The organism is Microcystis sp. T1-4 (genome assembly GCF_000297435.1).
Taxonomy (GTDB): Bacteria; Cyanobacteriota; Cyanobacteriia; order Cyanobacteriales; family Microcystaceae; genus Microcystis.
In genome coordinates this window covers 1-42,514 of the sequence record NZ_CAIP01000128.1, presented here as the reverse complement: position 1 = coordinate 42,514, position 42,514 = coordinate 1, and the positions used below count along the sequence as shown (strand labels likewise).

General features: G+C 44.3%; 41 protein-coding genes and 3 pseudogenes. 21 read left to right on the top strand and 23 right to left on the bottom strand.

Going from position 1 to position 42,514, the window contains the following annotated elements:
* Positions 1-195 precede the first annotated feature (195 nt).
* A complete protein-coding gene (locus MICAI_RS07635) occupies positions 196-768 on the top strand; it encodes a choice-of-anchor R domain-containing protein (RefSeq protein ID WP_369751904.1) in 573 nt (190 codons plus the stop codon).
* 185 nt (positions 769-953) lie between these two features.
* Here the strand turns inward: MICAI_RS07635 and MICAI_RS07630 are convergent, their stop codons facing one another.
* The 3 genes from MICAI_RS07630 to MICAI_RS07620 form a co-directional block, all read right to left on the bottom strand.
* A complete protein-coding gene (locus MICAI_RS07630; protein WP_008199924.1) occupies positions 954-1,247 on the bottom strand; it encodes a hemolysin XhlA family protein in 294 nt (97 codons plus the stop codon).
* A gap of 478 nt (positions 1,248-1,725) precedes the next feature.
* Positions 1,726-2,508, bottom strand: coding sequence for an endonuclease/exonuclease/phosphatase family protein (locus tag MICAI_RS07625; RefSeq protein WP_008199922.1), 783 nt, complete (start codon positions 2,506-2,508; stop codon positions 1,726-1,728).
* A gap of 148 nt (positions 2,509-2,656) precedes the next feature.
* The gene (locus MICAI_RS07620; RefSeq protein ID WP_008199920.1) at positions 2,657-4,273 is read right to left on the bottom strand and encodes an ABC transporter substrate-binding protein; all 1,617 of its coding nucleotides are present in this window, start codon (positions 4,271-4,273) and stop codon (positions 2,657-2,659) included.
* 98 nt (positions 4,274-4,371) lie between these two features.
* Here MICAI_RS07620 and MICAI_RS25785 point away from each other — a divergent pair, with 98 nt between their 5' ends.
* Positions 4,372-4,560, top strand: a complete 189-nt coding sequence (locus tag MICAI_RS25785; RefSeq protein ID WP_039899800.1) for a hypothetical protein — start codon at positions 4,372-4,374, stop codon at positions 4,558-4,560.
* Between the two features lie 418 nt (positions 4,561-4,978).
* Here the strand turns inward: MICAI_RS25785 and MICAI_RS07610 are convergent, their stop codons facing one another.
* Both MICAI_RS07610 and MICAI_RS07605 read right to left on the bottom strand, forming a co-directional pair.
* On the bottom strand, positions 4,979-5,533 hold the full coding sequence (locus MICAI_RS07610; protein WP_008199918.1) for a YqeG family HAD IIIA-type phosphatase: 555 nt from the start codon (positions 5,531-5,533) through the stop codon (positions 4,979-4,981).
* A gap of 116 nt (positions 5,534-5,649) precedes the next feature.
* Positions 5,650-6,273: a class I SAM-dependent methyltransferase gene (locus tag MICAI_RS07605; protein ID WP_008199916.1), complete on the bottom strand. Its 624-nt coding sequence runs from the start codon at positions 6,271-6,273 to the stop codon at positions 5,650-5,652.
* Between the two features lie 119 nt (positions 6,274-6,392).
* Here MICAI_RS07605 and hemH point away from each other — a divergent pair, with 119 nt between their 5' ends.
* Positions 6,393-7,556: a ferrochelatase gene (hemH, locus tag MICAI_RS07600; RefSeq protein ID WP_008199914.1), complete on the top strand. Its 1,164-nt coding sequence runs from the start codon at positions 6,393-6,395 to the stop codon at positions 7,554-7,556.
* Positions 7,557-7,651: 95 nt separating this feature from the next.
* On the opposite strand, the gene MICAI_RS07595 is transcribed toward hemH, so the two are convergent.
* From MICAI_RS07595 to MICAI_RS07585, 3 genes are all read right to left on the bottom strand, one after another.
* A complete protein-coding gene (locus tag MICAI_RS07595) occupies positions 7,652-7,903 on the bottom strand; it encodes a hypothetical protein (protein ID WP_008199912.1) in 252 nt (83 codons plus the stop codon).
* 82 nt (positions 7,904-7,985) lie between these two features.
* Positions 7,986-9,111 (bottom strand): peptide chain release factor 2 gene (gene prfB, locus MICAI_RS07590; RefSeq protein ID WP_106909843.1). Its coding sequence is split into 2 segments (ribosomal slippage): positions 7,986-9,038 and positions 9,040-9,111, totalling 1,125 coding nucleotides; the frame shifts between segments, so codons are not numbered across the junction.
* 261 nt (positions 9,112-9,372) lie between these two features.
* The gene (locus MICAI_RS07585) at positions 9,373-10,485 is read right to left on the bottom strand and encodes a DUF3747 domain-containing protein (RefSeq protein WP_008199906.1); all 1,113 of its coding nucleotides are present in this window, start codon (positions 10,483-10,485) and stop codon (positions 9,373-9,375) included.
* Positions 10,486-11,317: 832 nt separating this feature from the next.
* Between MICAI_RS07585 and murD the strand changes: the two genes are divergently transcribed.
* The 4 genes from murD (at position 11,318) to mdh (ending at position 17,050) form a co-directional block, all read left to right on the top strand.
* Positions 11,318-12,667 carry a UDP-N-acetylmuramoyl-L-alanine--D-glutamate ligase gene (murD, locus tag MICAI_RS07580; RefSeq protein WP_008199904.1) on the top strand — a complete coding sequence of 450 codons (1,350 nt, stop codon included), beginning with the start codon at positions 11,318-11,320 and terminating at the stop codon, positions 12,665-12,667.
* Between the two features lie 273 nt (positions 12,668-12,940).
* Entirely contained in the window at positions 12,941-15,592 is a 2,652-nt protein-coding gene (locus tag MICAI_RS07575; RefSeq protein ID WP_008199902.1) for a glycoside hydrolase family 10 protein, read from the top strand.
* Positions 15,593-15,830: 238 nt separating this feature from the next.
* Entirely contained in the window at positions 15,831-16,046 is a 216-nt protein-coding gene (locus MICAI_RS07570; RefSeq protein ID WP_008199900.1) for an NAD(P)H-quinone oxidoreductase subunit O, read from the top strand.
* A gap of 26 nt (positions 16,047-16,072) precedes the next feature.
* The gene (mdh, locus tag MICAI_RS07565; protein WP_008199899.1) at positions 16,073-17,050 is read left to right on the top strand and encodes a malate dehydrogenase; all 978 of its coding nucleotides are present in this window, start codon (positions 16,073-16,075) and stop codon (positions 17,048-17,050) included.
* Positions 17,051-17,193: 143 nt separating this feature from the next.
* Here the strand turns inward: mdh and MICAI_RS07560 are convergent, their stop codons facing one another.
* The 5 genes from MICAI_RS07560 to psaM form a co-directional block, all read right to left on the bottom strand.
* On the bottom strand, positions 17,194-18,321 hold the full coding sequence (locus MICAI_RS07560; protein ID WP_008199898.1) for a THUMP domain-containing class I SAM-dependent RNA methyltransferase: 1,128 nt from the start codon (positions 18,319-18,321) through the stop codon (positions 17,194-17,196).
* Between the two features lie 304 nt (positions 18,322-18,625).
* Complete coding sequence (locus tag MICAI_RS07555; protein WP_008199895.1) at positions 18,626-18,811, bottom strand: hypothetical protein; 186 nt, start codon at positions 18,809-18,811, stop codon at positions 18,626-18,628.
* A gap of 57 nt (positions 18,812-18,868) precedes the next feature.
* Positions 18,869-20,173 carry a glycoside hydrolase family 15 protein gene (locus MICAI_RS07550; protein WP_008199893.1) on the bottom strand — a complete coding sequence of 435 codons (1,305 nt, stop codon included), beginning with the start codon at positions 20,171-20,173 and terminating at the stop codon, positions 18,869-18,871.
* A gap of 51 nt (positions 20,174-20,224) precedes the next feature.
* Positions 20,225-20,575 carry a slr1601 family putative cell division protein gene (locus MICAI_RS07545; protein WP_008199891.1) on the bottom strand — a complete coding sequence of 117 codons (351 nt, stop codon included), beginning with the start codon at positions 20,573-20,575 and terminating at the stop codon, positions 20,225-20,227.
* Between the two features lie 155 nt (positions 20,576-20,730).
* On the bottom strand, positions 20,731-20,823 hold the full coding sequence (gene psaM / locus MICAI_RS07540) for a photosystem I reaction center subunit XII (RefSeq protein WP_012264462.1): 93 nt from the start codon (positions 20,821-20,823) through the stop codon (positions 20,731-20,733).
* A gap of 189 nt (positions 20,824-21,012) precedes the next feature.
* On the opposite strand from psaM, the gene MICAI_RS07535 reads away from it, so the two are divergent.
* Positions 21,013-21,732, top strand: a complete 720-nt coding sequence (locus tag MICAI_RS07535; protein ID WP_008199889.1) for a TerC family protein — start codon at positions 21,013-21,015, stop codon at positions 21,730-21,732.
* 421 nt (positions 21,733-22,153) lie between these two features.
* Here the strand turns inward: MICAI_RS07535 and MICAI_RS07530 are convergent, their stop codons facing one another.
* Positions 22,154-23,752 carry a vanadium-dependent haloperoxidase gene (locus MICAI_RS07530; RefSeq protein ID WP_232306160.1) on the bottom strand — a complete coding sequence of 533 codons (1,599 nt, stop codon included), beginning with the start codon at positions 23,750-23,752 and terminating at the stop codon, positions 22,154-22,156.
* 7 nt (positions 23,753-23,759) lie between these two features.
* Here MICAI_RS07530 and MICAI_RS26960 point away from each other — a divergent pair, with 7 nt between their 5' ends.
* The gene (locus MICAI_RS26960) at positions 23,760-24,155 is read left to right on the top strand and encodes a hypothetical protein (protein WP_232306159.1); all 396 of its coding nucleotides are present in this window, start codon (positions 23,760-23,762) and stop codon (positions 24,153-24,155) included.
* Positions 24,156-24,890: 735 nt separating this feature from the next.
* Entirely contained in the window at positions 24,891-25,373 is a 483-nt protein-coding gene (locus MICAI_RS07525) for a thiol-disulfide oxidoreductase DCC family protein (RefSeq protein ID WP_008199884.1), read from the top strand.
* A gap of 146 nt (positions 25,374-25,519) precedes the next feature.
* On the opposite strand, the gene MICAI_RS07520 is transcribed toward MICAI_RS07525, so the two are convergent.
* Positions 25,520-26,194: a cadmium resistance transporter gene (locus tag MICAI_RS07520; protein ID WP_008199882.1), complete on the bottom strand. Its 675-nt coding sequence runs from the start codon at positions 26,192-26,194 to the stop codon at positions 25,520-25,522.
* Positions 26,195-26,410: 216 nt separating this feature from the next.
* Between MICAI_RS07520 and MICAI_RS07515 the strand changes: the two genes are divergently transcribed.
* Entirely contained in the window at positions 26,411-27,673 is a 1,263-nt protein-coding gene (locus MICAI_RS07515; RefSeq protein WP_039899796.1) for a sulfonate ABC transporter substrate-binding protein, read from the top strand.
* Between the two features lie 12 nt (positions 27,674-27,685).
* Positions 27,686-27,870: pseudogene (locus MICAI_RS26955) on the top strand (thiol-disulfide oxidoreductase); the annotation flags it as partial.
* Positions 27,871-27,937: 67 nt separating this feature from the next.
* On the opposite strand, the gene sigC reads toward MICAI_RS26955, so the two are convergent.
* The 3 genes from sigC to MICAI_RS07500 form a co-directional block, all read right to left on the bottom strand.
* Positions 27,938-29,182, bottom strand: coding sequence for an RNA polymerase sigma factor SigC (sigC, locus tag MICAI_RS07510; protein ID WP_008199878.1), 1,245 nt, complete (start codon positions 29,180-29,182; stop codon positions 27,938-27,940).
* A gap of 218 nt (positions 29,183-29,400) precedes the next feature.
* Complete coding sequence (locus MICAI_RS07505; RefSeq protein ID WP_008199876.1) at positions 29,401-30,462, bottom strand: anthranilate phosphoribosyltransferase family protein; 1,062 nt, start codon at positions 30,460-30,462, stop codon at positions 29,401-29,403.
* 43 nt (positions 30,463-30,505) lie between these two features.
* Positions 30,506-31,477 (bottom strand): LysR family transcriptional regulator, encoded by a 972-nt coding sequence (locus MICAI_RS07500; protein WP_008199874.1) that lies wholly within the window; start codon positions 31,475-31,477, stop codon positions 30,506-30,508.
* A gap of 157 nt (positions 31,478-31,634) precedes the next feature.
* Here MICAI_RS07500 and MICAI_RS07495 point away from each other — a divergent pair, with 157 nt between their 5' ends.
* From MICAI_RS07495 to arsS, 3 genes are all read left to right on the top strand, one after another.
* Entirely contained in the window at positions 31,635-31,964 is a 330-nt protein-coding gene (locus MICAI_RS07495) for a hypothetical protein (protein ID WP_008199872.1), read from the top strand.
* A 347-nt stretch (positions 31,965-32,311) separates the two neighbouring features.
* Positions 32,312-33,286: an arsenosugar biosynthesis arsenite methyltransferase ArsM gene (arsM, locus tag MICAI_RS07490; protein WP_008199869.1), complete on the top strand. Its 975-nt coding sequence runs from the start codon at positions 32,312-32,314 to the stop codon at positions 33,284-33,286.
* A 276-nt stretch (positions 33,287-33,562) separates the two neighbouring features.
* On the top strand, positions 33,563-34,540 hold the full coding sequence (gene arsS / locus MICAI_RS07485; protein WP_008199866.1) for an arsenosugar biosynthesis radical SAM (seleno)protein ArsS: 978 nt from the start codon (positions 33,563-33,565) through the stop codon (positions 34,538-34,540).
* 331 nt (positions 34,541-34,871) lie between these two features.
* Here the strand turns inward: arsS and MICAI_RS07475 are convergent, their stop codons facing one another.
* A complete protein-coding gene (locus MICAI_RS07475) occupies positions 34,872-35,144 on the bottom strand; it encodes a DUF3143 domain-containing protein (RefSeq protein ID WP_002779884.1) in 273 nt (90 codons plus the stop codon).
* A 5-nt stretch (positions 35,145-35,149) separates the two neighbouring features.
* Complete coding sequence (locus MICAI_RS07470) at positions 35,150-35,644, bottom strand: J domain-containing protein (protein WP_002736811.1); 495 nt, start codon at positions 35,642-35,644, stop codon at positions 35,150-35,152.
* Between the two features lie 444 nt (positions 35,645-36,088).
* On the opposite strand from MICAI_RS07470, the gene MICAI_RS07465 reads away from it, so the two are divergent.
* The 6 genes from MICAI_RS07465 to MICAI_RS07440 all read left to right on the top strand — a co-directional run bounded on the left by MICAI_RS07465 (position 36,089) and on the right by MICAI_RS07440 (position 40,191).
* Positions 36,089-36,652: a thylakoid membrane photosystem I accumulation factor gene (locus MICAI_RS07465; RefSeq protein WP_039899801.1), complete on the top strand. Its 564-nt coding sequence runs from the start codon at positions 36,089-36,091 to the stop codon at positions 36,650-36,652.
* A 270-nt stretch (positions 36,653-36,922) separates the two neighbouring features.
* Positions 36,923-38,485 (top strand): iron uptake porin, encoded by a 1,563-nt coding sequence (locus tag MICAI_RS07460; RefSeq protein ID WP_008199860.1) that lies wholly within the window; start codon positions 36,923-36,925, stop codon positions 38,483-38,485.
* Positions 38,486-38,665: 180 nt separating this feature from the next.
* Positions 38,666-39,004: a UPF0175 family protein gene (locus MICAI_RS07455; protein WP_008199858.1), complete on the top strand. Its 339-nt coding sequence runs from the start codon at positions 38,666-38,668 to the stop codon at positions 39,002-39,004.
* Positions 38,997-39,350: a type II toxin-antitoxin system RelE/ParE family toxin gene (locus MICAI_RS07450; protein WP_008199856.1), complete on the top strand. Its 354-nt coding sequence runs from the start codon at positions 38,997-38,999 to the stop codon at positions 39,348-39,350. Before MICAI_RS07455 ends, MICAI_RS07450 begins: the two co-directional genes overlap by 8 nt.
* 234 nt (positions 39,351-39,584) lie before the next feature.
* Positions 39,585-39,791 (top strand): hypothetical protein, encoded by a 207-nt coding sequence (locus MICAI_RS07445; RefSeq protein ID WP_008199854.1) that lies wholly within the window; start codon positions 39,585-39,587, stop codon positions 39,789-39,791.
* Complete coding sequence (locus MICAI_RS07440; RefSeq protein ID WP_008199851.1) at positions 39,781-40,191, top strand: putative toxin-antitoxin system toxin component, PIN family; 411 nt, start codon at positions 39,781-39,783, stop codon at positions 40,189-40,191. Before MICAI_RS07445 ends, MICAI_RS07440 begins: the two co-directional genes overlap by 11 nt.
* Before the next feature lie 90 nt (positions 40,192-40,281).
* On the opposite strand, the gene MICAI_RS26950 is transcribed toward MICAI_RS07440, so the two are convergent.
* The 3 genes and pseudogenes from MICAI_RS26950 to MICAI_RS25780 form a co-directional block, all read right to left on the bottom strand.
* Positions 40,282-41,019 carry a PEP-CTERM sorting domain-containing protein gene (locus tag MICAI_RS26950; protein WP_008199849.1) on the bottom strand — a complete coding sequence of 246 codons (738 nt, stop codon included), beginning with the start codon at positions 41,017-41,019 and terminating at the stop codon, positions 40,282-40,284.
* 368 nt (positions 41,020-41,387) lie between these two features.
* A pseudogene (locus MICAI_RS07430) lies at positions 41,388-42,333 on the bottom strand (transposase); the annotation flags it as partial.
* Between the two features lie 12 nt (positions 42,334-42,345).
* A pseudogene (locus tag MICAI_RS25780) lies at positions 42,346-42,514 on the bottom strand (IS630 family transposase); the annotation flags it as partial.

Sequence of the window (42,514 nt, the reverse complement as noted above, 5' to 3'; positions counted from 1 at the left end):
AAATATCATACCAGACGGTAAATGATGACAAAATCTAATCAATAGTTGAACAGAAGAGACAGCTGCCATAGAATTAAGGCAATCTTTCTGAACTTTTTTAGAAATCATGAAAACCTTACCTGTGTCTTTGGTGTTAGCGGGCATTAGCAGTTCTCTTGTACTAACGGGGGGGTAAACCCTGTCCGCGCGGCGGTTCTGATCGGGAATCTCCCACAAACGAATGATAATAATAGTACTACTTTAAGTGGTGTTAGTGTTATAAAAGCACTCGCCTTTACCCTGCCCGCGGGTAACAATTACAGCCTCGACAACGCCATCCTGCGACTCGGTGGCTACCAAACCGGAGTGGCTCCCCTCGTCCAGATCCGCAATGATGTCGGGGGTAGCAATCCGGGCAGTACCGTCCTCGCCAGTTTCACCAATCCCACCCCTCAAGGACTGGGAGTCTTTAACTACACCTTCACTCCCACTGGCCCCTTCACGTTTACCGCCGGTACTAAATACTGGTTATACGTTACCAGCACCAGTGGAGCTTTCGGCTGGAACGCCTCTTCTCCTAGCCAAACCCCGACGGGCATCGCCACGTTATCGGGAAACCGGTTTGCTAATGGAGCGAGTTTCTTTGCCAGTATCACTTCTAACAGTTTCCAGATCAACACAGCCGACATACCCCCCTCGGTCGCCACTCCCGAACCTGGTGCGATCGCGGCGTTGTCCCTGTTCGGATTGGGTTTACTGGGGGTTAAAGGTCGTCGGAACAAGGGATAAGTTGCCGTAGGTTGATTCATGAATCAACCTACCCTAACCCCCCCGATGTCGGGGGGGCAAGGGGGGGGGAAGCTTTTAAGCTGTAGGTTGGGTTGAACGATAGTGAAACCCAACAACCGAGGATTTATGTCGGGTTTCGTTGCCTCAACCCGACCTACGAATTTACTATACAAACGGGGAAACTTTTAAGGATTAGGGATCGATCGCACCAGCAGAGTCAGAATACTGGTTAATACTGCCACTACCACGGGAATAATCAACGATTTTGCTCCCTTAAGGTCGGATACATCCTTAATTAAAGCGTTCTGTGTTCCCTCTACTTTTTCCAATCGCCTATCAATACTTTTGAGTTCGGTTTTCACCTCGGCCATATCTACTTTTAGATCGGTGACATCTTTCTGTAAAGAGTCTAACTTGCCTTCGATTCTTGTTAGAACAGTTTCTAGGGAATAGGTGATAGTGACGGGGGATTGACTCATCTGAATTTCGGGGAATATTCGATCGCCTAGTAATATTGTAGGCTGTTTTTGTAGGTGATGCGCTCCTTACCAACGTTCTAAAATCAGTCCATCTACATAATTAAAATCAGTATCATCTGTCACCAATACCCAATTATTTGGCGTTGTCAAATTGAAAGATGATCCGAATCAGCTTGCAACTGAAATTACTTTGATAGCAGGGATTGCATTGCATCTTTCATATTCTGATCTGACAACGCCCAAAAATAACCTTTATAGTTAAGCTAAAACTCCCTAGTACAAAACTGCCAGTTTGAAGCAAATTTAACCCAGTTCTCCCCACAAAAGTCGGGATAATTCCTAGTAAAGTCGTCATAAAAATACCACTGGTTAAGTTTTTTCCTGTTTAAAACACTTAAGAAATTTAACTATTGAATTACCAAAGTCTGCTGCAGCTTTCCCCCTCTATATATTTGCTAAATACAAAAATAATCTATTTTTAGGGCAAGGTAAAAGCAGCAATTACGGGATAATGATCGGAAGGAATAAGATTCAGCCAACGGGAACGATCAACTTTTGCCCAATCTAACTGTAAACGGCTATCATAATAAATGGTATCGATGGCTAAATAAGGAGTATCAGTGTAATTATTAAAGCTCATTTGTTCTGCTAATTCCCAATCTGCTAAAGCGTCCTTTAATTTAATGTCTGACTGGAGAGGTTGAGTTAAAATCTGACGGGGTAATTGCTGAGAATTAACATTAAAATCCCCCGTTAAAAATAGGTAATCTTCTGTTAAATCTAGTTGACAAAAATGCTCCTGTATGCACTTAGCACCTAAGTCCTTAGCTTTGTCGCTATAGTAATCGAGATGGGTGTTATAAAACTGCAAAGTTTGCCCCTCAAGAGTGCGAAATTTAGCCCCCGTTACCATGCGGGGATAAGGATTACCCCAAGCTTCGGTAATACTGCCAATAATATCGGGGGTTTCTGATAGCCAAAATTCGTATATTTCTAAACATTTTAACCGACTTGGTTGATATAAAATTGCACAATGTTCATCTAATCCTGTCCCCCTGCGATCGCTGCCTAGACTTTGGTATTTTGGCAATAAACGGTGTAGATCCAATAATTGATTAGCGCGAGCCTCCTGAGTACCAATTATATCAGGAGAATAGTGAGCAATTAAAGCCGCTACTGCTTCCCTTCTTACTCGCCAATTACGCTCATCGGGATCGGGTTTATCGTAGCGAACATTAAAGGACATTGCTGTTAGTTTCATAGCAAAATGGAGAATGGAAGAGATGGAAGGGAGAAGGAAGTGGGGAGTTTTGTCAGTGAACAGTAAACAGTAATCAGTGAACTGAAAACTCACATCTGATAACTGATAACTGATAACTGATTCAAGGCTGACTCCTAATAATTAATTATCAGGATTTTTTGGCAATTGTCCAGAAGGGAAAAGTTTGACTGGGATTGATGATAACTCCCCTGATGCCATGGCGAGCAAAAGCGTATTCCTTGGTTTGCCAAAGGGGAATATAGGGAACTTCATCGGCGAGAATTTCTTGAATTTTGCCAAAAATTTGCTTTCTTTTAGCTGGGTTACTTTCCTGACGGGATTGGGCGATTAATTGATTCATTTCTTGACTGTAAAAAAATGAGCCTTGACTTTGCGAGCCGCCTTCTTCGCAGCCCGTTTCTGGGGAACCTTTAGCACAATCTAAAAAGGGATAAATATAGTTATCTGCATCCAAAAAATCTGGATACCAATTAGATAGAGCAGTGGTATAAAGTCCCCGGCTAATATTACGGAAAAATGCCGCTCCTAGGATACTATTGGGTTCAAATTGAATCCTATTATCTAAATCCCGTTTTGATAGGGCTTTCAACACTGCCGCCACAGTGCTGGAAGTGATCGATCCGGAGGAGTGCCAAACTTCTACAATTGCGGGTTTTTCCGGACTATAACCAGCCGCTTTTAGTAATTGTTTGGCTTGCTCTATATTATGATTGCCATAACGCTCTTTAAACACTGGTTGTGACTCGGAAAAAGTAGTAGGAATGAGACTAAAAAGAGGGATGCCTTGACCTTGTAAAATGCGATCATTAAGTAAATCTCGATCAACAAGAGAAGCAATGGCTTGTCGCACTAAAATATTATGGGTGGGTTCACTTTTGAGATTGACGCTCATAAAGTTAATTGCTGCCCCAGAAGATTCGATGGCTTGCCATTTTCCCTGGGCTGCTTCTGTGCGTAATTTTTTCACTTGAGGAGCCAGTAAAGATTGATAGGCAATATCCACCGCACCTGTCTGAAAACCGTTAAACAAATTGGCAGGATTCGAGAGATAAATTTGCACATTAACTCCCTTATTTTTGGCCGGTTCTCCCCAATAGCGATCGAAGGCTTCTAAACTAAAAGAATCGCTGGTAACTGCTTTTAATCGATAATGTCCTGTGCCGATAAATTCTTCGGGTTTAAATTTACCCTCGCCAATTTGATAAAATTTGGGTGAAACCGCACAGGCTCCGGGATAAGCTAAAAGAGCGGGAAATGCGGCAAAAGGTCTGGTTAGTTTAATAGTAATTTCGTCTTCTTTGGTAACGGTGATTTTATCAATTGTATCCCGGAGAAGAAAGGAAGGTTCACCACCATTTTTGATAAATCTTTCTAGGGAAAACTTCATCGCCTCTGCGTTAAAAACCGTGCCATCATGAAAAATAACTCCTCGACGTATTGGGATAGTATAAGTCAAACCATCGGGGCTAATTTGGGGCAATTCCGTGGCGAGGAGAGGCTTTAAATTAGTGGTTCCTTCGGCGTAGGTGTAGAGAGTTTCACCGAGATTATAAATAATAAAAAGTCCCGCTAACTCATAACTATCGGCCGGATCGAGCGAGCGTGGTTTTAGGGTTGTCCCAATCATCAGGCGATCGCTATCCCCCCGGGGTAAATTGGAATTAGTGGACTGACAGCCCACGATCAGAAGAAGACAGAGGCAAAATAAACTTAAATAGCGGTAAAGTTGGCGTAAAGGTCTCATCGAGGGCGATTAACGGCAGCTAGGTATCGATCGATCCTATCATTTTTGTGCATAATCTTTTCCCTAGGTTCCCTGAAGGAAGTAGGTTGATTGCTTAATTGGTTGGGAAAAATTCTTCAATAACTGCACTGATTACCCAGACAATTAAATTAAATTTTCCGGTTGAGGATGGCAAAAACTTGATTAATTTTGCCAAGGAGAAGACCCAGGGCAGAAAAGGTGTTAAATGGTTCAGAATAGCTGCAGATGTGGAGGCAGATAAACAGGGAAATGGTCAAGATTTTTAAGCCTAGATCAGGTGACAGCAACTGATTAGAAACTCATCTTCTTTTATAAACCTCTTGCATAATTAATTTTTCAGAGTTCAAAAACGGCAGAAATAAGGATTAAATGGCATAAAGTCTATAATTAGACCATTTAACTGATTATTATTCATTCTTAATTCTCCTAACTACTGACTTGAAAGAGGGTGTGGGGAAAGAAACCTCTTTCATCTGTGGGGGTGACAATTTTTTCATTGGGACTGAGGACTGACTACTGGCTACTGACTCCCAACCCTAACAACAATTTTTGATTTTTACAAGAGGTCTTATCTATTCACTTTCTTATATTTAAGGTCTTTATCTGGGCTGACCTCATTTCAAATTGCCTATAGTATTTCCTACTTTTCGCTATTTTCCTCTATACTTAAGTATTTTTTAATATTTACTTTTGTGAGGATTGGTCAGGTTTTATGAAGTAATGCTGCGGATGCAGGGAAACGCCGAGAATTTGTGATATCCACACCTCAAAATCGTGGATTGGATAAGCTTGCCCCCCAGTCAAGGGATTTACCATTGGTTTCACCAGAATGGTAAACATTCCCAGACGATTTCCCGCTAAAACATCGGTAAACAAGCGATCGCCAACCATGGCAATTTGTTGGGGGGGGAGTCCCATGGCTGCCATCGCTTGCCGGAGTTTGCGTCGAGATGGTTTCACCGCACCGAGAAGGTAGGGAAGTTGTAAATTATCAGCGATCGCACCGATCCGATTTTCACTGAGATTATTGCTGACCAACCAAATCGGTAGATAAAGACGCAAGGAATCGACCCAACGCTGTAAATCGTCAGAAACCGTGGTTTCCTGAAGGGGAACAAGGGTATCGTCCACATCGAGAATCAATCCCTTAATCTGATGCTGACTCAAAATCTCCAGAGTGAGACCGAGAATCGTATCCCCTAAAATTAAATCGGGTTGTAGAATTTTTGCTCTAGTCATTAACTTCTCAAAAGTAACTGGCACTGAGTCGATCAAACTCAGCTTGATTAAAAAACCGTTGCCTTATTAAGTATAAATGACCGACTGCCCCTGAAAATAATGCCAGATCCATCCCTTCACTTGGCCGCTTGAATCACCTGTAAACTACCACCAGCGTATAATTTTTGTTGACAATCACGAAAACCGATCGCCTGTAAAGATTGGATCAGGTCCCTATCGATAAACTGCCAAGCGGTATGGGTTTCAAATAATTGCAAAAATAGGGCCAAAGAGGGCCAAAAAAGCGGGTTAGTGGGTCGATGAAAATCCACGAGGGCAAAAATTCCCCCCGGTCTGAGAACTCGATACACTTCTTTAAGGATTTCCTCTAACTGCTCCGGCTCCATTTCGTGGAGAGCGGCGCTAGTATGAACAAAGGCGAATTCTCCGGCACTAAAGGGCATTTTTTCGGCTAATCCCTCCACATAATGCCCTTGCGGCACCGCTAAACTAGCTCGCTCCAGGGCCCGGGGAGAGACATCTAAACCAGTACAGCGATCGGATAGGAGGACTAAATAACGGGTGGTTTGACCCGCACCACAACAGAGATCCAGGATAGGGTCATTTTTAGCGATTTTTAAATCTTCTAGGGCCAATTGCCGAAAACGAGGCTCCCCACCCACCGCTAGGGCAGCCAGACGGGAGATACCATCGTAAAGCCATTGATATTGATAACTGAGGGGACGTAAAATTGTAGCCAAGATCAACCTCCAAGATTTGATTAAGTTCTATATTGTCTGTAATTTGTTTTAACGGTTCCACCGATATATTGTTAAACTTGGTAAAGAATCTGAAAATTTAAAAATTATCTGTTAACACTATGGGTCGCGTTGGGGTTCTATTATTAAATTTGGGTGGGCCGGAGCGGTTAGAGGATGTGCGTCCTTTTCTATTTAACCTTTTTTCTGACCCAGAGATCATCCGTTTACCGATCAAAGGATTACAAAAACCGTTAGCTTGGTTAATATCGACGCTAAGAGCGAGTAAATCCCAAGAGAATTACCGTCAGATTGGTGGTGGCTCCCCTTTACTCAAGATTACGGAAGCACAGGCCACGGCACTGCAACAACGTCTCGCGGAAATGGGCCGCGAGGTGAGCGTTTATATCGGGATGCGTTACTGGAATCCCTTCACCGAAGAAGCGATCGAGCGGATTAAACGGGATCATATCAAAAAATTAGTTATTCTTCCTCTTTATCCCCAATTTTCCATCAGCACCAGTGGTTCCAGTTTTCGTGTACTGGAGGAAATGTGGCAGCAGGATCCCTATCTGCGTTTGACGGAATATACTCTCATCCCCTCTTGGTACGATCATCCCACTTATCTGAGTGCTATGGCGGATCTGATTGCGCGAGAATTAGAGCAGTGTCCTAATCCTGACCAAGTACATATCTTTTTTAGCGCCCATGGTGTCCCCCAAAGTTATGTGGAGGAAGCGGGAGATCCCTATCAAAGGCAAATTGAAGAATGCACTAGGGCGATCATGCGTACACTAAACCGACCCAATCAGTACACTTTAGCCTATCAAAGTCGCGTTGGTCCGGTAGAATGGCTAAAACCCTATACTGAAGATGCTCTAAAAGGGTTGGGAGAGCAGGGAATTAAGCATTTATTGGTCGTTCCGATTAGCTTTGTCTCGGAACACATCGAAACTCTGCAAGAAATCGATATAGAGTACCGAGAAGTGGCGGAAGAAGCGGGAATTGAACATTTTCAGCGAGTACCGGCTCTTAACACTCACCCGATGTTTATCGAATCTCTCTCCCAGTTAGTGGTCAAATCCCTAGAGGAAAACCCCACCACTTTCGAGCAAATTACCCGTCCGAAGGCGAATATGAAAATGTATCCCCAGGAGCGTTGGGAATGGGGAATGACCACGGCAGCTGAGGTGTGGAATGGTCGATTAGCGATGATCGGTTTTCTGGCAATTATTATCGAATTAATTACCGGTCAAGGACCGTTACATTTTGTTGGTTTATTATAAACCCGAGCTTCGGTGCCATTGCTTTTGATGGTAACTACCAGAATAAGGTTGGGTTAAATATAGTTAAACCCAACCATTGGCGATTTTATCTTCTCTTAGGACATCATATTAGCAGAACGAACATTAACTTTAACCTCTAGCCTGCCATTGCCGAGCATATCTAACCCAGTGACGCTAAACAGATTAGCTTTAATCCCCCTTTCCTGAAAATTAGCCTGTAATTCTTTGATGAGAACCTCTTCCACTTTCCCTTCATCATCTGCTAGAGCTTGGACGATTTTAGCGGCAAAAGAGCCAATTTTTTCGCTTAATATTTCTTCCACATTGGTAATCTCGATAATAACCATTGATTTTTCTTCTTAGTAGAGGACAAATAGCTTAACAAGCCAATAAGAACAGAATTTGCGAGAAAATAGAGCTGCTCTCATCTTAGGAATCAGTATAACCCGCACTGTTCCCCCCCAAACGTAAATAGGCTTCAATAAAGCTATCTAAATCCCCATTCATTACCCCGCTAACATCGGTGGTTTCCACATTACTACGCAGATCCTTAACTAATTGATAGGGATGAAAAACATAGTTACGGATTTGATTGCCCCAAGCGGCCTCCACCATATCTCCGCGAATTTCGGCGATCGCTTGAGCCTGTTGTTCCCGAGCAATAATTAACAATTTCGCTTTTAATAAAGCTAGGGCTTTTTCTTTATTTTGTAGTTGCGATCGCTCTTGGGTACAACGCACAGCGATACCTGTGGGAAGATGAACTACACGCACGGCAGTTTCCACTTTATTAACATTTTGTCCACCTTTTCCCCCGGATCTAGTGGTGGTAATTTCTAAATCTTTATCGGGAATTTCTACCCTCACCGCATCATCGCCCAAAATTGGCATCACTTCCACCCCGGCGAAACTGGTTTGACGTTTACCATTAGCATTAAAAGGGGAAATTCTGACTAACCGATGGGTGCCTTTTTCTCCTTTCAGATAACCGTAAGCATAAGTTCCGGCAATCTCAATTGTCACCGATTTAATTCCCGCTTCATCTCCTTCTGATATTTCCGCTAAAGTGACTTTATAACCCTGTTTCTCGGCCCAGCGAGAATACATTCTCAGGAGCATTTCTGTCCAATCTTGGGCATCGGTTCCCCCGGCCCCCGCATTAATCGTTAAAACTGCTCCTTTTGCGTCGTAGGGACCATTTAAAAGCTGTTGCAATTCCCAGCGATCGAGGTCATGCTGTAAATGGGTTAAATTGTCCGTCGCTTCTTCTAGTAAAGTTCGATCGGATTCTAATTCTAATAACTCGATAATTGCCTTAGTATCTTCTAATTGTTCACACCAACCCTGATAGGTTTCTAAAGAAGATTTACATTCATTTAGTTCTTGCAGGGTTTTTTGAGCAGTATCGGGGTTATCCCAAAAAGTGGGGACGGCTGCCACCTGTTCTAAGTCTTTAATTTTCGCCCTTAAAGTGGGTAAGTCAAAGATAGTCCTGGGTTTTACCCAGGCGCAATCCTACTATCTCGATACCTTTTTTTAGTTCCGATATTTCCATGTTTTCAGTTATCAGTTATCAGTTATCAGTTATCAGTTATCAGTTATCAGTTATCAGTTATCAGTTATCAGTTATCAGTTATCAGTTATCAGTTACTCTAGGAGTCAGGAGTCAGGAGGCCGGAGTTGAGAGTTGGGGTTTTAGGGTTTTGGGGTTTTAGTTGAAATTCCCCCATTTCCCCATTTCCCCATTTTCCCATTTTCCCATTTTCCCATTACCCCTATGCACTCTCTGTTCCCCGTTACGCAGTTCCAGCGTTCCCTAAAATGGTACGATCGATCCGCGCAGGGGGGCAAGACTTTGTAAAGCGTTTTCAGCCTTATCACGACTACTAAACGCGCCTATTTGCCAGACGCGACGACCTTGGTGGGAAGTGGGGAAAGCGTCGGGATAGAGAGAACGAACCCTAGTGCGATCGCTATCGGTTTTAGCTTCAATTACTACTTTAAAACCTTTGCGGCCAGTATTGCTCATATTACCACTACTGGGATTAGCAGCTGGTCGATTAAAAGTGATTACGTCTGATAAACTTCTCTGATTGCCTAAATTACGCGGTGGCGGTGGTGGTACAATTGCATTACTATTCTGGGAATTGGGAGGAGTTAGGGGGGGCAAATTAGGGGTAACTGGGGACGGTGGCGTTAAATTTGGTTCTGGTGCTGGATTATTGACCGCTGGCTGAGGATTGCTCTCTACTGCTGTTTCTGCAGCCGTAAAGGTATATTCTCGCACTTCGGGATTAGCAGAAGGATTAACCGGTGTTTCTGCTTTGACGGATTCTCTGGGGAGGGAATAACTATTACCCGCGAGTAATTCCGGGGGAGGATTGAAACTGGGACTATCAGCAGTTAGATAGATATGACTGAGATTTTGACCGGCTAGACTGCGTTTAGTAAAGCGCCAGCCATCGATGAGATAAATTTGGATTAAACCGGTCCCTAAACCTTTAGTCCGTCCAATAATTACCTCCGATTGCCTGGGATTGCGGGGGGTTCCCACGAGGACTAATTCCCCGTTGCGTTGTACGATACGCAGCAGGTATTCTAAACCGTAATCTTTGCCCTGAATGCGAAGGGAATAACCGTTACTGTCGGTGGCCCGTTCACAACTGCCGGTAAAATCGAAATCGAGGAGAAGAGGCTGAACAATGGTCGGTTCTCTGCCATTTACCGCCCAACATTGGCGTTTACCGGGGATTTGTTGCAAAATCAGTAAATCGTATTTACCGTTACCGTAGGGTCGGGCAATAGCGATAAAATCTTCTTGATTAACTTCTCTTTGTTCAAAGAGAGTTGCTTGACTGGGTGTCGTCAGGAGACAACCCCCCAGAAGTGAAAACAGTAGGGTAAATTTTAAGGATGATTTTAGATTCATAAATAGGGAGCGTTGTTATAGAGATTGTACTTGCATTTATTTTATCGATCTAGACGTAAGCGAGAGAATTTTGTTTTCTTGGAAGATAAGTACCTAACAAAATTAATTACACATCTAAGCCACTACTCCGTCAGACTTCTGGTGTGAGGAAACAGTGAACTGAAAACTCAAATCCGATCCCTAATAGCTGTCTCCCGTCTCCCGTCTCCCGTCTCCCGTCTCCCGTCTCCTGTCTCGACTAGGAAATTAATTTTGCACGACTACTTATTTAGGGTTTGCTCAATAAATCTAAAAACCTTGTTGGGTAAAACTTTTAGACTTTTTCGTTTCCAAAAAGTACCATATCTAGGGTTTGCTGAATAAATCTAAAAACCTTGTTGGATAAGGCTTTTAGACTTTTTTTCCCTGAAAAAGTGCCTACCATTGGAGTGATTGGGGGGAAAATTTAGGGATTTTTTCCCTGAAAATTAGGTAATTGACCACCTGAAAATGGGTAAAACCCCACACCCCACACCCCACCCCCCCGATGTCGGGGGGGTTGGGGGGGCCACACCCTGCCCCCACGAAAAACTTTTTCAGCAGCCCCTATCTAGGAGTGATCGGGTGGAAAATTCAGGTACTTTTTCCCTGAAAATTAGGTAATTGACCCGCTCAAAATCGCTAAAACCCTACACCCTACACCCTACACCCTACACCCTACACCCCACACCCTACACCCCACACCCTGCCCCCACCGAAAAACTTTTTGCCGCAAACCCTAGTTATTACTCGACCTAATCCACAGTAGGATAGAGATTGCTAAAAATTGACCCTTGAGTAGAGTTGCAACAAGATGGCGAAAGCGGCGATTATTGGATTGGGAAGATCGGGAATAGCGGCGGCAAGGTGCTTAAAACGGGATGGTTGGCAGGTGACATTAAGCGATCGCTCTGATGCTCCCGGTTTACAAGAGACCAAAACCAATCTGGAAAGGGAAGGAATTATGGTCAATCTTGGTCAAAATCTCAGTCTAGAGGCTTCGGACTTGCCCAATCTTATCGTGGTTAGCCCCGGCGTGCCTTGGGATGCCCCGATTTTAATTACTGCCAGAGAAAAAGGCATCGATACGATCGGAGAATTAGAATTAGCTTGGCGTTATCTGCAATCTTCCCCCTGGTTGGGGATTACGGGAACTAACGGCAAAACCACCACCACCGCCCTCTGTGCCGCTATTTTTCAAAAAGCGGGGTTAAATGCCCCTTCCTGCGGTAATATCGGCTATGCTGCCTGTGAATTGGCTTTAAAAGCTGATAAATACGATTGGATTATTGCGGAGATTAGTAGTTATCAGATCGAGTCCAGTCGGGATTTATCGCCGAAAATCGGCATCTGGACAACTTTTACCCCCGATCACCTCAATCGTCATCAAACCCTGGAAAATTATTATCGGATTAAAGCCTCTTTACTGCAAAGAAGCGATCGCCAAATCCTCAACGGGGATGATCCCTATCTGCGTCAAATCGGTGTTAGTCAATGGCAACAAGCTTATTGGACTTCTGTGCAGGGCAAAGAGGCACTTTTGGGCGATCCTAGTCGTGGTGTTTATCTGCAAGATAACTGGATCGTGGCTTTTGGGGAGTTAATTGCCCCGGTTAATCTGCTGAAAATGGTGGGTAGTCACAATCAGCAGAATTTGCTTATGGCTGTGGCCGCCGCTAGATTGGCGGGAATCGAGAAAAAAGCCATTACCGAAGCGATCGCTACTTTCCCCGGGGTTGCCCATCGTCTAGAGTACATTTGTACTTATAAAGGACTAGACTTTATTAATGATAGTAAAGCAACTAACTACGATGCCGCCGCAGTGGGCTTAAAATCTGTCCCTAGTCCGGCGATTTTAATCGCGGGGGGGGAAGCAAAAGCAGGGGATGATCGGGCTTGGATCGCTGAAATTAAGGCAAAAGTCGCCACCGTGCTGCTTATTGGTGACGCTGCCGCCGATTTTGCCCGTCGTTTACAGTCAGCAGGTTATCAAGATTATGAATGTGTAGAAACGATGGACAGGGCAGTTCAACGCGCAGCCGAACTAGCAGCAGCAAAAGAGGCTAAAGTGGTGTTATTATCGCCCGCTTGTGCTAGTTTTGACCAATACCAAAGTTTTGAACATCGCGGCGATCACTTTCGGCAATTGTCCTTACAGTTATAGGGAGATGGGAATTATGAATTATGAATGATGAATTATGAATGGGGGAATGGGGAAGTGGGGGAATGGGGGGATGGGGAGATGGGAATTATGAATTATGAATTATGAATTATGAATTATGAATGGGGAAGTGGGGAAGTGGGGAAATTCAACTAATACCCTAAAATCCGCCTTGCCGACGACTAAGGCGCAATTTTTGTTCCCAAAGATACTATTTTTTGGCTAAGTTGGGTAAGATCAGGAGGAGTTAACCAAAAAAAATTAAGAGAAAAAAACGTGCTGGGATCGTCCTTCCATCTTGATCATCTGTTTAAAAAGCCCCTAATTGCCTGTCTTTTGTCCTGTGTGGGTGTCTTGCTGCCGATCCCAGTTTTAGCGACACCGGTGGCAGTGTTAAAAAGTCAAGAAAATGCCAATCAATGGACAGATATAACCGAACGTTTGCAAAATGTCGGGGTTAATTACTGCATTCTCCAGAGTAATCAGTGGCAAAGCGACACGGATTTAAATAAAATTAAGGTGCTGATCATCCCCAACGTCGAGACTATTTCCGGTTTACAAGCTGATGTCTTGAGCCGTTGGCTGAATCGCGGTGGTAAAATTATCGTCACCGGTCCGGCGGGAAATCTTTCGGAACCCGCCGTGCGCGAGCAACTGCGATCGCTGTTTGGGGCCTACTGGGCCTATCCCCACTCCCAAGCTTACACCCTGCGGCCGACTAATTTAGGTGAACTGAAAAACCAAAAACCTTTAGCCAGCAGTCTCCTCGGTGGTGTGGTTATCCCCACGGGAGTTAATAGCCAAACCGTCGCCGTTTGGGGGGCGCGCAACAATCCCCCCGCCGTTGTCCTCAATAATAACTCGATCTTTCTCGGTTGGCGCTGGGGCAGCGATGCCGTCGCTAATCTCGCCCTCGATAGCGCTTGGCTAGAAACCGCCCTGCAACGCTACGGCATTAATCGCAGTTCTTCTATTAACACAATTGCGCCCTATTGTCAAGGACAATCAACAATAGTTAATAATATTAATAATACACCAACGGCGATCTCGCGTAGCGAGCGCGTTGCGACCGCTCCCCGTCGCCCTCTACCCCCGACTGCGGAAACTTCAGGTAATGAAATGGGGAGATTAAGTGCGAATACCGAGGCAATTCCCCCCAGAGCAAGTCTAACTCCCCAACAAATTAGCCAGATGACGGCGGAATTGCAGGGATTAATCGGACGTTATGGGGCGACTCTCTTAGCTTTAGAGGCCAGTAATAGTAATATATCCAATACTGATAAATCCCTAGCACAAGCATTTCATAATCTTGGGAAAAATTCCCCCACCTCAGATACAGCCAGACGATTCCGTTTAGCCCTAGAAAATGCCCAAGGAGCCTTAAATAATTTTCAGAATTTAATCGCCCAAGGGGACTATACCCAAGCGCGAGAATTTTGGCTACAAGCGCGGCGAAATCTTTGGGATCATTATCCCACTAATCGACAATTTGCCCAACCAGAAATACGGGCAATGTGGTTAGATCGAGGCACGATCGTAGAAGCTAAAAATGAGGAGGATTTAGCTAAAGTATTCGATCGCATGGCGGCGGCGGGTATTAATGTGGTCTTTTTCGAGACAGTTAATGCCAGTTATACTATTTATCCCAGTCAAGTTGCCCCCGAACAAAACCCTTTAACCAGAGGTTGGGATCCCCTAAAAGTTGCCGTTAAATTAGCCCATGAACGCAATATGGAAATCCACGCCTGGGTGTGGGTTTTTGCGGCGGCTAATCAAGCTCATAATAAGGTATTAGAGCAACCTTTAGATTATCTTGGTCCAGTTTTATCCCGTAATCCCGATTGGGGGGCAACTAATAAAAGTGGTGGTTCTTTTGATTACAGTCAAGGCATGAAAAAGGCCTTTTTTGATCCTGCTAATCCCGAAGTACAGAACTATCTTTTATCTCTTTACGAGGAAATTGTCAGGAATTATGATGTGGATGGCTTGCAGTTAGATTATATTCGCTATCCCTTCCAGAATCAAGATTATAATCAAACCTACGGTTATGGTAAATCTGGCCGTTGGTTATTTAAACAAATGACGGGAGTTGATCCCATTACTTTAAATACTGGGGGTGCTTTATGGGAACAATGGACTAGCTTTAAAATCCGTCAGGTTGATACTTTTGTCTCGCAGGTTTCTACTCGCTTAAAACAGATTCGTCCCCACTTAAAAATGTCGGCGGCGGTGTTTCCCCTAGAACAAAAAGAACGATTATATCGGATTCAACAAAACTGGGAAGAATGGGGACAAAATCAATGGATAGATCTGATATTTTTAATGACTTATGCTCTTGATACGGGGACTTTAGAAGAGAAAACCCAGTCTTTATTTGATCGCCAAATTGCGGGAAATGCTCTGATTATACCCGGTATCCGTCTGTTAAAAGTACCCGATCAAGTCACCATCGATCAACTACAATTTATTCGTAATCTTCCCACTTCGGGATTCGCTCTTTTTGCCACAGAAAACCTCAGTACCAACCTGCAAACAATTCTTAATCGCATTCAGGGATCGATAATTACGAAAAAAACCGAACCTTTACCCCACCGTCAACCCTTCAAAACGGCGGCGGCGAGGTTTAATTCCCTGCGTCAAGAGTGGATATTTTTAATAGTGAATAATCTATGGGCAATGGAGGAGCGAACCTTAAAAACTTGGGGGCAAGAAGTGGACGAAATGGCTAATCTATTAGAACAATTGGCTAATAATCCCAGCCCTCGCAATTTTACTTTAACTCAAAATGCCTTAAAGCGATTTAGCTATCAATTTAAATCTGTGATGTCCAGACAAAAAGATTTATCTGTCTATCAAATACAAGTCTGGGAAAATCGCCTCGCCACCCTACAAACTCTCTTAGGTTATGGTCAAATGGTTGAGTTTTAATTAGGGTTTACTGAAAAAGTTTGTCGGTGGGGTTAGGAGAGAGGAGACTCCGAGACAGGAGACAGTATTCAGGAGACAGCTTTTATTTATTCTCCCCACTCCCCAATTCATAATTCATAATTCATCATTCCCACACCCCACACCCCACACCCCACACCCCACACTCTCTTGTCAGAGGCCCGCCGGAATATGTAACAATTTATAGAAGAAACCCCCAAGCAAATTCAACGAGAAAGACATGGCAGCTACAATTAAGAAAGGAGCTTTAGTCCGCGTGGTGACGGGAAACCTAGAAAATAGCCTCGAAGCCTTAGCCAGCGATCGCCGTTTACCTAGTTATATGTTCAACTCGACAGCAGAAGTCTTGGATGTAAAAGATGATTACGCTTTGGTTAAATTCTACGTTCCTACCCCCAGTGTGTGGCTAAAGCTCGAACAACTGGAACCCGCCTGATGAGGATATTGCCTCATCCATAAACCATGGTTGACTTCTACGATACACCCATCCCCTGTCAATCGCCCCGAGTCTCGGTTATTGGTGCTGGTAACGTCGGACGCACCCTGGCCCAACGCATCGCCGAAAAAAACCTCGCCGATGTGGTTCTCCTCGATATCGTCAATGGTTTGCCCCAGGGTATTGCCCTAGATTTGATGGAAGCTCAGGGCATAGAACTGCACGACAGCGAGATTATTGGCACTAATAACTACGAAGACACGGCAGGCTCGGATATTGTCGTGATTACGGCCGGATTAGCCAGAAAACCGGGCATGAGTCGCGATGATCTCATGAATGTCAATGCTAAAATTGTCGTCGAGGCCGCCACTAAATGCCTCCAGTATTCTCCGGAAGCCATTTTTATCGTCATCACTAATCCCCTTGATGTGATGACCTATCTAGTCTGGCAAGCAACCGGTTTACCCCCCCAAAGAGTGATGGGAATGGCGGGAGTCCTCGATTCTTCCCGTTTACAAACCTTTATCGCCATGGAATTGGGGGTTAGTACCGCCGACGTTCATGCCATGGTCTTGGGTGGTCACGGTGATTTAATGTTGCCCCTACCCCGTTACTGTACCGTCAGTGGTGTGCCAATTACCGAATTAATGGACGAGATAACAATTAATCGTCTAGTGGAGAGAACTCGCAACGGTGGGGCTGAAATCGTCAAATTACTGCAAACTGGCGGCGCTTATTACGCCCCTGCTTCCTCTGCCTGTACCATGGTCGAGACGATATTGAGAAATCAATCCCGTTTACTGCCGGCGGCAGCCTATCTCAAGGGTGAATACGGTTTACAGGATGTCTATCTGGGGGTTCCCTGTCGCTTAGGATGCCGGGGTGTGGAAAGTATTCTGGAAGTGCGTTTGACCGATGCTGAACGTCTGGATCTACACACTTCTGCTGCCTCAGTTCGTCAAAATGTTCATTTAGCTCTTGACAGTCTCAAGGTTTTGATGTAGTCAAACTGCCTGCGAATTTAAATTGCTGGTTGAGATGAGGCAAGAGGCACTCTTGCAAGAGGCAACCCCCCCGATGTCGGGGGGCAGGGGGGGCGGGGGAGATTCGGCTAATCTAAGAATAAGCGGCTTAAATGCGTCTTAGCTTAATACAACTCATATTTTAAGAGGGTACAGGGCAAAGAACCGTTATACAAGGGAGTGCGACGGGAAGAACGCAGACCGATTTGTTTAGTCAGTTCTTTGTTTCCCGATAAAATATAGGCTGTCCAACCCTTAAACCTCTGTTTTAAGACATCACCGAAGGATTTATATAAAGCCCCTAATTCTTCGGTATTACCCAATCTTTTGCCGTAAGGGGGATTACAGAGAATAATCCCTCGATCGCTCGTCGGTTCTAAGTCGGTGATGCTTTGCAAGCTAAAATTAATATAGTCCTGCACTTGACAAAAATAGGCGTTATCCTCGGCCTGATGCAAAACCTCGTAATCGGCATCACTAGCATAAATTGGCGCATTTAGCTGAGATTTTTGTTTTTCTTTAGCTTCCTGAAGCAAAGATTGCCACAAATCCGGTTGATAGTCTGGCCATTTCTGAAATCCGAACTGGGAACGAGATAAACCGGGGGCAATATTTAAAGCTTTTAACGTCGCTTCGATGACAATGGTTCCCGAACCACAGAAAGGGTCTAAAAGCGCCATATCATCCTGCCATGCCGATAATTCTACCAAAGCAGCGGCGAGACTTTCTTTCAGAGGTGCGACTCCCATGGCCCGATGATACCCGCGACGATGCAAACTGTGACCAGAACTATCTAAACTAAGCACACAGCGATTTTTCTCGATATGAGCGTTAATTTGCAGGTCGGGATTTTCTGTATCCACAAAAGAACGGGGATTCCCCTGTTGACGCTGTTGGTCGATAATAGCGTTTTTGATGCTTAAAGCGGTGTAATGGGTGTGATTGAGGCGATCGTTCGTTCCCGTACATTGTACCGCTAAAGTTTCCTCACTGGTGAGATAATCGCGCCAATCAATGGCTTGAATGCCATCATACAGTTCCTTCCCATCCCCACAGGGAATTTCGGCAATGGGAACCAAAACCCGAAAAATAATTCTTGACCAAAGATTGACTCGATAGAGTAGGGCCAGATCTCCCTGAAAATGGACTCCGGTGAATACTGGTTTCACTTCTTTGGCCCCTAGGCATTCTAATTCCCTAGCGGCAATTTCTTCTAGTCCCCTAGCGGTAGTAGCAAAATAGGATCGAGTCATTTCAGTTATCAGTTATCAGTTATCAGTTTTCAGTTATCAGTGACTAGCGCCGGTCGTTGGTAGCTTGAAATCAGAAAGATTGGCTCTCTTGAGTTTGGTGGGTAAAATATATTCTAAGATACAGTTGGGCTGGCGGGGGAGTGGAGCGAACCACAAAGACACAAAGGACACAAAGATCGATCGATCGTATATTAAGTTAAACTCATCATACGGGGAATAAGAGAGCCAAAGATTTTAATTTTTATCCCCTTGTAAATTCCCTATCTGATTCGTTCTCTTTCTTTATCTTGCAGGTAGTCAGCGATCAAATCAAGTTAGCGATGGGACTGATCCCAATTCCCAGTAAAGTCAAAACTAGAGCGCCTCCGAAGACAATAACATTAGTGCGATTTTGTATGGTTTGTAAAATTTCCGTTCTCAGGGTTTTATGCTCCTCCATACACACATCGATCGCTTTATTGATATCGGTTTGATTGTTGTTATTAGGCATTTTTTAACTCCCGAATTTATATATAGTTTTAATTTTATCTGGTCAAACGGAATTACACTATTTGCTTAAACTTTTCTTAATTAGTTCCAATGCGATTTGTAAATTAGCCTGTGTCCAAAGGAGAGGAGTGGCATCATTAGGAATATATTTTCCCTGTTCTAGATAGTATAATTCGGGACATTTAAACTCACCCACAGGGGAATCTTTTCCCGTAATTTGTCCGAGAGAACGATTAAAGTAATGGGTTTGTAGGTTGAGGTATTTTTCCTGACCTGTACTCTGGAATTTAATGGCAAAAATGGCAGAAATAATCGGATCAAAAATACACCATTGTGCTTCTTCGCCTAGGTTTAATCCTCTCCCTTGTTCCTGTAACCAATTTTCCCTTTCTGTCGATACGGTGGTGCGGATTTCTGGGGGAATTAAGCGATAGTCTCGACACCAAAAAGAATCACCTAAATAGCGACGAATACCGTAATCTCCCTGAAGGTGAACGATAACATTATTAAGAATTTGATCGGCGATATTTGTCTCCACCACTTGTAAGGGATAAATCAAAAAAAGTAGGGCTGCATCATAACTTCTCGCTTGCGGTACTGGTAGAAGACACTCGGCTGGTAAAATACGGTATAAAGCTTGTTCTCCTATCTCAATTAAGTCCGCTAAAAATGCCGGTGTAATCCTGCGATTTTCGGCCGTGAGATTTATCTCTGTCTCGATTAATAACCTTTTTAATTCGCGTAATCCCGCTACCACAACCCCGATGCTAGATGCTTCTATTTTGCGGGTTTCTTCCCAGTGACCGCTATCCTCATCCTGCCAATAACTAATCGCTTCAAAATATAAGGGGAATAGGGCGATTGTTTCTAAACAATGGGGGGAAAGCTGAACATATTTTTCCCGTGCCAAACGACAATAAAACCAGAGAAAATAGCCAAGGGCATCATTTTGTGCGTGTTGCCAAACTTGGTCAATTTCCGTCAGTGTACGTCCCTCAAAACGAATATGAGGACGTTCCCTGATCTTTTCAGGATTAACTCGACCTTGGATAATATTAATAAAACGCCTTTGGAACTTTTGAAAATAGTTCATCAAAGTCTGAATATTCTTGACAGCGATCGCTGTCTGTCCGATAATATAGTGAGAATAAGCCAGATAAACGTTATCCCTCAGCCAAACATTGGCATATCCGGTGTATTCTGTCTCATTGCTGACTAATGCTGCTGGAAATAAGCCATTTTCCAGCTGGGGAAATCTCAAGACATCATTTTCCGACAAAAACGCGGATAATCTCTGGATATCCCCCAGAGAGTAGCGGTATTTAATTAAATCGAGAATTTTTTCGTTGTGAACAACCAGCATCGGCAAAATACTCAAATAATCTGCTCAAAAACGAATTTATCTCGCTCGATTCTACTGAGAAACCCAAAAAATGCGTCTTTGATTAGGATCCCGTCGGGGACTTTGTTCCCCCATCACTTGCCGCGCTTGACTAGGATCAAAGCTGCGAGTAAATTGACCGCGCAATTGATTAACCCGTTCCTCCTTTTCCTGGGCTGCCAAACGCAGTTCTTCCAGTTTTGCCTGTTGCATCTGTTGGTAGGGTAGCAAACGAGCGATCGCAAAAACTGCCGTGATCGAAAGAGCGCTATAGGCAATAATTCGCAGCCAAATCTCGATAACTTGCCAGTTTTGGGATTTATTGACGCTTTTTGGCTTTTTTCTCGGTTTTTTGTCGGTTTGGTTTCGTGTTCGTGCGGTCATAGATTTATGAGTACAAGTAAAATCGGTGAGAAAGGTGGCTAATTACTTTTAAGTTACACCCAATCACTGATAACTGATGACCGATAACCAAAAAAACCCCAATCGGTCTATCCTATAGCTAGGTCAGACGGGATCAGGGTTTATTGAAAGCGACTTTACTTATAAAGTTCCGTCGCTAGACGAAAAGCCAAAATCCCGGGGATTAAAGCAATTACCAGAGCGACTAAAACTTGAGTATCAGAAAGCATTGCTGATTATCTCCTCATAAAGATATTCATCCAATACTTTCCGACATCATCGGGGTCCTCTGCATCATTTCGTTACAAGACTTCATATCTCCCCACCCCGGTGACGGTTATCTCCCCTAGAAAAGAAAGTTGTAAAAGCGTTAAGCTGAGGTATTGCCATGATTACATTTATTTTTACCTGCGGCCTCAATGTTAGACTCGCTCCTTGATTCATCTCTAACCCTTAGTCTAAAAACCCCGTTAATTCTGTTGGTTCTCATTGCCCTAGAAGCGGTATTATCAGCAGATAACGCCATTGCTCTCGCTTCCATAGCACAGGGATTAGGAGATCATCAGCGTCAACGTCAGGCCTTGAATATTGGCTTAGTTTTCGCCTATATTCTCCGTATGGTCTTGATTCTTACCGCCACCTGGGTGGTTAAATACTGGCAGTTTGAACTTTTGGGAGCAGTATATTTGCTCTGGTTAGTTTTTAATTACTTTGCCTCCCCTGAAGACAAAGACCACACCCATCATAGTCTCCAGTTTCAATCTCTCTGGCAAGCTATCCCCCTCATTGCCGTTACCGATTTAGCTTTTTCCCTCGATAGTGTCACCACCTCCATCGCCGTGGCCGATGATACTTGGTTGATCCTGCTTGGTGGTACGATCGGAGTAGTTACCCTGCGCTTTATGGCGGGTTTATTTATTCGCTGGTTAGAGGAATACACCCACCTAGAAGATGCCGGTTTTGTCACCGTCGGTTTGGTGGGTTTAAGATTGCTGTTGCGGGTGATTAGTCCCGATTTTGTGCCGCCGGAATGGATTATGATCAGTTTAATTGCTGTCCTCTTTGCTTGGGGTTTCTCAAAACGCAACGATCGAGAACCCGTAGAGAGTGATACGATCCCATCTGATAAATTGCCATAAAATAACCCTCAGTATTCAGTATTCAGTATTCAGGAGACAGCCTTGAATCAGTTATCAGTTAAGCTGTTGACTATCTAGGGTTGGTTGAAAAAGTAGGGGCGAAGCATTCGGGCAATAACCTATCGCTGAAACCGTAGATTTTCTATCCGAATGCTTCGCCCCTACAGGATGCCAACCGATCAAGATGCAAGGTTTTTGAGTCACTAGCTTGAAAATCTTGCACCTGCTTCGCCAAAAAAGCCCCAAACCCCTTACCTCGTCAATATTTCACATTTATTCAGCAAACCCTAGATAGGGTTGGCCGAATATTACTGGAAGCCTTCCTAGAAAACAGTTCTGGCACTTTTTTGACTAAAAAAGTGCCAGAGACAAACGTTCCATTGTCAATCATCGGGCCGGAGCCTTAACAACGAACCCGATTTTAAATCGGCTGAAAGACATTTGACGCGACGTAATTGCCAACAGCTAACCCCATTTCAAAAGAATCAATGCAAGCCTCACGGACGTGAACCCCGCCATAAATACGACTGAGGGCATCTTCCATTCCCGCTTCATAGAAACTATCGAAAGTACGAACGACACCAACAAGTTCTTGGGAGACAGCACTAAACACATAGTTGTCACCAAAATAGTTGGTCATGACTCCAGCAAATGCTCCCCCCATGGCGGAATGCCCTGACATATAATCCGGGAAGGGTGGCGAATTAACCCCCATTAATGGTGACAGCAAGGGTTTCCAATCGGGATCGCCCACCGTAGAAGCTAACCCGTCATTAGCCGCAAATCCTCCGGCAATTACGTCATCAGGGCGAGGTTGGAGTTCAGTGTATTTCTCTTTCCAAGCGACGATTACCGCATCCGCCAGCGCGGTATTTAACGCGGCAAATAGACTGGCATCTTTTTGCAAGGTATTGCCGTCGCGCACCGCAATTTCTTGAGCAATTTGGTTTAATTGACCGTAGGGACGGAAGGTATCAGCCCGGTCATAGGCCCAGAAAACAGCCATTTCTGTCTGGTCTGCATTGCGTAAAGTGGTCGTGAGAGTAGTGTTGTTCAAGCCGCCATAGAGCCGGACTTCTTCAATTTCTTGGGCATACAATGTAGGATTTGTGTTGGGACGGCCATCAAGAGTTACATCAATTTGATTTTGCGAGACAAACTGGTCAATGTCGCCAATCGTCCAAGTATCTACTCCCCCCCAGTTCGCACCCACTGCTACCGCAGCAGTCGGGCCCGAGGTTTCTGGTGTCCAGACATAGGCTCCCGACAGCGGAGTGAAAGGCGTATTGTCGTTAGAACCATCATTAGCGCGTAAATTGAGGCTCTGATTGCCTACTAAAATGCCAAAATTAAACCCCCTGCTTTCAGCGGTGGCACTGTCCAGAATCTCCGCCCGAGAATTGGCTACTTGCTGTAAGAACAAGTTATTTTGTCCAGATAATTGAGTAGAGAGAACTCGATAGGCAGCACCAACTACCGCCATCTCCAACGAGGTATTCGCTGGTGCGTTCACATTTACAGCGTAGGAGGGATATAAAGTGTTGAAGGCCTGGACCGTATCATAGACGGCAGTAGAAACCAGCGCCATTAAGCGAGAACCTACTGTCGGCGGAACTCCCCGCCCTGCCTTTCCCTCGGCTTGAATCGCATTTAATGCGATCGCATTCCAGTCGATGACGGCGTTAGTATTGAGTCCCGATACTAATTTACTGGTGACATTATTGGTTTCTACTTGTTCGGCAATTTGGTTATCTGCATCGACTTGAGCAATGAGAAAGTAGGCCCCCGGAGCGATGACTGAAGTATTGTTTTGATACTGCAAGTCTAGGGTGACTGACTGCCCAGCGTTTAGGTTCAAGTTTGTGCTGACACTGGTGAGTAAGGCATCGTTACTGTCAATCTGACCGTCAGTGGAAATGTAGAGTTTGACAGTACTAGGTCCACTGGCGAGCGCCTGTCCTTGATTGGTGACAATTACCTGTGCATTCCCCAGAGCGCCGAAGTCAACTGTACTTGGCAAACTAATCGTGCCAAAACTGCCCACTAAATCTGGTAGTGAGACACTTGAGGTAAAACTTAAGGCAGGACTTGAGGCAGGACTTAAGGCAGGACTTAAGGCAGGACTTGAGGCAGGACTTAAGGCAGGACTTGAGGTAAGACTTGAGGTAGGACTTGAGGCAGAACTTAAGGCAGGACTTAAGGCAGGACTTGAGGCAGGACTTAAGGCAGGACTTAAGGCAGGACTTGAGGCAGGACTTAAGGCAGGACTTGAGGTAAGACTTGAGGTAGGACTTGAGGTAAGACTTGATTTTTGGTTGTCGTCAACTTTTTTTGGTATCTGTTTTCCGTCAGTATCAAGTCCAATTGCACCTAAAAAATCAACTTTGTTCAAAAGATCATTTAAATCTTTTCGGGAGAGTTGATTTAAATTTTTGTCACCGACAGCATCCTTTAACAACTCATCAATCTTACTGGTCGGGTTTGTACTATTTGGTATTCGCTCGTTCTCGGTTACTTTCTTTTGCTCATCGCGGGTGTTTTCTGGCGATGAGTCGGCGGTAGTTACAAGAGTGGTTGACTTCATGGCAATAAGTTAGAAAAGATTATAAGGCATTCAAGACAGAAAGCATGGAAGCTTAACTTGTTGTTGCGCTCCAGCAGCACACCTATGTCACCATCAGTAGAAATTTACAGGTTCACAGTACGAGTACCGCTTGCGGTCGCAACGCGCTCGCTACGCGAGATCGCCTGTCTTTGATGGGCGACCATTACCTGTGTATTTCCCCCATCTGTGTGAAAATAGTCCTAAGATTGGAATCATAAGCACAATTCAAACTTGAGTTTTGCGACACAACTAAGTGATCTGCCTCACACACTTAAGTGATCTGCATCACACACTTTAGCCCAGATAATCCATAAAGTCAATCACTTTTTACGTCTTCAATCATAGATTTTTTTCGATGGATACGATTATAGTCATTTCATGGCATTTTTCTAAAGTCATGGCAGAGATGGTCACTTGCCCTCACACCCAAACCCTGGGAATTCGTTCAAGGAGGAGGTGGGAGAGGGGAGTACTATGTCTGCCACAAATAAAGAAAAATGCTGTCAAACCCCAACCATTCACTAATCACTAAAACGAGAATCCCTAGAAGATCATGTCATCTTTACCGACTCAATCTGCCGATACCTTAGAAAATTCTACTCGATCGCCCTCTTGGAAAATTAAACTCCTCTACGATGGAGAATGTCCCCTCTGCTTGCGGGAGGTCAATTTTCTGCAAAAACGGGATGCTGGGAGAGGATTAGTTGCTTTTGTCGATATTGCCGCCGAAAACTATAATCCGGAGGAAAATGGCGGTATTTCCTTTGCGGCAGCCATGGGACGAATCCATGCTGTACTAGCCGATGGTACTATCATTCAAAATGTGGAAGTGTTTCGCCAAGTCTATGACATTTTAGGCATCGGTTGGATTTATGCCGCTACCAAATGGCCGGTTATTGGGTTTCTAGTGGATATTATCTATGAAATTTGGGCTTCTTGGCGATTAACCTTAACCGGAAGACCGAATTTACCAACAATCTTAGCAGAGCGTCAAAAGCGTCTGGAATGCAACTCATCAAATCGTTGTTCTCGCTGAGTTAAAATCTCCTAACTCTACACCCTACTCAGAATCACCCCTTGGGATGTGATAATTCTGCCTAGGAAATAAATGGTGTTTTATTCTCTCTTCCTGAATTTTGACTCCCGTGGGATCTGGAGATTGGCGTTTACAGGGGGTCTAATTTAGCCGATGGGAATCAACAGGCGATAGGAGCCGTTATCGAGAATAATCCGTAGGCCCAACCACATCAGCACAAAAGGGAAAAGCTTACTCGCATAACGGCTGAGGACAACCGCGATCCCCGGTTGGCGGGTTAGATTATAGGAGAGAAATAACCAAGTACAGACGATTAGATAGCAGATCGGGATGATTACGGCTAACTGCGCCACGGTACTATTGGCGAATAGGGGAATATAGATACCGAGATTATTGCCGCCATTGGATATCGTGACCGCGGAAACTTTATAGGTTTGGCGATCTCTGAGGACTTGAGCGAGGGATAGTCTGCGGGAGGCAAACCCATGAAATTGGGCGTTTCTTCGCAAATTAACCTTGCGATCTGCGGTTTCCCTCTCGTTATCGCGATTTAACGTCAGTAAATTTCTCACACCGATGAGGATCGGCAGCATTCCGAGAAGACCGATATAAATCGGTGGGATGATTAGGCCGAGTAGAAAACCGACCAAGCTAACCAATACCAAGGCCGTAAACCCGACTAGCTCGCCGACGACAACGTGAACCGGGCGAAAGGTACGATTTACCTCGCTAAAGAAGCCGGTTAGATAAATATTGTCGTCGAAGGTGGTGGCTATGCCGGTGGCCACCGCGATTTTGACGATTTCGATCAACCAATCCATCCATACCACCTCGATCTCTCAAATGCGGGCGCAATTTTATTTTGAAACTATATCATTTTCAATACATTTATAAATGTACTTTGTTACACAATCGAGGAGTCGTGGATTTCTATAGTATGTAGATAAAACTAATGGCAGCTATGCCGAGGGAGTTGGGAAACCCTTCCCTCTTGTCCCCTTTATCGATAATAAATCTTGTTTTCTGCGAGAAATCCCATGCTCCACCGTTCGATTAAGTGTCTCTGGAAACCGTGGCGAAATTGCCGGGGAGTTCTTCCCGCGCTGCTTTTTTTGACCAGTCTGGTGGGGAGCTTTCTCCTGGCTCGATTTTCCGACACGAACGCAAAGCGCTCGCTACGCGAGATCGCCGTCGGTCAAAATTCTCCCTCGGATAACCCGATTCTGAACCTCGTCGATAGCTTTAAATTCCCCCGGAATACCACTCCCCGGCTATTAGAGACCGTGGGATTATTTATCGCCGGAATTCTCTTCTGTATCGCGCTCGATCGCTGGTTCAAGCGCTCAACCCCCGACCCTATCACTCCCCTCGCCAAACAAGCGCGGCGGCTAGGAACCATCAAGATCGGCTATCCCGAGGGCATGACTAATCTGGAAGTTCTCCGCGCCCAGACCTTTCTGGAAAGACGCTTAAAACCCTTGGGGGTGACGGTAACGTGGACGAGTTTTCTGGCCGCTTCCTCTCTGATCGAGGCTTTGAGCAACGGAATGATCGACTTCTGTGGTGGTGGCGGTACGGCGAGTATTTTCTCCCAAGCGGCCGAACACGTCTTCGTCCGGGTGGCCAAAGAGAAATATACCGCCCCGAAAGGTCAGGCGATTCTCGTGCCAGAGGATTCGCCAATAGAGACTTTGGCGGATTTAAAAGGAAAAAGAATCGCCTTCGATCGAGGTTCGAGCGCCCATTATGTCCTCATCCGCGCCCTGATGAGAGTGAATCTAGAATTAAGCGATATCGAACCGGTGTATGCGACTCAACCGGAAGCGCTGGTGCTTTTCCGTCGCGGTGAGATCGACGCTTGGGTGGTCTGGGTTCCCTATTCTCCCACGGAGACGCGCAGCTATCCGGGAAGGTCGTTGGCCGATCTAGAGAGTATCTTTGGGGAAAACGCCTCTGTAGAAGTGCCGACCTATTATTATGCGGTTCCCGAATTGGTGCGGGATTATCCCGATGTACTGAAGGTGATTTTAGAGGAGGTGAACGAGGCGGGGGCCTGGGCCAAACAACAGGAGTTAGAGGCGACGAGACGCTTGGCAGCTCACCACGAGATCGATCCGGCGATCGTGGCTAATCTCGAACAAAGGGCCTCTGAACGTGCCATTATCCCGATCGATGATCGCTCTCTGACGGCCCTACAACACCAAGCTAATATCTTCCGAGACCTGAAGCTGATCCCCCATCGGGTCAATGTGCGCGACGGAACCTATACCCTACAGACAAAACAAAATTGGACATATTAACCGGACAGGGGCATTTTAGGCATCGGTTGGATTTATGCCGCTACCAAATGGCCAGTTATCGGGTTTCTAGTGGATATTATCTATGAAATTTGGGCTTCTTGGCGATTAACCTTAACCGGACGACCGAATTTAAAAACAATCTTAGCAGAGCGTCAAAAACGTCTGGAATGCAACTGACAAATCGTTGTTCTGGCTGAGTTAAAGTCTCCTAAAAAAATAGGGAGTATTTAACTCCCTAGCAGGGTTCTTCTGTTGATGATCTAACTAACTCAACGCTTCAAAATAATCGCGAATTTGGTTACGTCGCTGGGGTTGACGCAGTTTTTGCAACGCTTTCGACTCAATTTGTCGTACCCTTTCCGGGGATAATTCCAAAGTGCGACCGATAGCAGCTAAAGAATGGGATTGACCATCGAGAAAACCATAGCGCAATTCAATCACTTCTCGTTCGCGAGTGGTTAAATCTGCCAATAATTCTCTGATATCTCTTTGCAAAGATTCATCGACAAAATGATTTTCTGAAGACACTGCTTCGGATTCCAAAAGGTCTAATAATTCCGTATCTTTTTCCTTACCCACTTTTATTTCTAAGGAAACCGAACGCGGCACTTTCATCAACAATTCCCGCACCTCTTCAGGAGTCAGAGCTAACTCTTGGGCAATTTCCTCTACGGTCGCAGTGCGACCGCGCATTTGTGAGATTTTCCTTTGTGCCTTCTTAATTTTGTTGAGTTTTTCGGTAATATGAACCGGTAAGCGAATAAGCCGGCTTTGAGTTGCGATCGCTCTCGTCATTCCTTGACGGATCCACCAGTAGGCATAGGTACTAAAACGATAGCCTTTGCTGGGATCAAATTTCTTGACAGCCTGTTCTAAACCGAGGGTTCCCTCTTGAATCAAATCCAATAATTCTAAACCGCGATTCTGATATTTTTTGGCCACCGACACCACCAGACGTAAATTGGCCTTGATCATCTGTTCTTTGGCACGGGTACCAAGGGCAATAATTTCTTCTAATTCCCCCACTTCTAAGCCCGCTAGGTGCGCCCAACGCTGTTTTCCTGCTTTTAAAGCATTTTTTAACTCAGGCACGCTGATTTGCGCGGTTTTTGCCCAGCGTTCTAGGGGGGGACAATGGGCTAATTGAGCGATTAGCTGATCGCGAACCTCCATTAACTTGACAAATTGCTGTAGTTGTGCATCACCTTGTTTAACGGCAGTGGCGCGCAATTTCACTAAAGACAGATGACGCTGCACCCGTTGCGCTTGTTCAACTTCCTCGTCTCGTTTGAGTAGAGGCACTCTGCCGATGTCTTGTAGGTACAAAAATACTAAGTCGGTAGTTGTGCCGTTGCTGTAGCTTTTTTGGGGACTAGATACTAAATCATCTTCTAAATCACTGCCGAGAAAATCTTCATCTAGGTGGAGGGAGTTTTCCTTCAGTTTTAAGATAGAAAAAGAGGGAGAGATAAATTCACTTTTGATCGTCGAGGGGTTAATTGCAGACATGAGCGCTTTTCTATGGGCGACTGTGATAGGAATTACAAACTTCTAAATCGTTTACCGTAGTCATAGCTTTCCCACTGGAGCGAGAAAATGATGCAGTCGGGAAAGTTTTTTCCCAAAAGTATTTATCTTGAAACCAAGTCTGGGGTTTACCTTCTTGGCCTAACTTCTCGAATTAATGATTGATTTAGAAGTAATTTTCCCTACAACCCTATTCCTATCTATTCCTGATTTTCCAGATAATTAGAGATTTGTTCTAGTTTAGCCAGGGCTTTTCCTGACTGTAAAGATTGTTCTGCTTGCTGGAAACCGGTGGGGATATCTGGGGCAATTCCACAGCGCCAAAGATAAAAACCACCGTTAAAAATTGCCGCATCGGTTAATTCATTATTTTCTCCGGCTAATAAACCCTTTAATTTAGCGGTGAGCAATTCTAAAGATTCCAGGGGATAATCCGAGGGACAGAAGCCATAATCGCGAGGATTTAGGAAAAATCGCTGAAAGGAAGGGGGATCGGTGGGATTTCCCAGACCGATAATTGCCGTCCGATTACAGGCTAAATCACAACTCCCCTCTAATCCTTTCACGGTGGTGAAGTGAGAGATATTTCTCAGGGCAAAAGTTTCGCGAAAACGATCTTCGGTGGGGGGATGAACAAAACCCGATATCTGATGAATATTACCCACAAAAGGCGACCAGATTAACTCTACCGTGGCCATAGGCGGACGTTTACCGATTTGCTCCCGATAGGTAACAAAATTCTCTACTAGGGGAAAATGGCGGGGAATATAGAAAAAAGTCAATCCTGTGGTGATTAAACAGTCTTTCACTGCTGCTAAGGATAATTGACTAAAATCTGCTCCTAATTGCTGCCAGATTTCCCTGAGGGAAATACCGTATTTAGTCGGCATTCGATCGCCCCCGTGCAGGACTACGGGAACCCCTGCCGCCGCTAAGATTAAAGTAGTGATCGGAGTAACCGGGGTAGTGCGAGAACGTCCATCGTAGGGATTGCCAAAAATAGCGATCGGATGCTGAAAAGAGGCTGATTCTAGGGTTATTTCTGGGCCAAGCTCGGCGTAGGCATCAAGCATTCCCGCTAACTCATCGCTGGTGGGGCGTTTAATGCGATGGGCAATCATGAAAGCACCGATTTGGGCGGGGGTTGCCTCTTGGGTTAACATCATCTTGGTGGCCATTGCCGCTTCGGGACGGGTCAAATTTTTGCCCGTATGGGTGCCACTACCGATCGCTTTTAATAATTCTCGAAAAGTATCGCTCATCTCAAGGAAGAAAATAAAGAGTAAATGGGATTGATGGGGATTGCTAAGGCTGGACGTGGTGATTTTCTAAGCTTTTAACCATAATTTGCCGCATTTGCCGCACTAATTGACAAAAATGAGCGATCGGTGGTATCTGTAGGCGATCGCTGGTGGTGACAAGGACTACCTGACGGGTGAGACGATGACTAAATTTACCATTATTAAGATGGGGATTTTCGCTACTAGGGGAAGCAAGAGGACGAATGGCGAGGGTGGCATCGCTATGGGCCTCCATCAGGGCCGATTGGGGCAGAAGAGCGATAATATTACCCTGACGCACCACACCGCGAAAAGCATCGAGGGTGTTTAATTCCATGACAGTTTTTAGGTGGGCATCCTGACGAGAAAACCATTCTTGTACTAATCTTTGCATCCCGTAGCCATCTTTGAAAACCACTTGCGGATAGGGGATTAATTCTGACCATGGCACTTCTTTGTATCGGGCGAGGGGATGATTGGCGGCCATGAGAATTTCGATCGCTTCTTCGTATAATATTTCTACCACCATCTCCGGGCTAGAGGTGAGAAAACGATTATTCATTACCAAGGCCAGATCTACTAAACCATCCCGCAGCACTTTTAGGGCGCGATCGCTGCCTAGTGCTGTAACTCTTAACTGAACTTCTGGGTATTCAGCACAGAATTTCGGCAAAATCGGCGGTAAATAGTGGGCGCAGACGGAATGAATCGCCGCCACGCACAACTCCGGCTGTTTTCCTGCCTGTAGGTCAGTGATTTCCCTGTGAATATTCGTCCATTCTTGACAAATTCGTTTCGCCCGGGGCAGTAATTTCTCGCCGGCAATGGTTAATTTCGCTTGGGCGGTACGATGAAAAAGAGGTAAGCCCAAATCGGTTTCTAGGGATTGAATCTGGCGGCTGATAGTCGATTGGGTGACTCCACACTGGCGCGCCGCTTGACCGAAATTGCCCGTATCGGCTACGGCTAAAAAGGCTTGCAATTGCTCGATCCGCATTCTTTCTGGTTTTAATTACATTCCGTCATGACCTTATGACAATAACGAATTTTATTGGGACTTTTGGTAGAAATTGCTACCGTTTTCTCAGTTATCAGTTATTTCAGCGGTCAGCCTTGAACTACTTCTCGCTCACAATCGGGCTGTTGAACTGTAGTTGCTCAAAAATGATAAGATAGATGCAATAAACCAGATTGAGTCTGAGAAAAAATCAAAAAGGCAATTTATTCAGACTAAAGCCAAAATCAAAGATGGACAATTAATTATCGAGCAACCCCATCAAGATTTGCCAACAGACACAGAGGTTGAACTTGTTATTATTGTCCCCGATAAAAACAAACAAGTTGAGTTTGAACAAGCGCGTACTAATATGCAAGCTGCATTTAAAGAAGCAGGTATCGAAACTCAGGAACAGATTTTAGAGCTTATTCGTGAAGTTAAGCAAGAACTGTTTCAGGAGCGTTATGAATTAGGAGAATTTTTTTAGATACAAATATCTACATTATTGGTCAATTAAAACCTCTTTCACCAGCAGAACAAATCCTTAAATGGTTAGGATATTATACTCCCAATAATCAATCTTAAATAAAACACAACTATTATCTTTAAGTTGATAGATAACAGGATAGCCGCTACTTTTGCCCTTGTGAATATTGCTGTTTTTGAGGCGAACTTTAAAGACAGTGTAACCCGTTTCTGGGATTTGAGCGCCGATGAACTTGCCTATCTAAAGGTGATCAGTTAGGGGTTATAGGTCAGTACAAATGCTAAGATAGCTTTGGGCGAGGATGGGAAGTCGATCCTTGAATTGATCAGAGAAAAGGAGTTTAAAGGATGAAAATGACTTATCTGGAAGCCACTGCCAAATTTTACAGCGAAGTAGCCCAAACTCCGGAAGTGGGGCTATGTTGTGTCCAGGGCAGTCCCTTGCAACTGCCGGGGTTAAAAATCCCCGCCATTATGCAGGAGATGAACTATGGTTGTGGCACGACGGTGCAGGTTAATGAATTGGGCAATTCTCCCAGGGTTTTGTATGTGGGTGTGGGTGGTGGTTTAGAAGCACTGCAATTCGCCTATTTTTCCCGTCGTCCGGGGGGAGTCATTGCGGTGGATCCAGTGCCGGAAATGCGTTGGGCAGCCCAAAGAAATCTCGGCGAAGCACTGCTGGAAAATCCCTGGTTTAGTCTCGATTTTGTGGAAATTAGAGATGGTTCTGCCTTTGAATTGCCGGTGGAGGATGCCTCCGTCGATGTGGTGGCGCAGAATTGTCTTTTTAATATCTTTAAACCAGCCGATTTACAGTTAGCTTTACGGGAAGCTTTTCGCGTCTTAAAACCGGGAGGACGTTTACTGATGAGCGATCCGATCGCCCTTCGTCCAATTCCCGAACATTTGCAAGAAGATCAGCGTTTACGCGCTATGTGTCTATCGGGGGCCTTGACCTACGATGATTATATTCAACAGTTGATTGCTGCTGGTTTTGGTCAGGTAGAAATTCGGGCCCGTCGTCCCTATCGTTTACTGGACTGTCAGAGTTATAATTTAGCCGAGCCGCTCCTCTTAGAAAGTTTGGATTCCGTTGCTTTTAAAGTAGCTATTCCCGAAGATGGGGCTTGTATTTTTACGGGCAGAACTGCTATTTATACTGGTACGGAGGCAATTTTTGATGATGGTGCTGGGCATATTTTAGCCAAAGGATTACCGGTGGCTGTCTGTGATAAAACTGCGAGCAACTTAGCTCGTTTCTCTGCCGAAGATATCCTCATCACCGAGTCCACTTGGCACTATAACGGAGGCGGTTGCTGTTAAAAAAGCAGCGTCGAGACAAGTTTGATCCGTCAGTTATCAGTTATCAGTTATCAGTTATCATTGATTAGAACGTAGGTTGGGTTGAAGCATGAAACCCAACGCTATTTAAGGGTTTAGGCTCATTTAAACTACTAATTTGCTATAATCAGTCTAGGAGAGCCTCAGTTATTAGATGTGAGTAATCAGTCATGATTGATTACTGATTACTGATTACCTTTCACTGATTACTGATTACTGATTACTGTTTACCTTTCACTGATTACTGATTACTCTCCCATGACTCCTTTTGTTGAGAAACTAAACACTCTTTTAACTAAGCAAAAAATCTCGGTTCTGCAAATTAATTTGGGGAAAAGATGTAACCTTGCTTGTAGCCATTGTCATGTGGAAGCTAGTCCAGTTCGCTCCGAAGAAATGACTCCAGAAGTGTGCGAACAAATTATCGAACTGATCGCAAGATTTCCCCAAATTAAAACCGTCGATCTGACTGGCGGCGCTCCGGAAATGCTCTACGGTTTTAAGCCGATTGTGGAAATCTCTAGAAAGGCTGGGAAAGAGGTAATTGTGCGCTCGAATTTAACTATTTATTTCGAGAAAGGATTTACTGATATTCCTGAATATTGCGCTGGCCATCAGCTGCGGGTGGTGGCTTCTTTACCCTGTTATCTTGCCGATAATGTGGATAAAATGCGCGGTCTGGGAGTCTATGATCGATCAATCGCCGCTTTACAATGGTTAAACCGTCTCGGCTACGCTCAAGAGCCGAATTTGATTGTGGATTTAGTCTATAATCCCCAGATTCCTAAGTCAGAGAATTTTTCTCTCACACCGGATCAGGTATCCCTAACACGGGATTACAAAAAGTTCTTGCAAGAACATTTTAATATTTCTTTTAACAATCTGTTTACTATCACTAACCTACCCGTCGGCAGGACGCGCTTCCATCTGGAACACCGGCAACTCTATCAACCCTATCTTCAATTCCTCGAAGACCATTTTAATGGCGATACTGTCGAGCATTTGATGTGTCGTAATCAGCTTTCCATTGATTATTTGGGTAATATCTATGACTGCGATTTTAATCAGATGGAGGATCTGGCTGCTTGCACCAGTCAAGGACAAAAATTAACCCTGTCGGATTTATTACAAGCGGATAGTTTAGATGTAATTACAGAGGTACAAACCGCTTCCTATTGCTACGGTTGCACTGCTGGCAGCGGTTCCAGTTGTGGGGGAGCGTTGATTTCAGTCTGAACAAGTGTACTGGATTGACAGCGTGTCTCGGACAATTTAGTACAAATGCTCGGACTAGCTCTCCCTGCTACCAACTCCGGTGCTGTCTTAACGGGGTAGGGTGTGGCCCCCCCAACCCCCCCGACATCGGGGGGGTTGGGTGTGGGGTGTGGGGTTTTACCGATTTTCAGGTGGTCAATTAGCCAATTTTCAGGGAAAAAGTCCCTGAATTCTCCCCCCGATCACTCCCAGATCTGGTACTGTTTGGAAACCAAAAAGTCTAAAAGTCTTACCTAACAAGGTTTTTAGATTTATTGAGCAAGCCTTAGATAGTCAAAAGTTTAACCGATGATTAGGGACCAGAAAAAACCGCCGATTCGATATCTTGGCGACTAAGGGAGTATTTAAAAGCGCGATTGATGTCACTGCCGTCATTGGCTGCCCGAAAGTAACGAACGGTGATTTCTTCGATTTCGAGGCAGATTTCCGCTTTCCATGTCGGTTTTTCCACAGTCCAACAGTGGATATTCTCGGTATTTTTCCGACAACCTAATTTAACTAGCCATGCTTCGATCGCCGGTAAGGGATGATTATAGAGGGGAGTATCGGCAGTGGGAATCTTCATCGCATCTAAATCAAAAATAATTGGGCTACAGTGACGGCATTCTCTCCTCGAAGCATAGCAATAATCACCGCTAGTAACAAGCAGCCCAGCAGGGTGAGTGCCAAGATAAACAAAGCAAAAATCTCTCCCGAAGATAGGGGGCGATCGGTCGGATCGAGATAGGCGCTACGATTAGCTATGGGTTGATCGCCATCGGGGATGGTTTGGATGACATTCCAGCGCGAGTAACCTATCTGTAAATCATACAGGGAACGGCGATCGGGATTACTCAGGGTGGCATAAGCTTCGTTAAGACGCTGGAATTTAGCCGTTGCCACTTCGGGGCTGAGTTCGGTAGTATCGGGGTGGTATCGTTTACTCAGTTCCCGATAGGCGCGTCGCACTTCGATCACCGAGGCACTCGGATGTAGTCCTAGAATGGCATAATAAGTATTGGCAAAGCGCGAGTTAGCGGCAATGACTCGCGAGGTGGTTTGGGAATTATCGCGCTCGAAGGTCACAAGATTTTTTACCGAAAAATTGGGTTTAAAGCCTCGCCCTTTTAGGGCGACTTTATCTGATATATGATATTAAGAATAGCGGGCCGGGTAAGCAACCGCTTAAAAAACCCAGTCATCGCAGGATGAACGCACCTTGAAAACTAGAGTTATGGGGTTCTATAGGGGAATGCTCCTATAGGTAAAAGCTCTAAGCGTCAAGTACCAGAGAAACCAATTATTTTAGAGGTTTTGAACTGTATCGTAGGGCATACGAGAACAGGCTTCTGTAAGGTCGCGAAAGTCTGAGGAGAGAACCACCTCTGGGTGGGATTTCGCCAGGAATCTAATTCAAGTGGACTCGTTGAGCCAGAAATTCTCAGCAGTGATGCGAGAAGAATCCACGTCCGTTTACGGCGTGGGGTATGTCAAACTAAAAATTGTCTTAATATTTTAACCCTGTTGATCATGAAATCTCGTTATCGGCTGCGTCTTCAGATCTTTCTTGTCTTTCTTATTGTTGCTCTGACGAGTTTGTCTCCTTGGCTAACCCCTAGCGCCTATGCGGGGATCGATGACGATCGCCTCGATGGTAATATTTTTGTGGTCTATGCGGGTAATGGTTCCCTCGTACCACCGCGTCTAAATTTAGCGGAAACTTTTCAACGGAAAATTCCAGCTATAATCGTCTATTATCTGGATGATAGTAGTGATTGTAAGCGATTTGCGGCGATTGTCTCCCGTTTTCAAGAGTTTTACGGTCGCGCCGCCAGTATTATCCCCGTTACTGTCGATTCTATCCCCTTAAAGTCTTCCTATCGTCCCGATGAACCGGGTTACTATTATCGCGGTGGGGTTCCCCAAACGGTGGTTTTAGACCAACAAGGTAAAGTGGTTTATGATGGTTTGGGCAATGTTAAGTATGAAGATGTGGATGATGTCTTAAGAAAGGTTTTTGATCTTCTGCCTCGATCAGAATCGGTAGAGTTAAAAAGACGCTCTTTTAACGAGTTTAACGCTGAATTGCGCTAGTTACCTCCTTTTTATCCTCAATTGAACCAAAAATAATCATTTAGAGATGCTGTCAGCAGCGTCTCTATCTTGTTTTTAGGAAAAATAAAATTATTTACCTATTGCTTTTATTATCATTTAAGATTTATTTTAACCAATAAATGCTAGGCAATTCAGATTTTATCTGGAGTAACATTTGAAAAATATTTGCAATAGTGCCAGACTGGAAAAAGTTTGCTAACCTAATTATACTGAGAACAATAATCATTCTTATAGGTGTAGGAGACAGCAATGAAAATCAAGCAAAATTTCCTAACAGCAGCGATATTACTGGGTTTTTCTGGCCCGGTACTGGCTAATAGTCTCGAAAACCTCTCTAGTAACCCCATGGCACAGGTAACAAGTGTCAATCAATTGCGGGATGTTTCTCCCACCGCCTGGGCTTTTGAGGCCTTAAGAAGTCTCGTGGAGAGGTATGGTTGTATAGTAGGTTATCCTGACCGCACTTTTCGCGGTGAACGCGCTTTAACTCGTTGGGAATTTGCCGCCGGGTTGAATGCCTGCTTAAATACCCTGGAAAGATTGATTCAAGAAGGAGTAGCGGTATTAAAAGAAGATCTAGACAGAATCAAGCGATTAGTCAAGGAATTCGAGACAGAATTAGCGGCCTTAGGGGCTAGAGTTGATAACTTAGAAAATCGAGTCGCTTTTCTGGAAAATAATCAATTTTCCACCACTACTAAATTAACTGGGGAAGTGGTGATGGCATTATATGGGGTAGCCACAGGAGAAAAAAACGGTGGTGAAGGAATTCCCCAAGTACCAGCTTTTGGTTATCGGGCCCGTTTAGAATTAAATACTAGCTTCACAGGCAAAGATTTACTCTATACCCGTCTAGCAACGGGAAATATTGCTGATTTAGCCGATACTACGGGAACTTTTGAAAGTACCTTAGCCTTTACCCAACCCGATGGTAACGATTTACTACTAGAAGTTTTAAACTACAGTTTCCCCCTAACGGAAAACATCCAACTCTGGTTAGAAGCGACGGGAGGTGCTAAAGATGACTTTACCAATACCCTCAACTTTTTGGATGGAGATGGCGCTAGTGGGGCGCTTTCCGCTTTTGGTACTCGCAATCCCCTTTATTTTGCTCCCGGACAAACTGGACTCGGTTTACAGGGTAATTATGGGGCTTTCCAATTCAGCGCCGGTTATCTTGCCGGGGATGCTAACGATCCTAACCCGGGAGCGGGTTTATTTAACGGTTCCTATACTGCCCTAGGGCAGCTGGGTTATGTTCCAAACGATAATTTTGGCATTGCTTTATCCTACTTTCATGGTTATAACCAATTAGACACGGGAACGGGAAGTCAGCGCTCGAATTTCCGATTTTTCACCGAAGAACTATTCGGGGAGGCTGTCCCGACCATTAATAATAGTTTGGGTTTACAATTTACTTGGCGAATTGTCGATGGTTTTGTCCTCGGTGGTTGGGGTGGTTACACAAAAGCTATCACCCTTAGCACCTTAGATGGACAACTAGAACGCGGGGATTTAGATATCTGGAATTGGGCGGTAACTTTGGCTTTTCCTGATTTATTTAAGGAAGGAAATACGGCCGGTATTATTGTTGGTATGCAGCCTTGGGTATCTAGTTCTAGTATTAGATTAAATGATGGCAGTTCCACTAATGATCCCGATACTTCCTTTCATATCGAAGGATTTTATGAGTGGAAACTCACCGATAATATTGCCCTTACTCCGGGGGTAATCGTGATTACTTCTCCTAACTCAAATAACAACAATTCCACCTTAGTTATCGGTACTATCCGCACGACTTTTACTTTCTGATTTTTCTAGGCAGCCGGTCAGAAATAAAGATAAAGTATGACGGGATTTGACATCATCTCTCGACAACCGGCTGCTGTTCCTGCGTTTCGCACTCTCAACTAACTAAATTAAGGGGGCATTTATGGTATTTTTAGAAGCAATTTAGCCAACTTTTGTGGTTTACTTTTTAATGGCGATACAATGAAGTTACCACCACTTAATGAAACCTCTATGAGCCTCATCCTTCCCACTGAACTTCTGCAAACAGTCCAAATGACTGAAGCTCAAATGCTCACGGAAATCGCTATCATGCTCTATCAGCAGCAACGTCTTCAATTTGAACAAGCAGCCGAACTAACGGGAATGGCACTCGATGATTTCTACCAATTGCTAGTATCGCGTAATATCCTCACTCCATCCACTGACCCCGACGACGAACCAAAAGAACTTATCCTCACCAGTCTTTGTATTTCTCTTCAGCAAGCTAAAGAAGGCAAAGTACATCCCATCTCTGAACTGTGGGATGGCATAGATGTCTGAAGGAATCCCCTCTATTAAAATCCTTTTCTCTGATGAATTCAAAGACCGACTTCGCACCCTCGCCAAACGCTATCGGAGCATTCGTACTGATATACAACCCCTAATTGATGACCTTCAGATAGGCAAATTCATCGGCGATCGAATCCCAGGGACGGGCTACACTGTCTTTAAAGTTCGCCTCAAAAACAGCGATATTCAAAAGGGCAAAAGTAGCGGCTATCGTGTTATCTATCAACTTAAAGACAATAGTTGTGTTTTGATGCTCCTCATCTATGCCAAATCTGACCAAACGGACATCCCAGCGCAGCAAATTCAAGACATCATTAATAAGTTTGACAATTTTTAGAAGTATTAATAGATGCCAAAAATAAACCCCCTCAAGATTTATTGAAGGGGCATTTATGGTATTTTACCAAACAATTTAGCCTATTTTTGTGTTTTTTTTTCGGTAGATTGGGAGGGTTTTAGTTTGCTTTTGAGGGTTGAAGTTGTGGCGAAGAGGTCGAGGACGATTTGAGGAACACTGTTAAATGTGATTAAATAGGGTACAATGAAAGTTGAAGATACACCTAGTTAAGCCATGAAACAAGTTCTCAAAAATATTAAGGTATCGGAGATTCCTACACTAATCGCTCAGTTAGGTTTTTCTCCTGAACAAGAAGTTAATCTGACGATTGAGGAAAATTCAGAAAGTCTTATCTCAATTATGGATAAAGTCGGCAAAAAAGCTCAAGCTAAAGGTTTGACAGAAGATAAACTAACAGAACTATTAGCAGATGAGTCCTAATCGAGTTGTTATAGATACCAATGTTTTTATTAGTGCTTTACTCAATCCACTAGGAACACCCAAAAAAGTAATCAATATAGCAGTCAGTCAATTTACTATTCTCCAGAGCGAGGCAACTTATCAAGAATTGGCAACGAGAATAAGTAAAAAGAAATTTGACAAATATTTAGAAAAAGATGATAGGTTAGATTTCTTGTCGTCTCTTAAAAATAGGAGCTTATTTGTTGATATATTGCATGAAACGAGAGTTTGTTCCGATTTAGATGATAATAAATTTTTAGAATTAGCTGTATCTGGAATGGCACAATACATCATAACAGGCGATAATGCTCTTTTAATTCTCAATACTTATCAAGGGATTCCAATTATTACTCCAGCAGAGTTTTTAGTTATTTTCTAGTGTCACTGAGAATTTTTTGAGGTAGGAATGCAAAAAAATAAACCCCTCAAGATTGAATGAAGGGGCATTGATGGTATTTTTAGAGGCAATTTAGCCTATTTTTGTGGTTTCTTTTTCAGTGGATTGAGAGGGTTTTAGTTGGCGTTTGAGGGTTGAAGCTGCGCCGAGGGTGCCGAGGGCGAGGAGGCTGAGGATGGAGGAGGGTTCGGGAACAGAGGTAGAGGTAGTGTTGCCTAAATTGTAACGAAAAGACGCGCCAGACAAGGCGGTATTAGCATCGCCTGCGCTAGGATAAGCAGGGCTACTGGCAGTGACAAACTCAAAAGGAGTAAAGCCAATATTGCTGACGTTGCCACCCGCAGGAAGCTGCCCACCTTCACCATAGGCATCGCCACTTTTATCCAGGCCGTATGCAATTACCGAGTAATCGCCCGGTGCTAAATAGATGGCGTTGGTAAGGGATTTAAAGCGAAAGGAACTTTCTAGTGAAGCACCAGTGCCGCTGGCGATATTGACCGAACCGCCGGTGATGGCTGAGACATTGGCGTTCGCTGCCCCTGCACCTGAGTTGATTTTAAACAGGGTTACATCATGTGACTCTACCAAGCCATCCCCGTCCAAGTCGAAAACGCCCAAGTCTATGACAGTGATGCCCGACCCGGTGACGGTAAATTGGCGACCGATATTAAGCGTACCAGCGACTATCCCCTGAGTTGCTCCAACACCGCCATAGGAGACTATAGCAGCCTGTGCAGTCCCAGTTACCGCCAGACTGATAAGTATTGCGCCCCCTCCCACGGAGTTTTTGACAAGTTTTGCCAATGTCATGGCTAAATTCCTCTTAAAAAATGTATTTTGGTGTGAAAAACCAGACACGATAATACACAATCCCCCCCCCACAACTGTATTAAAAGCTACAATTTAATAAATCTTTATATTTCTCTCCCTAGCTTAGGGGTTGACAGAGCAGGGAGTTTCAGGTGTTTTCCGCTGTTTTACCCCTTCTCAGACGAACTATCCTCTTCCTTGAGTTATTGTGGCGCGGTCTGTCGGATTCGTCTTTGCGTTCACCTCTGTCTCGAAGTTGTTGAAGCGGATTGGCTCTCTTATTCTTTGTGTGATAAGTTTAACTTATATAGGGCTTGCTGAAAAAGTCGCTCAAAGAATTATGCTATTGAGTGCCAATAATTTGTCGTTCAACTGATAAGTTTTACTTGAGTAAAATCACTTTTAACATAATTTTTATCAAAGTGCTGGCGGCATCCTAGTTCTTTTGTTCGCCAAAAAAGCCCAAAAAACTGCCGAAGCAGTCGGGAAAGATTGACAACCAAAAAGGTAAGAGCAATGGACGTTTCTGAAGTTTCAGGTAGTTTTGTCATGCACAGATTTAAACCAAATCTTCTCTTAGCTTGTCCGAATTTCCCTTCTATTGCATTGCGAAAACTCTTGTCCTCTTGAGCTTGTTTTTTTAGTTCAGCGCTTCGATTCTTCGGTGGTCTTCCCAATGGTAATCCACTTAATCTTATCCCTCTTTCCTTACACCATGCCAAGTTTTCTCTGGTTCGATAAATTTTATCGACATGAACGGATTGCTGGCTAACAACCATAAGTCTCTTTAAAGTTTTCTACTTGCGCTTTCAAATCTTGAGATTCATTAAAGTTTTCCCAAGACAAACGGTGTAAAAATACATAATTATCTACACAAGACACCGAGAGCTTTGCCCCAAATTCCGTCGGTTTTCCGGCTTTGCCTCTGACGATAGGACGTACATGAGGTTGACTTAAACTGACGATTCTCTGGTCAACCCTTGTTTTTTTCTCTGACCACATCTCCCGTTGTTGACGAGAGACTTCTTCAATGACTAATAGCAGTTTATATTGTCTTTTACTCAAACAAGTTAACGAGGCTCCTAATTCAATTAGTTGGTCTATATAACCTAAGTTTCTTTGAATATATCCCAGTTGTTGACCAATAGCTTTCCGTCTTTTTTTTTGAGAGAGACGACGTTTCTTAGCGACTTTTAAATAGTTCTTTCTCGCTATTTTTCGGGAAGTTATTGGTTTCTTATTTAGCTTTTCTTTGACTTCCTGATAGAGACAATCTAGGATTTTTTCCGTTCCTTGACGAGCTTGATTTAATAAGCTTTTACGCATCTAAGTTATATTGACAGCATTACCCTTATTTTTAAGTTTTCTACTCCATTTAATAATCAATCCCCCTTCATTTAAAAGCTGATTGACTACTTTTTCCAGTTCTTCTTTATTTTCAAATTCTCGATTAGCTATGTATTCTTTAGCGGAATGCCACACTAATTCTATTAGC

Excerpts from the sequence above, each read along its gene's own strand:
- MICAI_RS07505 (WP_008199876.1), bottom strand. The coding sequence starts at position 30,462 with ATGAGCGATACTTTTCGAGAATTATTAAAAGCGATCGGTAGTGGCACC.
- MICAI_RS07515 (WP_039899796.1), top strand. The coding sequence starts at position 26,411 with ATGCTCCACCGTTCGATTAAGTGTCTCTGGAAACCGTGGCGAAATTGC.
- MICAI_RS07570 (WP_008199900.1), top strand. The coding sequence starts at position 15,831 with ATGGCAGCTACAATTAAGAAAGGAGCTTTAGTCCGCGTGGTGACGGGA.
- MICAI_RS07450 (WP_008199856.1), top strand. The coding sequence starts at position 38,997 with ATGTCTGAAGGAATCCCCTCTATTAAAATCCTTTTCTCTGATGAATTC.
- arsM (WP_008199869.1), top strand. The coding sequence starts at position 32,312 with ATGAAAATGACTTATCTGGAAGCCACTGCCAAATTTTACAGCGAAGTA.
- MICAI_RS07525 (WP_008199884.1), top strand. The coding sequence starts at position 24,891 with ATGTCATCTTTACCGACTCAATCTGCCGATACCTTAGAAAATTCTACT.
- MICAI_RS07475 (WP_002779884.1), bottom strand. The coding sequence starts at position 35,144 with ATGAAGATTCCCACTGCCGATACTCCCCTCTATAATCATCCCTTACCG.
- MICAI_RS07550 (WP_008199893.1), bottom strand. The coding sequence starts at position 20,173 with ATGCTGGTTGTTCACAACGAAAAAATTCTCGATTTAATTAAATACCGC.
- MICAI_RS07545 (WP_008199891.1), bottom strand. The coding sequence starts at position 20,575 with ATGACCGCACGAACACGAAACCAAACCGACAAAAAACCGAGAAAAAAG.
- hemH (WP_008199914.1), top strand. The coding sequence starts at position 6,393 with ATGGGTCGCGTTGGGGTTCTATTATTAAATTTGGGTGGGCCGGAGCGG.
- MICAI_RS07500 (WP_008199874.1), bottom strand. The coding sequence starts at position 31,477 with ATGCGGATCGAGCAATTGCAAGCCTTTTTAGCCGTAGCCGATACGGGC.
- MICAI_RS07585 (WP_008199906.1), bottom strand. The coding sequence starts at position 10,485 with ATGAATCTAAAATCATCCTTAAAATTTACCCTACTGTTTTCACTTCTG.
- MICAI_RS07630 (WP_008199924.1), bottom strand. The coding sequence starts at position 1,247 with ATGAGTCAATCCCCCGTCACTATCACCTATTCCCTAGAAACTGTTCTA.
- mdh (WP_008199899.1), top strand. The coding sequence starts at position 16,073 with ATGGTTGACTTCTACGATACACCCATCCCCTGTCAATCGCCCCGAGTC.
- MICAI_RS07465 (WP_039899801.1), top strand. The coding sequence starts at position 36,089 with ATGAAATCTCGTTATCGGCTGCGTCTTCAGATCTTTCTTGTCTTTCTT.
- MICAI_RS07620 (WP_008199920.1), bottom strand. The coding sequence starts at position 4,273 with ATGAGACCTTTACGCCAACTTTACCGCTATTTAAGTTTATTTTGCCTC.
- MICAI_RS07455 (WP_008199858.1), top strand. The coding sequence starts at position 38,666 with ATGAAGTTACCACCACTTAATGAAACCTCTATGAGCCTCATCCTTCCC.
- murD (WP_008199904.1), top strand. The coding sequence starts at position 11,318 with ATGGCGAAAGCGGCGATTATTGGATTGGGAAGATCGGGAATAGCGGCG.
- psaM (WP_012264462.1), bottom strand. The coding sequence starts at position 20,823 with ATGCTTTCTGATACTCAAGTTTTAGTCGCTCTGGTAATTGCTTTAATC.
- MICAI_RS26950 (WP_008199849.1), bottom strand. The coding sequence starts at position 41,019 with ATGACATTGGCAAAACTTGTCAAAAACTCCGTGGGAGGGGGCGCAATA.
- sigC (WP_008199878.1), bottom strand. The coding sequence starts at position 29,182 with ATGTCTGCAATTAACCCCTCGACGATCAAAAGTGAATTTATCTCTCCC.
- MICAI_RS07610 (WP_008199918.1), bottom strand. The coding sequence starts at position 5,533 with ATGACTAGAGCAAAAATTCTACAACCCGATTTAATTTTAGGGGATACG.
- MICAI_RS07595 (WP_008199912.1), bottom strand. The coding sequence starts at position 7,903 with ATGGTTATTATCGAGATTACCAATGTGGAAGAAATATTAAGCGAAAAA.
- MICAI_RS07535 (WP_008199889.1), top strand. The coding sequence starts at position 21,013 with ATGTTAGACTCGCTCCTTGATTCATCTCTAACCCTTAGTCTAAAAACC.
- MICAI_RS07445 (WP_008199854.1), top strand. The coding sequence starts at position 39,585 with ATGAAACAAGTTCTCAAAAATATTAAGGTATCGGAGATTCCTACACTA.
- MICAI_RS07560 (WP_008199898.1), bottom strand. The coding sequence starts at position 18,321 with ATGACTCGATCCTATTTTGCTACTACCGCTAGGGGACTAGAAGAAATT.
- arsS (WP_008199866.1), top strand. The coding sequence starts at position 33,563 with ATGACTCCTTTTGTTGAGAAACTAAACACTCTTTTAACTAAGCAAAAA.
- MICAI_RS07555 (WP_008199895.1), bottom strand. The coding sequence starts at position 18,811 with ATGCCTAATAACAACAATCAAACCGATATCAATAAAGCGATCGATGTG.
- MICAI_RS07625 (WP_008199922.1), bottom strand. The coding sequence starts at position 2,508 with ATGAAACTAACAGCAATGTCCTTTAATGTTCGCTACGATAAACCCGAT.
- MICAI_RS07440 (WP_008199851.1), top strand. The coding sequence starts at position 39,781 with ATGAGTCCTAATCGAGTTGTTATAGATACCAATGTTTTTATTAGTGCT.
- MICAI_RS07520 (WP_008199882.1), bottom strand. The coding sequence starts at position 26,194 with ATGGATTGGTTGATCGAAATCGTCAAAATCGCGGTGGCCACCGGCATA.
- MICAI_RS07460 (WP_008199860.1), top strand. The coding sequence starts at position 36,923 with ATGAAAATCAAGCAAAATTTCCTAACAGCAGCGATATTACTGGGTTTT.